At 52.1% G+C, this 57,671-nt stretch carries 39 protein-coding genes (2 of these 39 running past the window's edge); 19 read left to right on the top strand and 20 right to left on the bottom strand.

Annotation, left to right across the window (positions count from 1 at the left end):
- The 3 genes in view from E7Z62_02010 to E7Z62_02020 are tightly spaced (at most 59 nt apart) and all read right to left on the bottom strand, a layout consistent with a single transcriptional unit that may run on beyond the window.
- On the bottom strand, window positions 1–1,913 hold the 5' portion of the coding sequence (locus E7Z62_02010) for a DNA polymerase II large subunit (GenBank protein ID MBE6521891.1). It extends 1,420 nt beyond the left edge of the window; 1,913 of the gene's 3,333 nt are visible here — the first part of the coding sequence; the start codon lies at window positions 1,911–1,913; its stop codon lies beyond the left edge, outside the window.
- 26 nt (window positions 1,914–1,939) lie between these two features.
- Window positions 1,940–2,938, bottom strand: coding sequence for a GTP-binding protein (locus E7Z62_02015; protein MBE6521892.1), 999 nt, complete (start codon window positions 2,936–2,938; stop codon window positions 1,940–1,942).
- Between the two features lie 59 nt (window positions 2,939–2,997).
- Window positions 2,998–6,906, bottom strand: a complete 3,909-nt coding sequence (locus E7Z62_02020; protein MBE6521893.1) for a lamin tail domain-containing protein — start codon at window positions 6,904–6,906, stop codon at window positions 2,998–3,000.
- 148 nt (window positions 6,907–7,054) lie between these two features.
- Here E7Z62_02020 and E7Z62_02025 point away from each other — a divergent pair, with 148 nt between their 5' ends.
- The 3 genes from E7Z62_02025 to E7Z62_02035 are packed head-to-tail and all read left to right on the top strand — an operon-like array spanning window position 7,055 to window position 10,065.
- Window positions 7,055–8,686, top strand: coding sequence for a radical SAM protein (locus E7Z62_02025; GenBank protein MBE6521894.1), 1,632 nt, complete (start codon window positions 7,055–7,057; stop codon window positions 8,684–8,686).
- A gap of 19 nt (window positions 8,687–8,705) precedes the next feature.
- Window positions 8,706–8,870 carry a 4Fe-4S dicluster domain-containing protein gene (locus E7Z62_02030; protein ID MBE6521895.1) on the top strand — a complete coding sequence of 55 codons (165 nt, stop codon included), beginning with the start codon at window positions 8,706–8,708 and terminating at the stop codon, window positions 8,868–8,870.
- A 4-nt stretch (window positions 8,871–8,874) separates the two neighbouring features.
- A complete protein-coding gene (locus E7Z62_02035; GenBank protein MBE6521896.1) occupies window positions 8,875–10,065 on the top strand; it encodes an NAD(P)/FAD-dependent oxidoreductase in 1,191 nt (396 codons plus the stop codon).
- Window positions 10,066–10,106: 41 nt separating this feature from the next.
- On the opposite strand, the gene E7Z62_02040 is transcribed toward E7Z62_02035, so the two are convergent.
- The 7 genes from E7Z62_02040 to E7Z62_02070 all read right to left on the bottom strand — a co-directional run bounded on the left by E7Z62_02040 (window position 10,107) and on the right by E7Z62_02070 (window position 19,618).
- Window positions 10,107–11,153 (bottom strand): (Fe-S)-binding protein, encoded by a 1,047-nt coding sequence (locus E7Z62_02040; GenBank protein MBE6521897.1) that lies wholly within the window; start codon window positions 11,151–11,153, stop codon window positions 10,107–10,109.
- A gap of 5 nt (window positions 11,154–11,158) precedes the next feature.
- Complete coding sequence (mvk, locus tag E7Z62_02045; GenBank protein MBE6521898.1) at window positions 11,159–12,136, bottom strand: mevalonate kinase; 978 nt, start codon at window positions 12,134–12,136, stop codon at window positions 11,159–11,161.
- Window positions 12,136–12,657 (bottom strand): hypothetical protein, encoded by a 522-nt coding sequence (locus E7Z62_02050; GenBank protein MBE6521899.1) that lies wholly within the window; start codon window positions 12,655–12,657, stop codon window positions 12,136–12,138. The genes mvk and E7Z62_02050 overlap by 1 nt, the downstream gene beginning before the upstream one ends.
- Window positions 12,658–12,661: 4 nt before the next feature.
- Complete coding sequence (locus E7Z62_02055) at window positions 12,662–13,786, bottom strand: aminotransferase class I/II-fold pyridoxal phosphate-dependent enzyme (protein ID MBE6521900.1); 1,125 nt, start codon at window positions 13,784–13,786, stop codon at window positions 12,662–12,664.
- Window positions 13,787–13,850: 64 nt separating this feature from the next.
- Window positions 13,851–15,992 (bottom strand): DEAD/DEAH box helicase, encoded by a 2,142-nt coding sequence (locus tag E7Z62_02060; protein MBE6521901.1) that lies wholly within the window; start codon window positions 15,990–15,992, stop codon window positions 13,851–13,853.
- Window positions 15,989–17,263, bottom strand: a complete 1,275-nt coding sequence (locus E7Z62_02065) for a biotin carboxylase (GenBank protein MBE6521902.1) — start codon at window positions 17,261–17,263, stop codon at window positions 15,989–15,991. Before E7Z62_02065 ends, E7Z62_02060 begins: the two co-directional genes overlap by 4 nt.
- Before the next feature lie 90 nt (window positions 17,264–17,353).
- The gene (locus E7Z62_02070) at window positions 17,354–19,618 is read right to left on the bottom strand and encodes a hypothetical protein (GenBank protein ID MBE6521903.1); all 2,265 of its coding nucleotides are present in this window, start codon (window positions 19,616–19,618) and stop codon (window positions 17,354–17,356) included.
- A 90-nt stretch (window positions 19,619–19,708) separates the two neighbouring features.
- On the opposite strand from E7Z62_02070, the gene E7Z62_02075 reads away from it, so the two are divergent.
- Window positions 19,709–21,196 carry a DUF1846 domain-containing protein gene (locus E7Z62_02075; protein MBE6521904.1) on the top strand — a complete coding sequence of 496 codons (1,488 nt, stop codon included), beginning with the start codon at window positions 19,709–19,711 and terminating at the stop codon, window positions 21,194–21,196.
- Between the two features lie 43 nt (window positions 21,197–21,239).
- Here the strand turns inward: E7Z62_02075 and htpG are convergent, their stop codons facing one another.
- Entirely contained in the window at window positions 21,240–23,147 is a 1,908-nt protein-coding gene (htpG, locus tag E7Z62_02080; protein ID MBE6521905.1) for a molecular chaperone HtpG, read from the bottom strand.
- Window positions 23,148–23,337: 190 nt separating this feature from the next.
- Here htpG and E7Z62_02085 point away from each other — a divergent pair, with 190 nt between their 5' ends.
- Together E7Z62_02085 and E7Z62_02090 are read left to right on the top strand one after the other, a co-directional pair.
- Window positions 23,338–25,302, top strand: a complete 1,965-nt coding sequence (locus E7Z62_02085) for a hydantoinase/oxoprolinase family protein (GenBank protein MBE6521906.1) — start codon at window positions 23,338–23,340, stop codon at window positions 25,300–25,302.
- Window positions 25,303–25,346: 44 nt separating this feature from the next.
- The gene (locus tag E7Z62_02090) at window positions 25,347–26,528 is read left to right on the top strand and encodes a multidrug effflux MFS transporter (GenBank protein MBE6521907.1); all 1,182 of its coding nucleotides are present in this window, start codon (window positions 25,347–25,349) and stop codon (window positions 26,526–26,528) included.
- A gap of 32 nt (window positions 26,529–26,560) precedes the next feature.
- Here E7Z62_02090 and E7Z62_02095 read toward each other — a convergent pair whose 3' ends face one another.
- The 3 genes from E7Z62_02095 to E7Z62_02105 form a co-directional block, all read right to left on the bottom strand.
- Entirely contained in the window at window positions 26,561–27,652 is a 1,092-nt protein-coding gene (locus E7Z62_02095) for a DNA topoisomerase IV subunit A (GenBank protein MBE6521908.1), read from the bottom strand.
- Window positions 27,645–29,672: a DNA topoisomerase VI subunit B gene (locus tag E7Z62_02100; GenBank protein ID MBE6521909.1), complete on the bottom strand. Its 2,028-nt coding sequence runs from the start codon at window positions 29,670–29,672 to the stop codon at window positions 27,645–27,647. Before E7Z62_02100 ends, E7Z62_02095 begins: the two co-directional genes overlap by 8 nt.
- Window positions 29,673–29,788: 116 nt before the next feature.
- The gene (locus E7Z62_02105; protein ID MBE6521910.1) at window positions 29,789–30,901 is read right to left on the bottom strand and encodes a zinc-ribbon domain-containing protein; all 1,113 of its coding nucleotides are present in this window, start codon (window positions 30,899–30,901) and stop codon (window positions 29,789–29,791) included.
- A gap of 66 nt (window positions 30,902–30,967) precedes the next feature.
- Here E7Z62_02105 and E7Z62_02110 point away from each other — a divergent pair, with 66 nt between their 5' ends.
- Both E7Z62_02110 and E7Z62_02115 read left to right on the top strand, forming a co-directional pair.
- On the top strand, window positions 30,968–32,992 hold the full coding sequence (locus E7Z62_02110) for a hypothetical protein (GenBank protein ID MBE6521911.1): 2,025 nt from the start codon (window positions 30,968–30,970) through the stop codon (window positions 32,990–32,992).
- Between the two features lie 31 nt (window positions 32,993–33,023).
- Entirely contained in the window at window positions 33,024–34,130 is a 1,107-nt protein-coding gene (locus E7Z62_02115) for a GTP-binding protein (GenBank protein ID MBE6521912.1), read from the top strand.
- A 91-nt stretch (window positions 34,131–34,221) separates the two neighbouring features.
- On the opposite strand, the gene E7Z62_02120 is transcribed toward E7Z62_02115, so the two are convergent.
- From E7Z62_02120 to thrS, 5 genes are all read right to left on the bottom strand, one after another.
- The gene (locus E7Z62_02120) at window positions 34,222–35,688 is read right to left on the bottom strand and encodes an MFS transporter (GenBank protein MBE6521913.1); all 1,467 of its coding nucleotides are present in this window, start codon (window positions 35,686–35,688) and stop codon (window positions 34,222–34,224) included.
- The gene (locus tag E7Z62_02125) at window positions 35,685–37,058 is read right to left on the bottom strand and encodes a hypothetical protein (GenBank protein ID MBE6521914.1); all 1,374 of its coding nucleotides are present in this window, start codon (window positions 37,056–37,058) and stop codon (window positions 35,685–35,687) included. The genes E7Z62_02120 and E7Z62_02125 overlap by 4 nt, the downstream gene beginning before the upstream one ends.
- A 44-nt stretch (window positions 37,059–37,102) precedes the next feature.
- Window positions 37,103–38,461, bottom strand: coding sequence for an MATE family efflux transporter (locus tag E7Z62_02130; protein ID MBE6521915.1), 1,359 nt, complete (start codon window positions 38,459–38,461; stop codon window positions 37,103–37,105).
- 84 nt (window positions 38,462–38,545) lie between these two features.
- Entirely contained in the window at window positions 38,546–40,204 is a 1,659-nt protein-coding gene (locus E7Z62_02135; GenBank protein ID MBE6521916.1) for a Na+/H+ antiporter NhaC family protein, read from the bottom strand.
- Between the two features lie 213 nt (window positions 40,205–40,417).
- Window positions 40,418–42,172, bottom strand: a complete 1,755-nt coding sequence (gene thrS, locus E7Z62_02140; protein ID MBE6521917.1) for a threonine--tRNA ligase — start codon at window positions 42,170–42,172, stop codon at window positions 40,418–40,420.
- A 247-nt stretch (window positions 42,173–42,419) separates the two neighbouring features.
- Here thrS and E7Z62_02145 point away from each other — a divergent pair, with 247 nt between their 5' ends.
- The 11 genes from E7Z62_02145 (at window position 42,420) to E7Z62_02195 (ending at window position 56,499) form a co-directional block, all read left to right on the top strand.
- Window positions 42,420–44,108 carry an ABC transporter ATP-binding protein gene (locus tag E7Z62_02145; protein MBE6521918.1) on the top strand — a complete coding sequence of 563 codons (1,689 nt, stop codon included), beginning with the start codon at window positions 42,420–42,422 and terminating at the stop codon, window positions 44,106–44,108.
- Window positions 44,105–45,895 carry an ABC transporter ATP-binding protein gene (locus E7Z62_02150; GenBank protein MBE6521919.1) on the top strand — a complete coding sequence of 597 codons (1,791 nt, stop codon included), beginning with the start codon at window positions 44,105–44,107 and terminating at the stop codon, window positions 45,893–45,895. Before E7Z62_02145 ends, E7Z62_02150 begins: the two co-directional genes overlap by 4 nt.
- A gap of 60 nt (window positions 45,896–45,955) precedes the next feature.
- A complete protein-coding gene (locus E7Z62_02155) occupies window positions 45,956–46,399 on the top strand; it encodes an NfeD family protein (protein ID MBE6521920.1) in 444 nt (147 codons plus the stop codon).
- Between the two features lie 10 nt (window positions 46,400–46,409).
- Entirely contained in the window at window positions 46,410–47,477 is a 1,068-nt protein-coding gene (locus E7Z62_02160) for an SPFH/Band 7/PHB domain protein (GenBank protein ID MBE6521921.1), read from the top strand.
- A gap of 84 nt (window positions 47,478–47,561) precedes the next feature.
- Entirely contained in the window at window positions 47,562–48,806 is a 1,245-nt protein-coding gene (locus E7Z62_02165; GenBank protein MBE6521922.1) for a histidine--tRNA ligase, read from the top strand.
- A gap of 69 nt (window positions 48,807–48,875) precedes the next feature.
- Entirely contained in the window at window positions 48,876–50,006 is a 1,131-nt protein-coding gene (locus E7Z62_02170; GenBank protein ID MBE6521923.1) for a metalloregulator ArsR/SmtB family transcription factor, read from the top strand.
- A gap of 98 nt (window positions 50,007–50,104) precedes the next feature.
- Complete coding sequence (locus E7Z62_02175) at window positions 50,105–51,481, top strand: hypothetical protein (protein MBE6521924.1); 1,377 nt, start codon at window positions 50,105–50,107, stop codon at window positions 51,479–51,481.
- A gap of 173 nt (window positions 51,482–51,654) precedes the next feature.
- Window positions 51,655–52,686: an iron ABC transporter permease gene (locus tag E7Z62_02180; GenBank protein MBE6521925.1), complete on the top strand. Its 1,032-nt coding sequence runs from the start codon at window positions 51,655–51,657 to the stop codon at window positions 52,684–52,686.
- Window positions 52,687–52,690: 4 nt separating this feature from the next.
- On the top strand, window positions 52,691–53,698 hold the full coding sequence (locus E7Z62_02185) for an ABC transporter ATP-binding protein (GenBank protein ID MBE6521926.1): 1,008 nt from the start codon (window positions 52,691–52,693) through the stop codon (window positions 53,696–53,698).
- A complete protein-coding gene (locus E7Z62_02190; GenBank protein ID MBE6521927.1) occupies window positions 53,535–55,070 on the top strand; it encodes a class I SAM-dependent methyltransferase in 1,536 nt (511 codons plus the stop codon). Before E7Z62_02185 ends, E7Z62_02190 begins: the two co-directional genes overlap by 164 nt.
- Window positions 55,071–55,122: 52 nt before the next feature.
- The gene (locus E7Z62_02195; protein ID MBE6521928.1) at window positions 55,123–56,499 is read left to right on the top strand and encodes an MATE family efflux transporter; all 1,377 of its coding nucleotides are present in this window, start codon (window positions 55,123–55,125) and stop codon (window positions 56,497–56,499) included.
- A 2-nt stretch (window positions 56,500–56,501) separates the two neighbouring features.
- Here the strand turns inward: E7Z62_02195 and E7Z62_02200 are convergent, their stop codons facing one another.
- A protein-coding gene (locus E7Z62_02200; protein ID MBE6521929.1) for a methyltransferase domain-containing protein crosses the window boundary here: on the bottom strand, window positions 56,502–57,671 show its 3' portion. It continues 306 nt past the right edge of the window; 1,170 of the gene's 1,476 nt are visible here — the last part of the coding sequence; its start codon lies off the right edge, out of view; the stop codon is at window positions 56,502–56,504.

The following is a 57,671-nucleotide window of genomic DNA, read 5'->3' on the forward strand; positions in this document are numbered from 1 at the left end:
ATGTTGCAGTTCCTGCATAGTCTATTGGCTACGACCTCTTCGTACTTCGGATGCCTCGATATGGTGGCTTTGACCTCTTTACCTGCCTCCGCATCCTTTCCCACAGGGAATACGCAGTGCAGCTTAGGCGACAGCTCACGTTCCTTTGCCTTCTCGGGACGGCCCATCCTCGTACCCACGCGTGTCATCGCTCTTGCGCGTACCTCGTAACCTGCAGCCTTGCTGATCGCGTCGAGGGTGTTGGCCCCTTCCAGTTCAGGTCCTGCTGACAGGACGTTGGAATCATGTTTGATTCCCATGCAGTCCAGCATGGGTTCCGAGTACCTCTCGTCGATAATCACTTTCTTTTCTTTCACACGGTGGGGGACGCACAGTTCCTGAAGCACCTTCTTGGATTCTGATTCGAGGTCGACGACCAGATTCTTTCCGTCGAACGTCCCTGTGGAAAGGACTTGCTCTCTGAGCAGTTTGATCCTGTCAAGAGGTACGTCCGACCAGAATATGTTGAACTTGGGGTGCAGAGGAACGCCCAGTTGTGCGCTCATCTCTTTGGCGCGTTCATAGGTCGGGTCCACCCAATCAGCGGGCAGTTCTCCTTTTGATTTCAGCACCTGCTTATGCCATTCGATCGGATATCCGCAAGGGACCAGAGTGTGGTTGTTCTCACAGAACTCTCCGAAGGGGACCAGGATCTCGCCGTTATCCAGGATCTCGGTCACCCTGTCCCTGACGGCAAGGACATCCTCCTTGGTCTGGCAGTAGACAACGTCACCGTTCCTGAGCAGGACAGTCGGTCCTTCCAGGATGTCGCAGGGTGTGACGACGCATGCCTTACCCGGCCTCTCGATCTTGAGCTGAGTTCCGATGGCCATGAAGTCGTCCATGATGTACATGCTTGCGGTGCTGTATGCGAGTGATGCTAGACCCGATGTCCTCGCCCTTCCGTATCTTAGCCTGAATCCTCCGACCCTGCAGGGATGTCCGAATATCGGACGTCCTGCGACGATATCCCTGAGATACTTGTCCAGAGGCTGTACCTTCTTCTCGACGGGTTTGTCATCGGCCTTCTTCTCAGGTTCTTTCATCTTGTGGGCATCCAGATACTGTCCGATGAATTCCCATCCGGGAATCTGAAGCTTATCGACGTGCTTCTTCAGTTTGGCGGCCTTTTGACACATTCCCTCGGCGATGACCAGTACCGCTCCTCCCCTGACACGGTTCGTATCTATCCTGGGGAGGTCCCTGAATCCAGATATCTCGATCTGTTCTGTACCTTCTCCATCGACGCATATGGGGCAGTTCCTTACGATAAGGTCTATCTCCTGCGATGTCGGGGAGTACTGAAGATGCTGACATTGCTTGTACAGCGGGATTTCCTCATCGAATCTGGCGATCTCGGCATCTGTGGCGATGTATCTGCCGATACCGAGTTCGGTCCTGACGACATCGGCGATGAGAACGCTCATGGCCTGTGCGGTACCTCCCGCAGCACGGATGGGGCCGGCGAACAGAAGGTCAACGTAATCGGTACCGTCGTCGTTCTTCCTGATCCTTGTCTCCGCGATACCTTCCAGAGGTGCGACCAGGATACCTTCAGTCAGAACTGCGAGACCTACCCTTGTCGCTCTGTCCAGGGCCTGCTCGAGACTTTCCGCAGGCCATTTCGCGACCTCCTTTGCGGTCAGAAGACAGGCGACCTCACGGTTCCCTGCCTCAAGGGTCTTCTGCCTGATGACCTCGGCCACTCCCTTTACATTGTAATCTTTGAGAAGCTCTTCGCAACGAGAGGCCAGATCCTCCGCCTGAGGAACATCGACGTAATCTTCGGGGTCGAAACCCATAGCTCTGGCCTTTCCGGCCAGTTCGTAGATCTCATCCTTCTTCGCATTGAGCTCGGAGAAATAATTCGCCATCTCCTGGCTGTAGACCGGGCTAGCCATCATTCCACTTCCGCTTCTACGGCTTTCCTGCGGTTGATCTCTCTCATCTCTTTGATGACCGTCTCTGTGAGGACATCCATGTTCTCTCCGGTCTGGGCAGAGAAGAACAATCTTCCGTTGCCCGTCTTGAGGATGTCCGACTTGCTTTCGGCCACTATGATCTTCACACCTTCGAAGTTCTGCTCGATGTTGGCCAGGAGCTTCTCCTGGACCTCAAGTTTGAATCCGCATGTCTCCGAAGGGTCTATGACGAAGAGCATGACATCCGTCAGATATCTGAGGGCGAGAACCGCCTGCTTCTCGATGTCATTCCTCTTCTCGAACTCCCTGTCCAGAAGGCCGGGTGTATCGACGATCTGGTATTTCCTCCAGTCATCCTGAATGTGTCCCACGATGATTCCCTTGGTCGTGAAGGGGTAGGGTGCGATCTCCGGTTCGGCAGTGGACATGACTGTGACAAGGTTGCTCTTTCCAACGTTCGGGAATCCTGCGACGACGATGGTCGGCACTGCGGAATCCACCGCTGGTAGCTTCCTGAACTTGTTCTTGGCATCCTGGAGGAACAGCAGGTCGTCGGAAATCCTGTTCACATAAGAGTTGAGCCTGCCGTAGAAACCTCTCCTGAGAGATTCTATGATCTCCGGGTCCTTCGTACGCCTTATGTCCTTGAGCGTGTCGTTCTTCAGTTTCTCGGCCTTGGTCGCGCACCAGTTGACCGCTCCCAGAGCCTTCTTGTACCTGTCGATCCCGATGACGATGTCCACCAGTTCGGGGAAGAAATCCTGTTCCTTGTCCATCCTTGGGAATCTGTCCACGTAGCCGGCCAGAGCGGTCACGACGATATCTCCTGCGGCAGTGACCTTTGCCAAAGCCGTCTTCTTGCGGGTATCCAACGTGTTCGTACCGTTCTTGTAGATCTTGGATGCCCTATGGAATGCCTTCTCCATCAATTCGTCCGACGTAAGGACAGTGGGAATCTTGTAATCTACTCCGACCATGTCTACATGGATTCCGTACCGATAAATAAAGGAATGCGCGCGTGTGTTGGAGCATCCTTTCACTTCCACTCCACGTTCACCTTGAGAAGCCATAGATCATGCACCATTCCGCTCTTCGGGGACAGTTTGGAAGGGATGACGATCGCAGGGCAGTCGATGATCCTTATCCCGCATTCCACGCCGGGCGTGCCGACATCCTTCCCTATGATCCTGCTCAGAGCCGACAGGTTCGTCCTGAATGTGACTCCCAGGTCCACCTTGGGAGTGGCTTCCAAGGAGCGTGCCAATATCCCCGGGTACTGTACCTTGGCATCGAAGGTGACCTCCAGGTCTATGTTGTCGGTGAATGCTGCAACGCCGTCTATCCTGTACGGATTCTTCATGGACAGCGCTATGGATTCGATCTTCCCGGCTATGTATTTCAGGACATCCTCCACCAGGTCGGAGTCGCATCTCAGCGCAATCCTGATCCCGGCAGAGGCCGATGATGTGGGGTCCAGGACATCGACCTTCACGAAAACAGAAGCTTCCACGAGACAACCCGCGACCTTCTTGATGACGGTGTTCACTGCGCTCTTCACAGTGAGTTTGATGACCTCTTGCAGACTTTCCAAATTGGTTATCGAGCCTACTTCGTCGAATGCGGATTGGACCGAGCGGACCATTATGTCCTTGGCAACTTCGGCGGTCATGAGTTTGGAAGACATGAAAGAACCGTTGGACCTCCCCATGGTAGCATCCTTGAATTCCCAATCTCCGGCCCCATCATACGACCTTTGCCATGTCCTGCTGTCATCGCTCTCATCCTTGTGGGTGCCTGTCTTGTCTATCACGGTACCTTCAGAATCCTTTAGCGTCACCCCGTCCCCGTTCTTCGTGACCTTTCCCGAAGAGTTGACCAAGGAGAATGAGGTATCAATGACCAAGAATTCACCGGGTGATATCGATCCAGTTAGTTTCATGACCTTCTTGCGGTCCGATGCAGCGGTCAGTGTGTAGCCGTCCAATTCGATCGACTGATCCGAGTTGTTGAGCAGTTCGACCCACTCGTGTCCGCTGTCATCGCCCTTCGGGTTGGTCTCGTATTCGTTGATGACGAGCCCTTTGGAGAAAGGGGCGGTGTACTTGATGCTGAGTCCGGCATCCAATCCTATATTGACGCCCAATCCCGGGATAGGGATGCTGCTTATCGCCGATCCTATTCCAGGTATCCTGCTCAGTGTGAATCCCAATTCGTTATAGTCCTCCAGGTCGGGCATGATCAATGTGATGTCTGTATCGCCGATATCTGCGGATACGGTGATCAGGTGCTTGCTGCCCTTCATCAGGGGATCGACCGTTAGTTTCACCTTCCATTCGTCGGAGGATACCGTTGCCTTCCCCGTTACGAATACGTTGTTGGCGTTCATCTCCCCATTGACCTTGGCCGTGATGCTGGCAACCACGGACATCCCTGCTATCGGTCCGGAAAGCGTTGCTGTGAACAATGTCTTGACATTTGTCATCAGAGAAGCCAGATCCAAATTAATCTCAAATCTGTAGCCCAGATACTCGAATCCGAAATTCTGGTTGCTAAGGTTCAGGCTGTAGAATACATCTAGGATCCCGCCCCCAATCATTTCGCTCAGCTGCGTCTCTATCCACTCGGACACGATCGTTATGGGTTCCATCATCCTGTTGTACAGATCCACAATTATGTCGGAGACATATCTGGCGATCTCCATCACGCATCCGCTGACCACATCTATGAAGTCCTTGACCATCTCGATTATTTCACGGAGCGGTTCGAGTATAGGTTCGAGATACTTTTCGATGGTAGCCCATGCATCGCTGATGATCGTGTTGCTCGGGGAATAGTCTATGCCTACCAAGGCCCAGGCGCTTGCTACACTCACCTCGATGGTGATGTCGTTGGTGATCGTTCCGCAGCTGGCCGAGGTTATGGATGAGCCCATGGCGGAAGAGAGCGAGCTTTGACCCTCGACACGGTAGGAGATGAAGTCCGACAATCTGATCTCGTAAGTGGCGGAATAGGCAGCACAGACATCCTCCATCAGCCCCGTTATGTGGGTACATTTGTCCTTCAACAGTCTGGGCTCATAAACAAAAGGGGAGCTCTCATAGGTCAGAGAAAGGTATTCCATGGAGGTGTTGTCCTCCCCGTCCATGAGCATGAAACAATGGCTGTCCGGTAGATCTGTGGGCCCCCAATATGGGCTCGTGGAAGATTCCGCGATTATCTCGTCAAGCAAGACGTCTATCCTCTCCGGAACGGAACAGGATATGCCGCTGGCACCCAGTCCGAAAGATACTATGTCTGTCAGAACGCGTTCGAGCAACCCCGGTCTGGAACCCTCTATCCCTCTGAGGCGGTCATAAACAGATAGGTCGGAATACACTTTGGACACGTAACTGCGGACGGCACGGTCCACCTCAGACGATCCCATGAGGGAATCGGTATCATCACCTGCGAGTGGCCTGAGGCTCTCCTCGATCCTTTTCCTGAACTCCTGAGTATCTGCCAATTCAGCAGCGTGTTTCATTATAGTTTCTGCAATCGCAGCATAGAACGGGTCGCTGAACGATTCCGATTCAAGCGATTCCATCACCGCATCGTCCACTGCAGATATGCATTCAGCCGTCAATGATCTGTACGCTTCCGTTATCTGGTCCATGAATGCGATGCCGTCCGAAGGGTCCAGGTACAGGACGATCGGCGGGTAATTTGATTCGAACAGGGAGACGGCGGAAGAGTTCAGTATCTGTCTGATGGTGTCCTGGATGTAGCTGTTCCCCATGTGGTAATGCACATTGAAGAATTCGATCCAACTCTGTCCAAGGACATCAACGGTCGGATTGTCCACGGTTACTGTGTATACTCCAACGCTGATCGTGGTCTTTCCCGATCCCGGGAAGCGGTATACCGATTCCTTGATCCCTGCCTCTTTCATGACATCCTTGATGTAGCTGCCGGCTCCGAACACATCGTCCCCGGTGAAGAAGTTGATGAGTGCATCCAGTGCCCATCTTTCCATCGACAGTTTCCTGTCCAGGTCATCCAGGACATAGTTCCCGCACAGGTAGTCGAACCATTTCAGTGCGATGTCGTCTACGGCGGACATCATAACCTGTCCGTAGAAGGATGCCCTGTCGATGATGATGCTGTCCCCGGCCATCATATCTGCGAGGTCCGCCCTGTCGGTGGCGAGATTCCCGTCCGAGTCCCTGAAGCAGATGATGCCTATCAAACTAAGGGCGTTCTCGTACGCTTCCCTTACATCCTCTGCCGTGATTATAGATTCCGTACCCTTGGAACCGTACTTTGCCATGGCCCCGTAACCGTTCAGTACACGATATTGTGCCAGAGAGCTCAATTCATATGACATTATCTGCGAAATGGATATGCCTCCGTCCTCGGTCATCCTTTCGAACATCGACCCCCTCTCGGATGCCAACGGCAATGCGTAGCTTCCATCCGTCGATATCTCCACCGTCTTCTCGGAGCCGCCGAATCCTGAGCGGACCTTCAATTCCATCGTGCCCGTTCCGCGGAGGTATGCCGGGGTGAAACCGCCCACTCCTCCCTCGTACTGCAGGACCTCCATCGACTCTGCTTTCAGTTCGAATTCGCGGTCGAGCAGGTCTGCGGTCATGCCACCGCTCCCCATGGGGAAACGTTCGTCCACCCAATCATAGGCTCTTTTCTCGAATTCCTCCGCCCTGTTCTCCAGACTTCCGAGGGAATCGTCCTTGGAAATGTCGAGTATGATCACCCCCAGTTCCTGTTCGACATAGGATGTGATGTCATCTACAGACCTTTCCAGGGCAGCTGCCGAATCTACTGTCATGTCCACGTTGTTTCCGGACCTGCTGTGATCTGCAACCACCGCACCGGCCACGGATGCCATGAGGAGGATGGCAACCGCCAATACCGAAAATGGCATGTTCGCCTTGCGATCGTCAATCATGTTCTGCCTTGTCTTGTTGGAGATATTTAAAACACGGATACTGCGGTCAACAATCGGAATTAAGCAGACTCCTATAATTACAACGAAACGCGCGCGATTGTGTGGCCACCCATTTTATATTATTATCGTATCGTACGGACAAGGTACCATGACTAGAACGTCAATAGAATACACGGCAAAGACTGGTCTCCCCAAAAAGACGCAGTCTATCTGTCCGGAATGCGGAAAGATCATCGAGGCCACCCTCATGGAGAAGAACGGAGGGGTCGTTATGGAAAAGGACTGCCCCGAGCACGGTCACTTCAGTGATAAGATCTGGACCGACGTAGACCTCTACCTGAAGGCAGAGAAGTTTGCGACGGACGGAATCGGAATCCACAACTCCATGAACGAGACCATCAAGGATAACGATGACACCGCAAGTATCGTCATCGACAATCAGAGGATCGATATGCTCTCATGCACGATGATCGCCAATGTCGATTTGACCAACAGATGCAACATGCATTGTCCCATCTGTTTCGCCAACGCCAACGACCAGGGATACGTTTACGAGCCCTCCTTCGAGGAGGTCCACAAGATGCTCGTCGCGCTCAGGTCCGAGAAGCCTATCGCGAATACGGCAGTACAGTTCGCCGGAGGGGAGCCTACGGTGCACCCCAGGTTCGTTGACATCATCGCAGACGCCAAGAAGTTGGGATTCGCCCAGATCCAGGTGGCAACCAACGGATTGGAGTTCGCATATCACTACGAGTTCCTCAAGGCGGCCAAGGAGGCCGGTCTCAACACCATCTATCTCCAGTTCGACGGATTGGATGACGAGATCTACCTCAGGGTCAGGGGAAGGAAGATGTGGGCCAACAAGCAGAAGGTCCTCGAGAACTGCAGAAGGCTCAAGGAGGACGGACTCCACAGCCCGTCCATCGTTCTCGTCCCTGTCATCATCAACGGGGTCAACGATAACCTCGTCGGAGACATCGTGAAGTTCGCTTTCGACAACTCCGATATTATCAGGGCAGTCAACTTCCAGCCCGTGGCATTCACCGGAAGGGTCACAAAGGAGGAGCTGGAGACAGGAAGGTTCACCCTCACTGATCTCGTGGATAGGGTTGAAAAGCAGACCGGTTACGCAAACAAGGACGATTGGTACCCCGTCCCTGTTGTCGCACCCATCTCCAAGTTCGCCTCCATCCTTCTCGGAAAGACCAAGGTCACATTCACCACACATCCCCACTGCGGATTGGCGACATATCTCTTCCAGGATGAGAAGGGAAACGTCGTTCCCTTCCCCAGGTTCGTCGATATCGACAGGTTCTCCAAGGAGCTCAACAAGATCTCCGATAAGATGGAAAACGCAAGGTTCAAGAAGCTCTACGCAGCCAAGCTGATCAAGCTCCTGAACAGCTGTATCGACGAGAGCAAGATGCCCGAGGGATTGACTAAGAAGAAGTTCGTCGACATGCTCAGAGGTGTCATGGGAAGCGATTCCAAGAAGGCACTGGCGAACTTCTCATGGAAGATGATGCTCCTGGCAGGAATGCACTTTCAGGACAGCTACAACTACGACATCGAAAGGGTCAGGCGCTGCGGAGTCCACTACATAACCCCGGACTGCCGTCTGTACCCCTTCTGCGCCTACAACAGCGGACCCGAGTTCCGCAGAGAGATCGAAGCGAAGTTCTCCATCCCGTTGGACGAGTGGAAGAAACTTCACAAAGAGGAGGCCGACAAGATCGATGCCGCACTGATCGTGCCCATCGACGAGAGAGGTCCCGAGTGAGTTCGGAGAGAGTCAAATGATATCTGTCAATGTGGACAAATGCCTGCACTGCGGAGGCTGTGTGGGTTCGTGCCCTAAGAATGCGATATTCCTGAACGATTTCGTTCTGGAATTCAACAAGGACTGCATTAACTGCGGTATCTGTGTGAAATTGTGCCCTGTGGGAGCACTTTCGAAGGAGTGATACCATGAAGACATACACATGTGACGTAGTGGTCGTCGGGGCAGGTCCCGGCGGAAGCATGGCAGCCAAGTTCTGTGCCCAGGGAGGCATGGACACAATCCTTATCGAGAAGAAGGCAGAGATCGGAGCACCGCTCAGATGCGCTGAGGGAGTTTCGAAATCCTGGCTTGACGAGGTCGGAATAGTTCCCGACAGGACATGGATCAGAGGCGACATGAAGGGCGCTATCATCAAGTCCACGAAAGGAACCTCCTACCAGCTTGACGAGTCCAAGGCCGGAAACGAGGTCGGATATGTGCTGGAGAGGCACCTCTTCGACAAGGCTTTGGCAAGGGACGCTGCAAACGCAGGCGCCAAGATCATGATGAGGACATCGTGTACCGGCGTCATCCGCGAGAACGGAAAGCTCGTCGGTATCAAGGCCAAGTCCATGGGAGAGGAGATCGAGATTCGCGCCAAGGCAGTCGTCGCAGCGGACGGATACGAATCCCAGGTCGCCAGGTGGGCCGGTATCGATACCACGCTGAAGCTCAGCGATATAGATTCATGCATCCAGTACAGGATGTGCAACATCGACATCACCCCAGACTACTGTGAGTTCGTGATTGGATCCTGTGCACCCGGAGGATATATCTGGGTGTTCCCCAAGGGAGACAAGGTCGCCAACGTCGGTATCGGTGTGGCGGGACAGCTCTGCACAAAGGGAGCCGATGCCAAATACTATCTCGACAAATGGATAGCAGAGGACCCCAGGTTCAAGAACGGACAGATCCTCGAGATCATGGGCGGATTCGTCTCCACATGTCCCGGTCTGGACTGTGCGATCGATGACAACATCATCCTCGTAGGAGATGCAGCAAGGATCATCGACCCCATCACCGGAGGAGGAATCTGTCACGCATGCAGGACGGGAATGTACGCCGGCCAGGTCCTCGTAGAGTGCAACAAGACCGGGGACTTCTCCAAGAAGGCCCTTCAACCCTACGAGAAGAGATGGCGTGACAGGATGGAGGACAAGCTGTTCAGGAACTGGATGGCCAAAGAGAAGCTTGCAACACTCGATGATGACACAATAGATGACATCATCAAGATGATCAGCACAGCCGAGATCTCCAACGTTACGGTCTACAACCTCTTGAAGGCTCTGAAGGACAAGTACCCGAAGGTCGTCGAGGGATTCGAGGACCTGATCTGAAAACAGTCAGGGGCATCTGCCCCTCTTTTTTTATTTATTCTTCACCAGCGCATGCCCTTGCTCTCTTTGGGAATGAACCCTTCGAATCTGGGCTTATAGAACTCTTCGTTATCGGGTTCGATCGGTATGTTGTGATACTTGAATGTCTCCGTATGGCCGTTCGCCCATGCCACCAATTCCGATAGGAACAATACGGGCATTCCATTAGGTTGGGCATCGTATTTCGTGAAGCACTTCGGACAGGCCACTACTATGAGGCATCCGTTGCCGCATTCCTTCTCCCTGTCCGCCATCATCGTTTCTGCCAACACGGTATCCTTTCCGCAGCATCCCATTCCGTTGTTGACGAATTCACAACCGAGGGCCTCTACGACCGCGATCATCTCTTTCTTCAGCGGCATGCATGAGCATCCCGGCTCGATCGCTACCTTGATCTTCCTGTCCAGTTTAGGAAGTCTGTCGATGTTCTTGTACAGGAACTCTACCATGTTGGAGGTCTGCACTCCATGTTCGACAAGGGCTTCGGTACAGCCTCCGCAGAGCGTTATCAGTTCCTTTCCGTGGGCCGCTTTTGATACATCGATTATCTTCTCATGCCTCTCGGTCTCCTGCATCTCCCTGAACTGCGGTGGACGGAGACAGCATCCTGAATTCTCCAGTTCGGAGCAGGTCTTCCCTACAGCTTTGACAGCCAGTGTTGCAGCGTATTCCAGGTAAGGGGCTTTGCATTCCACTACGCACCCGGGCATGATGTATGTGTCGTCACCATCCCATTCGCAGACTAGCTCGTCGCGGGAGGGGTGGTTCTCGATAGGCATCGCATAGCCTGTCTGTTTGTATGTCTCGGATACATGGATGTCGTTGGCCAGGGCCCTGAGGTCCCTCATGACCGTGAAAGGATCGCTTCTCCTGCAGACCTGTGAGCAGGTACCGCAAAGGATGCATGTAGAGACATCCTCCTCTCCTCCGATCATGATCTCGTGAGGATCGAGGCCGCCATATTTGTTGGCGGGGCAGTACGGTGTGCATTTTCCGCAGCTGATGCATTTCTGCATCAGTCTGGCGATCTCATCCTCAATCATTCCCATTCGATTCACCTCATCATAGGTATGTCCATGGGCTCTCCCTGGGCGATACCTGTCTCCATACGGACTCCTTCCGATCCGCTGTTCATGATATAGGGCGTTCCGCCCCTTGACCTGATGGCTTCCGCGACCTTCTCCGGTTCATCGGTAAGCGCTACCATGCAACCTCCTCCTCCGGAACCGGTGAGCTTTGCACCGTAGGAGTATGGGAGCGATGCGTTGACCAGTTTGTTGAGTTCCTTGCAGGATACGCCGAGGATGGAGAGGAGCTTGTGGTCGTTGGTCATGAGACGGCCCAGTTCCTCCACATCGCCTCTCTTCAGAGCATCATATCCTTCCAATGTGGTGTCTCCCATCTCATCGATGATGTCCGATGCGAAGCTGTTTTTGTCGAAGAATCTTCTGACCTTCGCAACCTGAGGGCCAGTAGGGGCTTTCACGCCGGTGTTGCCTATGACGAACGACAGTTTGGGTACCTTGATATCCGTGACCTTCCAAGTCCTGTCGTTGCGCGAAATCGTCCACAGTTCCTTGGAATCATCCTTGGTGTTGATGGCGATGCCTCCTCCGTGGACACATGCAGATGCATCCATGGGTGAGCCGTTCCCCTGTGCGAACAGTTCCGCACCGTAGGCCTCCTCGACCAAAGCCAATTCCGTCAGCGACTCGCCTCTCTCCGAATGGATGGCTAGGGCCAGTGCTGCTGACAGTGATGCCGACGATCCTAGACCGGAACCGGAAGGGATCTCGCTCACCGTCAGAAAATCCAGGCAGTGGTTGAGGTTCCTTGTCAGGTAATTGAAATGAGGCTGCTTGCTCAGGTCCAGATATTCTCCGTTCAGGCTGTTCTTCTTGCTCCTGCGTACGCTGCATGTTATCCTGCGGTCTGTCGCTAGGACCACGGCCGGTTTGCCATAAACCACTGAATGCTCTCCGAGCACCACGAATTTCCCGGGAGCAGAGGCAGTGTACCATTCGCTAGACATCACTGATTCAATCCGTATTTCCCCATCTCTTCCCTGATGGCATCGTTGGGGTTGCGTCCGTTGAGAATGGGCTGTGGAATCTCCCACCATCCCTCTTCCATTGCCATGAGCCTCTGTTCAAAGGCATCGTCGGACTCGCCTGGCTGCTGCTCCACTTTGGCGAGCTCCTTCATGACCGCATCCACAAGGTCAACTTTGAACTTCTGGTTGACAAGATTCATACCGATGAAGGAGTCCAGGCTAGTTGCGACCTCCTCCCTGTATTCAGGCTGGAGGCATTCCATGAGCATGTCAAGGATGCCATGCGCTGTTGCCTTGAACACGAAGGACATCTTCGCTTCGACAGGGAGCTTGTCATCGTTGAGGGTATCCTCGATGAGTCTTTTGCCGAACAGGGTCTCCATTGCGACCGCTCTGTTCGGATTCTTGCCGAACGCATACTCGTTGAGCAGCTCTTCCGGCGATTTCTCTTCCTCTTCTCCTCCGAAGAGGCTAGCGTTTGGATCCAATTCTCCTGCCATCGTATCATCTCAGTTTCTTCATTGTGGATTCGAGGATGTCCATCCCCGCGTTGATCTTGGTCTCGTCCGCCGCATAGGAGAACCTCAGGTGGCCCTCCCCGTACTTTCCGAATGCGGATCCCGGTGTGCATATTAGTCCTGCCTTGACCAGTTCAGCAGCCAGATCGGCAGACTTCATGTCCATGTCGTATGAGGGGAATGCATAGAAGGCCCCCTTGGGAGGCTGAATGCTCATTCCAGGAATCTCGTTGATCCTCTTGCATATGAGGTCCCTTCTGGCCCTGTATACCTTCCTGGCGTTGTCAAGGTAAGGGTCTATGTTGGGAAGGGCGTTGAGTATACCGTACATGGCCGGCATATTGGGGCTGGCGCAAACATGGTACTGCATCTTGATCAGGTATTCCATCATCTTCTTGCTTGCGCAAAGGAATCCCATCCTCCATCCTGTGACCGCCATCATCTTGGAGAATCCGCTAGCGACTATGGCCTTGTCCAGTTGGTCCATGAACGAGAGGTGCTTACCCTCATAGATGAACGATTCGTAGACCTCGTCGGCCATGATGGTTATGTTCTTGTCCGCAGCGATGTCGCAGAGCGCTTTGTAGCTCTCTTCGTTGAGGACCCCTCCTGTGGGATTTGACGGTGTGGTGACGACGATCATCTTGGTCTTCGGGGTGATCTTCGACTGTATATCGTCGATATCAGGCTGGAAGTCGCCGTCGGTGAGCTTGTACTCGGTGTAGGTTCCGCCTGCCAGCTGTGCATGCGGCCCGTAAATGACGAATCCGGGGCTGGGGACCAGAACATCGTCCCCGGGATTCACTACGCTCATCGTGATCTCCAGCAGTGCCGACGATCCACTAGGCGTGATCATGATGTTGTCGCCCGTGATGTCGCCGTATTTCCTGAACCTGTCCGCAACGGCCTGTCTGAGCTGAGGGATTCCGGCTGTGGGGCCGTATTTGTTGAGGCCGTCCGATGCCGCTTTGTTCATCCCTTCTATTGCTTCCTTGGGAGGTGCGAGATCGGGCTCGCCAAGACCTAGGTTGATCGAGTTCGGACCAGCAAGGTCGAACATTTTCCTGATACCCGACATCGGAATGTCGTTTATCCTGTTGGAGATCTGCATGTTTGTGGGTCATGCCTTCTATAATAAAATAAATGGCGGGTGCGGAGTCGTATTCAGTGTGTGTTCAAAGCTCGAGATCCGCATCCATTTTATCTATGGCGTACTCCCTGACCAGAAGGGATTCGGGGACGAACTTGTCATACTTACCGAATTTCAATAGGTCCTCGTCGTAGATGAGCGATGTGATGTCCTTGTTCTCAAGATAGTTGTAGACCTTGTTGACGATCTGATCCTCTGACAGTTTGGTGCGGATATCGATGTAATAGGGCTGGAAAGCACGAATGCTGTCGGTGCCTATGACCTTCTGCAGGACTCTGCGGAGGGTGTCGAATTGCTTCGTCCCGAGCCAGGGATATATCCTGAAACCGCCTGTCCTCTCTGAGAACATGCAGGTCATGCCGTTGGACCTGGCCGTCGCTCTGCTCTCTTCCAAACGTATTCTCGCTGCCTCATCCAGATAGGGGTACTCATCATCGCTCTCGAGAACCTCCAGCATCTTCTTCATGACACGGGTGTGAGTCGGCGGGGTTCCGGATCTCCACGGATTGCATGCTTCGCCGTCGCATTCCTCCACTTCCACCATGGATCTCTCCTTCGACGCCTTCAAGACCCTCCAGACACGTCCTGCCAGTTGGATCAGGTCATCTTCCTGGGGCATGTTCTGAATGGATCCGACGGTGCGGCTGTCGCATTTGACCAGCACCTCCTTCTTGGTGGTGAACACCGAGCAGAAGTCCTTGTTGAAGACGATTCTCTCTGCCTTCTCCCCTATGAGCAATGTCTGGTCCGACATGACCTCGATGTGGCCCAGATTGACCAGATGCTTGATCATCAGTTTGTACTGTTCTTTGGTGATGTTCCTGAACGGATACATGGTGAGAACATCCGAAACCAGGGAGGAGAACTTCGCTCCGATCCCGGGACGGAGGTATTCCATCGTCTGATGATATAGGAGTCCGAAAGGCATCGAATTGTCCTCTGCTGGTTCCGTCCACCCTTCATTCAGGATAAGTTCCGACATGGCTATGGCCTTGACGAGGCTCATCGATACGCCGTCGAGCGTCGCCCACCATTCCTCTTCATCCTCGTTGCACATTAGCACGAGGTTCTGTCCGTTCCCTCTCCTTCCGGAGCGCCCCATCCTCTGTACGAGGCCGGAGCACGTGTAGGGAGCATCGATCTGGACGATCTTATCCAAGTCGCCGACATCTATCCCCAATTCCAGAGTCACAGTGGCCACCGTCGTGTTCTTTACGGACGGATTCTTCAGTTTCTCTTCGGCTATGGTCCTGAGCTCCTTGGATATGCTGCCGTGATGGATGGTGACTTCGTCAGGGTAACCTTTCCTCTCTGATATGATCCTCAGGGATTTCGCTGTCATCTCGGCACTGTGGCGGCTGTTCGTGAATACGATGCAGTTGTTGCCGTGGGTCTCCCTGAACAGGTCCAGGTAATAGGATGTGATCGCTTTCTTCCTGTCAACGCTTTCCGTTTGGGGATCGGGCAGCGGGAAGTAGTTGTATTTGATGCGAATGTTCCGTCTGTCAGCGTTGTCCTCATAGACGGTGCTCACCCTTCTCCCGGTATCGGCCTTCAGCCATTCTGCGGCTGCTTCCCTGTTCGCGATGGTGGCTGACAGACCGATCCTTCTAGGTTCGCAATGCGCAAGCACCTCCAACCTTTGAAGGCAGCACAGGAGCTGCAGCCCCCTGTCGGAATCCATGAACGCATGAACCTCATCGATGATCACGAATCTGAGGTCCCTGAACAGCCTTTCTACCTCATCGGGATGATAGGACAGAATGTTCTGTAGCGATTCCGGGGTTATCTGGAGTATCCCTCCGGGGTCATCTACCATTCTGTCCTTGGAGGACCTGCTGATGTCTCCGTGCCAACCGGTTATCTTCAGTTCGGATTCACCGAGTACCGGACCCATCCTTTCGAACTGGTCGTTGATCAGTGCCTTGAGGGGTCCGACATAAAGTGCGCCTATGCTCTCAGGCGGATTGCTGTAAAGGGAATCGATGACAGGGAACATCGCCGCTTCGGTCTTTCCGCTGGAAGTCCCTGCGGAGATGAGGATGTGGTCGTCGGTCGAATAGAATGCTTCGAATGTCTTGGTCTGGATCTCCCTGAACCCAGACCATCTGCAGTTGTGGACGTATTCCTTGATGAACCACGGCAGTTTCTCGAAGTAATCGCTCATACCTCGAGGTCCTCGATGATCTCATCGTCGGGGTTCGCATCGGCATTGACGACCCTGCCCTCTACAAGGTCCAGGAACTGGAGCTCGGAGTTCTGGTGCAGGGTGTCGAGCAGACTGATAAGGTCCCTGGTGATCTCCCTGGGGGTAAGCATTGTGGACGAAACTACACTGGCCATGACCGTCTTCAGATAGGTCTCAAGCATATCGTCCGTGATGTTGGACTCGTACTCATACCTCTGCTCGTGAAGGTCCTTGATGGTCTTCAGGAGAACGAAGATCTCCTCATTGGTCAGAGGCTTGAGGTTGATGATGGGGCCGAGGTAGTTGTCGAAACCGTTCTCGTAGCGCCCTGCTACCAGCCTTGAGCGGAGCGCCTCATAGCTGTAGAGTCCTCTGTTGGGGTCCTCGATGAATTCAGGGGTTCCGCATACATAAATGGACAGATTCTTCGTCTTTCCCTGCATGATGTCGTTGAACATCGTGAGCAGACGCTCATAGTTGTTGGACCTGGACACCTTGTTCTGCAGCTTGTAGAGGACAACACCTTCGTCGATGAAAACGACGAGACCTTTGAATCCGAGGCATTTGACGATACCTGTCCAGAGTTTGATGATATCATACCAGTTGCTGTCGTCGATGACCATGTTTGTACCGAGATCCTTCCTGGATTCCTTCTTGAGGTCCAGCTCCCCCTTCAGCCATCTGAGTGCGGTGATGTCGTCCTTCTCCTCGAGGAAGTCCCTCATGTAGCATACGATGACCCTCATGAAGTCTTGTAAGTTCTGCAGGCTGGAGAGCTCCGCTACGTCTGTACGCATGGATTTCTCGATGCTCTCAGCGTTGGCGTCCGCCCCCAGTTTCTCCTTGGTGTCCAGGATCCATCCCTGGAGCAGGGATTCGAGGGCACCGCCGTCGGGTCTGGCCTTGTACGCCATGTTCCTGAGGAGTTCCTTGTATGTGTTGAGGCCCTCCTTCTTGGAGCCGGTAAGCCTCCTGTTGATCGCAAGGTCTGCATCCATGACGACGAAGCCCTTGTCCATCGCATAGTTGCGTATCATCTGAGTCATGAAGCTCTTACCGTTTCCGAAACGTCCGGAGATGAATCTGAATGCTCCTCCGCCTTCGGCCGTGTAATCCAGGTCGTTGACGAATGTCTCGGTCTCTTTCTTCCTTCCCACCGCGATGTATTCAAGACCTCTCCTGGGTACGACTCCGGAGGAGAGTGCGTTTATCATGGTGATAAGGGTTCTTTTGGGTACTGTAGCTGTCATGCAGTTGCTCCTGACTGAAGGGCGAATGGGAAAACGCGCATATACTACTATCGCTCGCGCGTAACCAAGGGGCGAGATGCTAGGTTTGTCTCAAAGACAGGCCTTTAGGTCTGCCAGATATTCTTCGAAGATCTCACCGTTCTCGACTATGTTGTCTCCGATGCTGTCCATGGATAGTCCGTTGATTGAGTCTTCCATCCTTGTCATGATCAGGCCGTTCTCCTTGAGATACGATTTGCCCTTTCCTTCCAGGACAGCCTTGAGATATCCTCTCTGCGAATCATCCATGGCCTGGATCAGACCGCTCCATGAACCGGACGCTTCTTTGACCTCTATGGGCTTCTCCACAGGTTCTGAGGGTGTCTCATCCTCTTCGGTCTTCATCATCCTCGTAACGTCCCTTAGCGCCTCCTGGGCACCGGTCACGGCATCGCGGTCGAGCTTGAGGTTGCTGGCCCTCTCCTTGATTTCTGCGATCTCCTTCTCCTCATACCAAGCTGATACGGATCTGGAGAGGATGTCCTTGCAATCCATCCCGAAAGCTGTGAATTTCGAGACCTTTACTGGCTTTCCCGTCCTCTTCATGCGGACGGCCGAGAAAACATTCTTCGCTATCTCTTTGAGGGAATCGTCGAAGGCCGCGTTGTAGATGTAGTTGCGGTAGGAGAATCTGGCCTTGCGTATCTCCTTGAAATACTTCAGACCGTCGAACACGGTCATTACTGTGGGAACCTTCTCGGCATCGCAGAATTCCTCTATGGATGTGCCTTCGGACTGTTTCTGCGCCTGGGCATCTAGAATGACCTTGCAGGTGATCCCCACACAGTCATCGTCGAACTCCCTGGTCATGGTCTTGTCGTTAATCCCGGAGAGGAACAGAATGAGGTTCTTGTCCAGTTTGGCATTCATTCCCTTCAGGAACTGCTCGACGGAAAGACAGGCGGTGATGTTGGATTCGTAGATCGAAGGCTCGGGTATCGGCAGCTTGTGGACGATGGAGTATTCTAAGCAGGTTTTACCTGTCAGATTCTCCTCGTCGGCACCGCCGTAGGCATTATGGAGGTTGTATAGCTGGTCGAGGACCTCGTCGGGCTCCTCCTTCACATTGATGAGTTCGCACAGGTAGAGCCACAGGTAGCCCCAATCGGTCTCACCGTAATTGCCCATCCTCGTCTGGCCTCTCCAATAGACATAGAATTTCCGCTGAGGTTCGGAGAAGGACCTGTAATCGGGATTGATGAACCCTGACGGGATGTACTCCTGGCGCTCCTTGATCTCAACATTCCAATTCCTTTCGATATCAGTCTTGAGATGAGGGCTGACATGCTGCTTGGCCGCATCAGGATCTATGTTGAGTATGGGCTTGGGTTTCTCAGCGGTTCCGTACTGTGCCTCCAGCTTGTTACCCATGTCCACAAGGGCCCTTTCCTTGGAGGACATGGAAACCCTTGTGGTCCCGCGCCATTCCTTCGGCACCCTCTCGTATTCCTCGGGACCTTCGGTCATGATCCTGTCGACGATCGCTCTGAACTCCTTGTTGAACGAGCTGGGCGTGGATGGGCCCTTCTCGCCTATCTCCTTGCACAGCAGCTTCCTGGTGTAGGAGAAGAGTCCAAGCATGAACTCTCCGAAAACCCCGTCTGTGCGCAGCTTCTCATAGGTTATCTGATAGTCCTTGTCCTTGCCGTATGGGAGGTACAGGAAAACCTTGTACAGTTCGGTGGTTATGCCTTCGGAATAGGTCTTAGCGATTCCTTTCCCTGTGTTCTCCATGAGGAAACGGTCTATCGCCGTGAGGCAGTCGTTGAACAGTGTGATGTGGCGGATGTTGTCCACTCCGTCGGCATGTACCTTCGGCCCTCCGGAGAGGTACCATACCAGTTCCTTCCCGATGCGTCTGGTGGGGAAGGACATGATCTCTGATGTGACCATGAATGATCTCACGGAACCCTTGCCCATCCACATGATGGGCAGGTCAAGGTCGTGGACGACCGCATAGTCGAACATGGTCGAAGCGATATCGGTCTGAGGCATTCCGTGCATCCTCGTGTTGTCGAAGAGCAGCCTGAGCTCTCTCATCCCTTCCTTAGGGTCCATGTCGCTGTTTATGATCTCGATGATGCGAAGCTTGACGTATCCTCTGTCGGATTTCAGGCAGTTGCCGCGTGCAAGTTCATCCCTCCAGTACAGGTAATAGGCCTTCTGCTGGCGGTCCATCACGGAATAGTCCGCGTTCTTGTGTTCGCATTTGACGTATTCGGTCTCTTCGCCATGGCTGTCCTTGTACTGCTCTATCTGGGCGAGCAGATCCTCGACGTCGTAATCGCGTCTTCCTTCGTAAGGTGTCAATGCCATGGACAATAACCTGAGCGGTAATGGGCAAAGAACGATAAAAAAACTGTTAGTCCGCACATATTTTATAGAATCCAGTAGTTCTTTTTTTGCATGAAGGTCGGATTCGACAACGACATGTATCTTAAAACCCAGTCTGAACACATAAGAGAGCGTATCGAGAAGTTCGGAGGAAAGCTCTATCTGGAGTTCGGGGGTAAACTTTTCGATGATTATCATGCGTCCCGTGTTCTTCCCGGTTTCATGCCTGACAGTAAGATCAGGATGCTGATGGAGTTCGGTCAGGACGCCGAAGCTATCATCGTTATCAATGCAGAGGATATTGTCAAGAAGAAGATCCGTAAGGATTTCAGTGTCGGATATGATTCCGAGGTCTTCAGACTCGTCGACATGTTCACCGACAGGGGAATCAACGTCTGCGGTTTGGTCATCACCCACTTCAACGGGCAGTCCGAAGCGGAGGCATTCCAGAAGAAGGCCGAATCGAACGGGCTGAAGGTGTACAGGCACTATCTGATAGACGGATACCCTTCCAATGTCGAATTGATCGCATCCGACAACGGTTTCGGAAAGGACGAGTTCGTGCCTACGACAAAACCTCTGGTTGTCGTTACTGCACCCGGTCCCGGAAGCGGAAAGATGGCAGTATGCCTTTCTCAGCTGTATAACGAGAAGAAGAGGGGTGTGTCCGCAGGATATGCGAAGTTCGAGACCTTCCCGATTTGGAACATCCCGCTGAAGCATCCGGTGAACATCGCCTATGAGGCCGCAACGGTGGATCTGGCGGATGTGAACATGATCGACCCGTACCATCTGGATGCATATGGTGTGACCACTGTCAACTACAACAGGGATATCGAGATCTTCCCGGTCGTCAACGCTATACTGGAAGGGGTTCTTGGAGCCTCTCCATACAAGTCCCCGACAGACATGGGAGTGAATATGGCGGGGAACTGTATCGTGGATGACGAGGTCGTCAGGAAAGCGGCGAACTATGAGATCATCAGACGTTACTATTCGACCCTTAGGGACCGCAGGGAGGGAAGGGCTTCTGCCGAGACCCTCCTGAAATCCGAGATTTACATGAAAAATGCCGACATCACTCCCGAGTACCGTAAGACGGTGGCAACAGTCAAGAAGGTCATGACCGAGACCGAAAGGCCAGTGGTCGCTGCCGAGCTCGATGATGGAAGCGTCGTCACGGGAAAGGCAACGCCTCTGACAACCGCATCATCTTCATTGCTGCTCAACATGCTGAAGGAGCTTGCCGGCATAGACGACTCCGTGATGCTGATCTCCAAGGAAGTCATAGAATCCGTCCATAACCTGAAGGTCAATAATCTGGGATACAAGAATCCCCGTATGCACTTGGATGAGATGCTGATTGCATTGTCCATCATCGCCAGGACTGACGAGAATGCCGCAAAGGCGTTCGCGATGCTCCCCAAGCTCAGAGGATGCGATGTGCATTCATCTGTCATCCTCTCCCCTGTGGACGAAGGCGTCTACAAGAAGCTAGGAATGAGCACGTCGTCAGAGCCTGAGCATCAGACCAAATGTCTCTTCCATGAGAGTTTCTGAATCGATATGAAAAAAGACGGCAGGGGGAAAACCCCCTCTGCCATCAGAACAGTTTGAAAACGTTCTCGGAGTATCCGAGCATGTCCTCGACAGGCATTCCTGCCATCAGGAGGGCCTGGTCCAGCATGATCGATGCCATGGACTTCGCCTTGTCCTTGTCATCTTCGTATGCCTTCTTCAGGGATTCGAAAGCAGGGTGGTTGGGATTGATCTCCAGGACACGTTTGGCCTTGACTCCCTGCTCGGGCGATCCCGGGATGTTCGCGAAGTACTTCTCCATCTCGAAGGACACATCGCCCTCAGAGCTCAGACAGACCGCGTGAGTCTTTAGCTTCCTGGAGAGCACGACGTTGTCCACCTTGTCTCCCAGAGACTCTTTGATGAACTGCAGAAGGTCTTTGGATTCCTCTTCCTTCGCTTCGGCCTCTTTCTTCTCCTCTTCGGTTCCGAGGTCCAGGTCGTTGCTGTTGATGTTGCAGAATTCCTTCTCGTTGTAGTTCCTGAGGGTCCTGAGCGTGAACTCATCCAGTTCCTCGGTCAGACAGATGATGTCATAGCCCTTGTCGCGTACCTGCTCTGCCTGAGGCAGCTGTTTGGCCCTTGCGACGCTCTCTGCTGTGGCGTAGTAGATCTTCTCCTGGCCTTCCTTCATGTCGGCAACGTATTCGCTGAGCGTGATGGGCTTGTCCTTCTCCATCGAGTGGAACATGATCAGGTCCTTGAGCAGGTCGGCCTTGGCTCCCCAGCCTTCGACGATTCCGTATTTGAGCTGAGGTCCGAAGTTCTTGTGGAACGATTCATACGTCTCCCTGTCCTCTTTGAGTATCCTCTCGAGGTCGTTCTTGATCTTCTTCTCGAGGTTGCTCCTGATCATCGAGAGCTGACGGTCGTGCTGCAGCATCTCCCTGGAGATGTTCAGAGAGAGGTCGGGTGAATCGACGACTCCCTTCACGAACCTGAAGCAGTCGGGCAGGAGGTCCTTGCACTTGTCCATGATCATGACTCCGGACGAGTACAGCTGGAGTCCGGGTTCGAACTCCCTGCTGTAGAAGTTGTAGGGCGCTACCTTGGGGATGAACAGCATCGCCTTGTAGCTGACGGTTCCCTCAGCATTCACGCGGATGACCGAAATGGGCTCCTCGTAGTCGTGGAACTTCTCTTTGTAGAATGCTTTGCAGTCCTCATCGGTGACCGAGGCCTTATCCCTCTGCCAGATCGGCACCATGCTGTTGACGACGGTATCCTCCAGATGAGTCTTCCACTCCTTCTTGGGAGTGCCATCCTCGTTCTTCTCGCCGGTCTCCTCCATCTCTCCCTTCTCGAGGGTCATGTGGATAGGCCAGCGGACATAGTCCGAGTACTTCTTGATGAGGTCCTCGATGGTGTATTCGCTGAGGTAGTTGCTGAACGTCTCGTTCTCGTCATCCTCGCGGATGTGCATGATGACATCGGTTCCGTAGGAACCCCTCTCGCATTCCTTGATGGTGTATCCGTCGGCACCCTCGCTGGTCCATTTCCAGGCCTGGTCCTCTCCGTACTTCTTGGAGATGACGGTGACCTTATCTGAAACGAGGAACGAGGAGTAGAAACCGACACCGAACTGTCCGATGATGTCGATGTCTTTACCTTCTTCAATTTCCTTCTTGAAGTCCAGGGAGCCACTGTGTGCGATGACTCCGAGATTTGCGTCCATGTCATCCTTGGACATTCCTATTCCGTTGTCCGAGACTGTGACCGTTCCCGCTTCCTTGTCGATCTTGACGTCGATGCGGAAGTCCTCCCTTGCCACGGGCACGTCCGATTCTGTGATGGATTTGTAATGGAGCTTGTCGATCGCATCAGATGCGTTGGAGATGATCTCCCTCAGGAAGATCTCCCTGTGGGTGTATATCGAGTTGATCATCAGATCGAGAAGCTGCTTGGATTCTGCCTTGAATTGTTTCTTTGCCATTTCAAGAACCCTCTGATTCGTTATTAGGGTGAATGAGTGTTAGAACTTCTATAAAATAGTTATGAAATGGGATTCGATTGTCCCGGAGGTTGAAATTAGACAGTTCCAGGAATGCCGCAGATTCTTGTTTATCTACGAGGGTAAGAGTTCTATAAGCAGACTGATATGTCTTGGTGCTCGGAGGAATAGAATGGTATTGGGATTGGGCATAGACACCGGCGGAACATACACCGATTCTGTCGTCATCGACACGGAGACGAAGGAGATAATATGTCGCTCTAAGGCCCTCACCACCCGTGACGATCTCATCAAGGGTATCGTCGCCTCGCTCAAAGGTCTGTCGAAGACCGACGGAATCTCTATTGTATCGCTTTCCTCAACTCTGGCGACGAATTCCATCGTGGAAGGAAAGAGCTGCCGTGTCGGGCTCATTGTCCTCGGAAAGAAGTTCGGCCACACCGTGAACATAGCGAACTACGCTTACATAGATGCACAGCTGGACCTCAAAGGAAGGACCGTCAAGAAGCTCAATATGGAAGAGGCCAAGGCCGCTGTGGAATCTATGCGCGGGAAGGTCGATGTCCTTGCAATCGTAGGGTACATGAGTGTCCGCAACCCCAGCCATGAGGAGACCGTCAAAGGGCTCGCCGAAAGGATGTTGGGCATACCCGTGGTATGCGCCCACGATCTCACTTCGAAATTGGGTTTCGAACAGAGGGCGAACACTGCCATCATCAATGCTGGGCTTATCCCTACTATCATAGACCTCATCAAAGCTGTGACGAAGGCCCTCGAGGACATGGGGATCAAAGCTCCTCTGATGATAGTCAAGGGCGATGGCTCGATCATGAATTCCGCCACAGCAATCAAGAGGCCTATCGAGACCATCATGTCAGGTCCCGCATCCAGTCTTACCAGCGCCATGGTCTTCACAGGTATCCACGATGCCCTCATAGCGGATATCGGAGGAACCACTACCGACCTTGGAATCATCCACGGAGGTTTCGTCCGCACATTGGACACAGGCGCTCTGGTGGGCGGTCACAGGACAAGGGTCCGTGCAGCAGACGTTAGCACATACGGAATGGGCGGGGACAGCCGCATATCCGTGGAGAAATCCAAGCTCGTGCTCTCAACTATCAGGATAATCCCGATATGCATAGCGGCATCCAGATGGCCGGAAGTTAGGGAGTGGATTTCTAATCTGAAGAATCTTGATTCATCGCCGTCCGATGCCATAGCCGATTGTGAATTGTACACAAGGGCATCCAACATGGAATTGTCATATCTCACCGAATGCGACAGGAGATTCCTCAAGCTCATCGAGGAGAGGCCCTACTCTGTCAGGGAGGCCTCAGAGGTATTGGAGATACCTTTCGACAGATTCTGCCTCAGAGATCTGGAGTCGGAAGGATACGTGACCCGCATCGGTATCACACCTACAGATATCCTGGCTGCAGAGGGGACTTACAACGAGTATGACACGGGATCTTCCAGGAAGGCGGTCGAGCTCCTTTCGAAGAAGGCCGAAATGGATGCAGATGTCTTTATCCAGAAAGCTAAGGAAGCGATCGTTCAGAAGATCTCCAGATGTGTGATGGATCACATGATCAGGGCGGAGACGGGAAAGGACGAGCTGTCCAAATCCGATCATGCGATGATAGAGGAGATCCTCCGCGATACCAAGGAATACGACGTGGGATTCAGGTTGAAGATGCCCATCGTGGGTATCGGAGCACCGGTAGGAGCATGGCTTCCTAAAGTTGCAGAAACCCTGAACACGGAACTGATCCTTCCCGAGAACTATGATGTCGGTAATGCAATCGGAGCCATCTCCAGTTCTGTGACCGAGGTCGTCGAGCTGTCGGTACGTGCTGCTTTCCAGGACTTCTCGGAAGATCCGGAATGCACCGTGTACAACGGGGAGACGGCCTTCGAATTCTCCGACAAGGAGGAGGCGCTGGAATTCGCCATCGAGGAGGCGACGAGGATCGCTACGGCAAGGGCGATAGAGTCCGGAGCGGCCGAAGTTTCCATTGAGAAGAAGATAGATCAGACGCTCATCGATGTAGAAGGTAACGGGAAGAAGGTCTTCCGCGGAGCAACTGTCATCGTCAGGGCTTCGGGTAAGCCCATGATGCATTGGTTCGACTAATCGAATATCTTATTTACGAACAGACTTTCGGCGGCATAGGTAATATGAGATTGTCCGATGGCGTGTTGGTGGCTTTGATAATCATGCTGAGCATGTTCGCTCCGCTGGCCACCGATATGTTCCTGCCGGCGTTGGACGAGATGATCGAATACTTCGGTACCGACGAATCCACGTTCAGCATGGCCCTTTACATGTTCATGCTCTTCCTGGCGATAGGCATTCTTTTCCTTGGCCCGGTCAGCGATAAGTACGGAAGGAGATCGGTATTGCTCGGTTCCCTCGCACTGTTCATCGCGGCAAGTTTCCTCTGCAGCACGGTGGATTCGATCGAGCTCATGATCGTATGCAGGATACTTCAGGCGATAGGTGCCGGGGGTGCCATGACATGCGCTGTTGCCCTCATCAGGGATTGTTTCGATGGAAAGAGGAGGACAAAGGTCCTGATGATCGTAGCGGTCATCGGAGTCCTCGGCCCGGTCATCGCTCCGGTATTGGGGCAGACTCTGATATGGGTGCTGGATTGGAGAGCGACGTTCTGGGCACCAGCTATAGTCGCAGGAATCTGTGCTCTGATATCACTGACGATCCCGGCGGACATTCCTAAGGAGAGATACAAGGGCTCCATAACAGGTGCCGTAGCGACGATGATCCCGATTCTCAAGAACGGCGATTTCAGAAGATTCGCCATCATGATGAATATGGTGGCGTTCTGTATCCTAGCTTATGTGTCCGTTTCCGAATACATCTACAAAGAGAAGGGATTCGATGTAGGGGATGCATACTCATTCTATCTGGCCGGAGCGATGATCACAGGAGTTCTCCTCATGCTGGTCATCGAGAGGTTCCATCTAAGCAACAAGGCACACCTTGTCGTGATGTTCGCACTCGCCCTCACAGCTGTGGTGATCCTTTGGACTGTAGGAGGAGAAGGCCCTATGATATTCTTCTGCGGCATCGTTCCGATCATCGCATGTTCCTCTGTCGCGCGTTCGTTCGGTTTCAACATCCTCCTGGCGCAGGATGTGGGGAACTCGGGTGCGATATCCTCCGTTCTGAATTTCGTTCATTTCATGTTCGCCACGGCAGGAATGGTCGTAGTTGTCCATCTTCCATTCTCTAATTACATCGAGAGTGTGGCCTTCTGCTTCACGCTGTTCCTGATAGTATACGGCGCCCTTTGGGCGATAATGCTGGTAAGGGGAACAACACTGAAAGGCTTAGAGTAAAAGGAAAAAGGGGCTATCGCCCCGTTTTATGATCAGATTACACCCATGTCGGTGAGCTTCTCAGGGAGATAGGTGCCTGTCGCGTATTCCAGACCGTATTTGGCCAGAGCTTGCTGTTCAGCCTTCTTCCCCATGTGAAGCATGGCCTGGATCTCGTTCACCCAGTACTCGTCCGCGAACCTGGGGTCCGAGAGCTCTGCGTTCAGAGCGCCGATGTCCTTGTCCGAGAGCTTGTCGGTGGGCAGGTCGTAGTTCAGAATATCGGAAGGTGTGATTCCTATGAACTGTGCCGTCGGGGTTGCAAGGTACTCAGAGATGTGAGCGGTCTTGATAGCTCCGTATGCGACCGATGCGTAGATCCTGAAAGACCATGGGTCTCCGTCGGTGAACACGGTGACGGGGAGGTTGAACTCCTCGTTGAGCCTCTTGATCAGACGCCTGGTGGACCTCGCGGGCTGTCCTGAGAGGTGGACCAGTGCACAGTTGTACTGTTCGGGGAACCCGTTCTCGATGAGACGGGCGAACATTCCTCCTGTCTCGATTGCCATAATGAACTTGACGTTCCCGGGTTTAATCTGGAAGGTGTCGTTCTCGACCTTGTACGGGACCGCGAATCCGGTCTCGGGGACATCGTCGATACAGTTGTTTGTCTTCCATGTTCCCTTGGTGGTGATCGTCGTGAAGTTCAGGTCTCCGTAGACGTGCGCTCCGGATTCCTCGGGACGGAGTTTGAAGTCCTCCCTCATGCACCCAGTGATCGTCTCCAGGTCTTCTGCCAGAAGGTTGCTCTCATCCTGTGTGTGGAACTTGGCGTTATGCCATCCTTCTGAGATGTAGTACATCTCCCTTAAGGTGGACGATTTCCCTTCTCTGATCATCTCGTTGATGAAATCGGTGGTGTATGCGGTCCTGAGCATGGAGACCGCTCCCTGGACTGTCTTCGCGGTACGTGCGGTCTTGAGATCCCCGTATGTCCAGACATTGTGCCTGGAATCGAATTCGATGTTCTTCTTGGACCTCATGGGGAGGTTCATAGAGGGGATGTCTCCTCTGTCGAGCTGATCGTAGATGTTCGATATGACGTCGGTCAGACTGTCCAACGCTACCTTCTGTCTGTCATTCATCGTCAAGGTCTTCCGCCTCCTGTGTATCCTCTTCGTCCTCGGGGACAAGGTCGTCCTCCGATGTCTGGACTATGTCCAGTCCCTTTATTCCCCAGTCTCCCGGGAGCATCTCCGCACCCATGACTATCACGGGGTTCAGTCCGGAGAAGTAAATGTCGTCCGCATCGAAGGTGTCCGCCATCTCTCCTGTGAGCTCGAACGAGACCTTGGTGGATGTCGATGGTGCGAGATCCTTGATCTCCCAGTTCGCCTTTCCTTCATCGTTCATGTCCAGGAAGTAATCTCCTGAGAAGAGGGAGAGGTTGACGGCCTCTTTCGGGACCTGTGCGTGCAGCCTTATGCTGCGCGGCTGAGTGGTGTAGTTGTAAACGGTGTATGTGATCGTGCGGAGCTTCTTGTTCTGTTTCTTGACCTCGGGCTCCACCCAGACAACGTTCATGATCTTCGTGATGGTCCTGCTGAGGTCAGGCACAGGTTTGTTGAGGTGGGTAGCGACCTTCGTTGCCATGTCCGGGAGGATCTCCTGGACGATCTCGAATTTGGCATGGGTCTTGTTCTTCCTCTCCTGCTTGTTCAGGTGGCTCTTGAGGTTCCTGGCGCACAGCCTCAGTGCGAGCCCTATCTCGCTGGAAAGCTCCGGGAACGATGCGACAGCCTCTTTTCCTTCAGATGTGAATGGGACCTTCGTGGATGCGACATGGACCAGGATGATGGCGGGTCCGTACGGGATTCCCTTTCCTCCCCTCTGTTCCAATCCGTATCTTCTCCAGTCCATCTCGGAGATGGCCTTCGTGATCGCACAGTCCCCCTGCTTGAACAGGAGAGGTACACGGTTGGCGAACCTGTATATCTGGACCTGGCTGTCCGCAGGGATGTCTCCTCCGTAGACGATACCGGCCTCTACGACGAACGGGTTTCCGTTCACCGCTTTGGGCGCACGGGTGACGGGTGTCGCATAGTATTCGGGCCTGAGACCGTCCAGGACGTGCATCAGTCCCTTCTTGATCAGGGTGTCGCCGATGGGCGAGAGACAATCCGTCGGAGGGGCCATGATCTTGACCTTCGTGATGGCGTCGAGGATTGCGATCGCCTCCTCTCTGGTCAGCTTATCGGGTTTTTTCCCTCCGTCCACTCCGGAGATCTCGAATATCTCGCTGGCCAGCCTGTCGGTGATCCTGGAGAAGTCGCTCTTCATGAACGCTTTCAGGGTCTTTTGCTGAGTCTTGCCGGCGTATTTGATCAGGTCTCCGATCTCCATCCCTTCCGGATGGGGCTTGATCTCCTTCGGTCTCGGAGGCATGATGTCCGTTGCCCTCTCGAACACTGTCTTGGTGTTATCAGGGTCGTAGAATGTGATTTGGGCATGGGGGTTGACGATCGCAGTCTCCTTCAGGTACTCGAAGATCGACTGCTTTCCGGTGATGTACCTTCCTTTGGTGGTGTACTCGATGCGGGTTCCGTGCTCCTTGCCTTCCCATGTGAATGCCTTATCGTTGGTGATGACAGGTCTGTTGGTCTTCGTGTCGATGAAGATGTCCATCTGCCATGCGACCTCGTCCTCGCCCTCTATCTTGGACATGGCATGTGCCGGCTTTCCTGTGGTGATGTTACCGTACATGATGGTGGCGGAGATTCCTATTCCCTGCTGTCCCCTGGACTGTCTGAGGGCGTGGAATCTGGATCCGTAGAGGAGCCTTCCGAAGACGTTCGGCATGGCCTTATGCGTGATACCTGTTCCGTTATCCTCGATGGAGACTCTGTAATCCTCATCATTGAGCCTTTCGATCCTGACGGTGATCTCCGGAAGGATGTTGGCTTCCTCACAGTTGTCCAGTGAGTTATCCACAGCTTCCTTGATTCCCATGAGGAGGGATTTCGATCTTGAGTCGAAACCAAGGATCTGCTTGTTCTTCTCGAAGAATTCGGTGACTGAGATCTCCTGCTGCTTCGATTCCAACTTATGTGCTGTCGCAGTCTTCTTTTCTGCGGGCTTATCTTTAACGTCTTTGTCTGAGGGCATCCGCTGAAGTCATGATTATTCTCGGTTTTAACGGTTGCGCGATAATAGCCGTGCGGTTCGATCGGAATTGGTTATAAAAGGGATAAAAGCCCCCTGTTGCCAGGGGGTTTGAAGTTTCATTCCTCGTCTTCGTCGAATTCTGCACCGCAGTAGGGGCATCTCTTCGCGTTGGCGGGGACCTCTTTTCCGCACTCGGAGCACTCGAAGGTCTCGCTGGACGAATCGACTGTTCCGTCAGCATGCTGGATGACGGTCTCCTCGCCCTCGTCGAACTTGGCTCCGCACTTGGGGCAGACCTTTGCATCGATGGGGACCTCGGTTCCGCACTCGGAGCACTCGAAGAAGTCCTTCTTGTGGAGCACCTTGACATCCTCGGGGACCTCGATGGGTGCACCGCACTTCCTGCAGGTGATCTCACCGGGCAGGACCATGGTTCCGCACTCCTTGCACTTGCTGTATCCCTCAGGATAGAGCCTTCCCTCAGCCTCCATCTTGTCGCGTGCCTTCCTGGCGCTGCGTCTCATGATCTCGGAGAAGATCAGCATGACGAAGTACATCAGACCGACCAGGAGCATGGTGTATCCCGCTCCCATGAAGTTCTTCTGCATCATGTCTCCGCTGGATACTCCCGTGTCGAACTGGAATCTGTAGAACTGTTTGTAGGTCTCTCCTCCGTCATCGGAGACTCCGACAAACAGAACGACATAGTCATTGGGGACGACCTGCGGCGTGGCCGTATACTTGCCGTCGCTATAGGTCATACCAGTCTCGTAGACAAAAGCGGAACTGTTGATCGCAGTACCGTAGGCGATCATTGTTACGGTGGAGGTCTCTACCTTCAGATCGAGATCGGACCTTGATGATTCGACGGTCATGACACCGGTCGAGACGTTGTAGTAGACATCCTTGATGTCGCTGTCGCCTCCTGTGACCTTAACCTCTACGGTCGTGGCCGATCCCATGTATGCGAATGTACCGATCAGAAGCATGGCCACTATGAATACAGCACCTATGATCGCTTTGATCTTGGGAGATGCCACACCAGTGATGTGCGGGACCATGTACAGTACGACTGCTATGACGAGGAACCCGATGCAGCTCAAAGCCAGATTCAGGCATGTCAGAACAGCCGCACCGGCGAAACCTCCGGCAATGGCCAGCCATTGTTTTTGTGTAAGTCCTTTGAACTCCTCGATCAAGGAGACCTTGGACTCTGCGTTTTCTGTCATTGGCCCACGGTATCGCGCGCGTTGATATAAGGATACCTTTAAACGGTGATTGTCCTACGTATGGACATGACCATACTATTGACGGGCTGTCCATTCTGCAGTTCCAACTTCATGCTGCTCAACACCGAGCTCTCGAAAGGCGAGTGCGTGGTGTGCGGTAAGGACCAGAAGTTCACACCAGAACAGATTTCCGAGGCAGAGACCAACAGGGACAGGCTGTCGGAGAAATACCTCAGCCGCTTGGAGAAGGCCTACAACGACAGGGACCAGGAGAAGATGGCATCCCTGGCCGAGGAGGTTGCCAATGCAGGCATCTCGTCATGGTATGCATGGTTTTGCGTGGGATGGTCCGACCTGCAGGAAGGCAAGATCGGTTCCGCTTTCGATGATTTCAAACTCGCGGCGCTGTTCATCGAGGAAGAGGATTTCGACGAGTTCTACGAGCTTGCGATGGATGCGGTCCTGGATTCGATAGAGAAGGCGGCAAAGGAGGATAAGAACTGGAGCACGGAGGACACCACCCTGGTGGACTTTACCGGAACCCTGTTCGAACGCTTCGAGCATCTGTGCGAGATGGATTTCATGTGCGATCTGATGCTCAGGCTCGGAACCCTGTCCGATTCTCTGGAATCGGCCGGCATGGGTGCATCGCTGATCAAGGAGATCATGATGATCATCATGGATTACATGTCTGGCAACACCTACGTCGTAGATCATCAGACGCTTCTCAACAATGCGAAGTCATCTATCGATTCGATCGACGCCCAGATGCAGACCATGGCCCAGGACGGGTCCATGGCACCCAACATCGTGAAGATATGGGGCCCCGGTTTCAGCGAGTTCGTGCAGATGCTCCTGGACGGAGAGGACGCTATGGCAGCGACTTATTCCGACGAGGAGTTGCTCACGCTGTGCGACTACTGGGGGGTCAACGATTACGAGGACGTGTTCGGCCTTCTCCAGAACGCTTTCGAGTTCCATCTCGGCTATATCATGTCGGGCAAGCGCAACAAGGGCATCCTGAAGAAGAGGGATAAGGCTCTCAAGGACTATCAGGAGGCTTTCAAGAGACCGCTGGTCGAGGGAATCGCATCGGATGTTGAAACAGGCGATCTGGACTATGACAGGATATGTCCGGACTGCGGAAAGTATCTCAAGGCCGACGAGAACGGTCTGATGACTTGCGAATGCGGTTTCAAGAGCAGGATCGTCACTGACGATATCGACAGCCTTCCGGAGAATGTGCCCGAGCTTATCTTGATAGGGAGGAAGGCATTCCAGGACAGGGATCCGAGAATGCTCAACAACGTGGGGGAGAGGATCCTGGAGTTCGAGGAGGGCAATTGGTACGGATTTTTCGCATTGGCGGAATCATGTCTCCTCGATCAGCAGCTGTGCGAGGCCATAATGCTGCTGGCGCAGGCCTGCGAGCATCTCCCCGAAAAGGACAGGAAGGAGTTCCGCGACGGAGCGGTCGAGGAGCTGGGAAGAGCATTGACGGAGATCAACGATCCCGATCAGAACATGGTGTCGATATTCGCCACCACATTCTACGAGGCCCTTGACAACTCCCCTGCGAAGGAATGCGGCATACCGATGGCCCTGATCCGCAGGATGGCAAAGGGGGATTACGACACATCGCTGAAGGGTCTGACCGCTACACTGATGATCGACCCGACACTCAATCATGAGATCCATTCCAACACCAGCCTGAGATACCTTAAATCCGTCTCCGAGGAAATCCTCGTTCTCCTTGATCGCGTGGATGAAGGTATGAACGGCATCAAGAAGGACGAATCCGGAATGAAGGACGATGTAACGACATACTCCAAGACCATGCACGACCTTCTGTCATACATGATCGCAGGTATCGACGGCCGTATAGGTTCTTCTAGCGAGGAGAAGGTCGGATATATGGCCGGCCAGTGGGCCGCCGATAAGGAATCCTATGATGGGCTGGCAGACGGTCTCTTCGAGGCGTTCTGCTTCGATCCGGATGCTGCGTATAAGCCCAATTCCAATGCTATAATGAAGTCCAAGCATGGCATCGACCGCTATCTGGATGCCTACATGAAGACTAAGTCAATTTGAAATAGGGGTTTACCATCAGAGCGTATGTCATATGGCGACCATCGAGGAGCAGATCAAGGAGTTGGAGGAGCAGATCTCCAAGACCAAATACAACAAGGCTACCGAAGGTCACATTGGTAAACTCAAGGCGAAGATCGCACGTCTCAACGAGGAAGAGGAGAAGAGGCGTGCGTCCAAGGGTGGGAACACCAAAGGATTCTACGTCAAGAAGGCAGGTAACGCCACAGTTGCATTGGTGGGATTCCCCTCAGTGGGAAAATCCACTCTTCTCAATCAGCTCACCGGTGCCAAATCCGAGGTCGGAGCATACCACTTCACCACTCTGGATGTCGTTCCCGGAGTCATGGTGTACAACCATGCCAAGATTCAGATTCTCGATATGCCCGGACTCATCAAGGATGCTTCCCGCGGTAAGGGTAGGGGAAGGGAGGTAATCGCAGCCGCAAGGTCAGCTGACGTCATCCTCTTGGTGGTCGACATTTTCAATCCTAACATGAATGTACTGTTCAAAGAACTGTACAACGCAGCTATCCGTCTCAACCAGACCAAGCCCGACGTGGTCATCACTCGTTCGGATCAGGGAGGAATCCTTGTCAAGCCGACGGTGAAGCTCACCAAGATCACGCCAGAGATCATCAAGGACATGACCGCGGCTTACGGGCACATCAACGCTACAGTCGTTGTCCGTGAGGACATAGATGTCGAGCAGATGCTGGACGTGCTGGCAGGCAACAGGGTTTACATTAAGGCCATCATGGCGATCAACAAGGTCGATCTTGCCAAGCCCGGACAGCTCGAGGAGGTCCTTGAGATGCACAAGCAGTTCCGCTGTGTCCCTGTATCTGCAGCAACGGGATACGGCATGGAGGAACTGAAACAGGCCATGTATGACACCATCGACATGATACGCATCTATCTGAAGCCTCAGGGTCAGGAAGCGGATCTGGATGTTCCCCTCATCGTCAAGCGCGGGAACACCGTGGGAGATGTCTGTGAGCTGATCCACAGGGATTTCAAGAACAATTTCAGATACGCCATGATCTGGGGGGACAGCGCAAAGTTCCCCGGTCAGACTGTCGGATTGGACCACAAGGTGATGGACAAGGATATTCTGTGCATCATCGTGAAAAGGACCTGATTTCTATTATTTTTGATGTCTTTGAAACAGGTCAATTTGATTCAATAATGTAAAGGCGGAGCCCGTCTTTCGACGGACTCCGGTTTATGCATCACTCTTCGGAGCGGTTCTCGAGATCGTATTTCTTCAAGGAGTATGCGACGACTGCCAGTATTACCGATATGGCGGCCATGATCAGCACCACGAACATGAAACCGTCGTTCAGCGAGTCTGCCATGTACGTGATGTTGTCGGACATATGCTTCGCGATCTCGGTCAGGACCTGGTCCGCTGTGGAGATGTCGATGATCCCGGGCACGTAGTTCTCGCGGATGACGCTGTTTATGTACGAACCGACCACCGCATTACCTGCAATGATTCCGATCATACGCACCGCCATCAGGTTTCCTGTGTGCTGTCCCATATCCTTCTTGGGAATCACGCGCTGCAAGGAGATGATGATCTCCGTGACGATCATTCCCAGTCCGAATCCGAACATGAACAGGGAGAATCCGAACCAGAATTCGCTCTCAGAGGCGAAGAAATGCGTTATCACCAAAGCGATGGCCACGAAGATCGCTCCCGTTGTTACCCACGGTTTCACCCCGGTCTTGGTAACCATCCTGCAGCCTAGCAGCGAGGGTATTCCGGCACCGAGGATGAGCAGAACGAAGTTGAAGCTTGCCTCGTAGATATCAAAGTTAAAGTAGGTCAGATACAGCTTGAAGTAATACTGGATGAGTCCGAGTCCGCACACACTGAACAGGAACATTAGGACTATCAGTTTCTTCTCGAAGCTGCTGATGCCGACAGGGATGGCCGGGTTCTCGGACCTCTTGGAATGCCATAATGTGATGATCAGGACCGCGATGATGGCGGCTATCATGACATATGACGGGATGCTGAGAAGGTTGTAATCCACGTCTACCGACTGTGTGTAGTAAGCCGCCAATCCGAACAGGATCGTGACAAGTAGCAGGTTGATTTTGTCCAAAGGCGTCTCTGATCCATTGTCCTCAGGCAGAAGCCTCCAGGCCATCAGGGTACCGATGAGCATCAGCACGGCGAGGAGTATGAATCCAGCCCTCCAATTGAAGTTATCTGTAAGGAAGTATCCTGCGGCGGATGCGAAAAGGGATCCGATGGCGAATGCCGCTGTCATGAGCTCATGGCATTTACCTCTTTCATCCGGTCCATAGTATCTTCCTACTGCGGTGAATCCGAGCCCCAGCACGATTCCTCCGCCGATTCCCTGCAGGAATCTGAACGCTATGAGCATCTCGACGTTGACGGATACAATGGAGAGAATGGAGCCCAGTATGAAGATTATCGGACCTACGAGAAGTACACGTTTGACTCCCCAGCGGTCTGCGAGCTTAGCACCCAGAGGGATGACGGCCACTTCCGAAATGATGTATGCGGGGATTAAGCGCACAACGTTGTCGGATTCGGGGAGGTCCGCGACGCTCCATGATATTCCGAACCTCATGAACATCCATCCGGCAGCTATGCAGAGCATGCATATCGCCAGACCCCACATTCCGATTGCGCGGTTCCTTGCTTCGACGGTCATGCTCATATCTTACCCCTCCACATGAGGAAAGTGGCAGCGCATGCCGCTATCACGATTATTACGGCCAGGACGATGAATACGAGCGGGATGTCCGTTTCGTATTCTTCGTTCATGATAATGATTTCATTCACCGCATTCTGAATCGTACTGCATTCTTCCTGTTTCTTCTGATCATCGGTGATGTCGGGCATCTCTACGTGTCCGAGTCCGATGATGATCAGTGCGGCCTTGATGATTCCCTTGGCCTCTTTGGAGATGAGGCTATCAGGGATCAGATCTATGATCTTCCCTGCTTCGAACGAGTAGCCTTCCAAAGGATAGCTGATGTCGACCGTGGTATCGTTTCTCTTGACCTTGAACAATACATAGGGGTTTCCCAGTTCATCGGTTTCGTTCGATACAGTGACGTCGCCTGTGAATGTGATGTCATGGACCGTCTTTCCAGTCAGGGATTTGATCGTGTCGAAGATATCCAGTTTCCTGTCCGTAGAGGTCAGGATGTTCAGGATCAGCTCAGGTATGGCCTTGGATATCTTTCCGCCTTCTCCGATGACCTTTTTGATCAAGGGCCAAAGGTCGTTGACGAGATCGGACGAGACGACGGATCTCTCCACATGCTCCGTGATCATGGGGTTGCATGTCCACTCACCATCGCCCAGGACCTTCAGGTCGTCGATGTCCAGTGTAATCTGGAAGTCTCCGTAGACGTTGCTGAGTGAATGATATTTCTCATAGTCGATGGTGATGCCGACGAGGTTATCGTCATCGTCCGTGAGGTCTGCAATCTTCATGTCGCCGTCAAGTTCCGTGTACAGCATGGGGAAGAACGCGATGTATGCGTCCTCCATCTCTCCGGTCTCTGTGTTGATATCAGTCATTAGCGCCAGGTCCAAGGTCATTCCCAGAACGACCTCGTTGCTGATCTTATGATCCTCAGTGCTGCCGTCGATGAACACTCTCTTGAGGAAATCCTCGGCACTCTCCCCGTCGTTGATGAGATATGTGCCTGCAGCCGGGAATTTTCCTTCCGCCACCAGATCGACGGACAAGGTGAAGTATCCCGATAGCCTGTCGACGATGGTCCTGTGTCCATCTTCATCATGGATGTCCCTCGTCATTGCGAACTTCGATTCCAGTTCCGGGTCAAAGGTGACATCGTAGTCCATGGTCTTCGCAAGATCCTCGACAAGCTCCTTCAGGGTCTTCCCCGTGATGAGTTTGAGGATCTCATCGATCTCGCTAAGGTCGATCCCGGTGGTCGCACCATATATCTGGTCGTTACCTGCACCATCTCCGTCAGCCTCCGTCAGCGGGAGTCCGGAGAATAGCATGATCGCCACAATCGAGACTGCTAAGGCAGCCTTTTCATAATTCATAGGTTGCAATACAATCCCGTTAATAATAACGCGCGTCACGATGGTCAAGGATTGAGAATCATTCTCGTTACCTGTCTGTCCGTGAACATAGTCATCAGGAATATGGATGCCGCCCCGATTATGTGTCCGAACACCAGGGCCCATGCGACGGCTGTCAGCTCAGGCTGCTGGATGGCGATATAGAAGAACGTTATCAGGACCGCGTTCCTCCAGAGAGCAATTATCAGGGAGCGGTTTGGGTGACCCATGGCCTGCATATAGCCCGAGCACAGGGGAGTGAAGGCGAAGAATCCGATGTAAAGGCACATCACTCTGAGCATATCTACCATCTCCGGTCTGTTGTCCAGCATCTCGCCGGAATACGAGAAGATGTAGAGGAACTGTTCGGGGAAGAGCTCGACTATCGCTGCAAGAATCACCACAATGAGGATACCTCTTGTAAATGCAAATCTGAACGATTCCCTCATGCGCTTGGCGTCCTTCTGTCCCAATGCAGATGATGCCACGGGGACCAATGCGGATCCGATCGCTATAGCAGGAATCACGATCAGGTTCATCAGATTGTCAGGGACCGAATACACGGTGAGTGCATGGGAGCCTGCGGCCGCCATGAGCACGATGTAGTTCAGGACGGCGTCCATGAAGTACATCACTGTGTACTCCAGCATCTGTGGGATTCCTGCGACCATCAGCATGCGCATGCATTCTCCGTCGTAACGGAGATTCTGTTTGGAGATAGGCAGATAGGTCCTCTTTCCGATTATCAGAAGCGTACCGATGATGGCCGATGCTATTGTAGCGATGACTGTGGCCACCGCAGCACCCTGAAGCCCCATGTCCAACAGGTAGATGAGAATCGGATCCAGGACAATGTTGACCACTGCCTGGACGGCCATGAGCATCATGGAATACTGGGTGGCGCCCTGGCCGTTGAGTATGCCCCCGACCACACCGTTGTAGACGATCAGTATTGTGAATATCGAGTATGGGAGCATGTAGTCGCAGGCCAGCGGCAGGATGTTCTCCTTGCCTATCAAAGAAAGAAGTCCATCCTGTCCGAATATGAGGATGGGTGTCATGACTATTCCGAACACGATGGTGAAAATCACTGCCTGGACCGCTGAGCTGGATGCCTTTGATTTGTTGTCCGCACCAATCATCCTGGAGATCACGGCCGACACCCCTACTCCGAATCCGCTTCCGAGTCCGACTATGGTCATATAGACCGGCATGACCAGAGCGATTGCGGACATGGCATCATCACCGAGCCCGGAGCACCAAGCACGGTCGGCAAGGACATTGATCTGCGAGACCAGCAGAGATATGACTATTGGTATAGCTAAAGTGACGATTGCCTTCCTGGGGTTCCCCAGGAGTATCGATACCCTCTCCTCCGCGGTCATGGTCTCTCCATCGGGGAGCGGTTAATAAACAATATCATGAAAAACGAAAGGTGCCGGGGTTTGCCCCGGCTTTATTGTGGTTTATCAGCTTAATTCGCTGTATTCCTTTCTCCTGATGAATACCCTGAGTACTAGGAGCACTCCGATAATCAGTGCAATTCCGACAAGAAGAGGGATCCAGGGACTCTGCATCACTCCAGCCAGGATGAAACAGACTGCAGAGACGGCAGCCACTGTCAGAGCATACGGGAACTGAGTGTTCACGTGTGTGATCAGATCGCATTCAGCACCGGTACTGGCCATGATGGTGGTATCGGAAATGGGTGAGCAGTGGTCTCCGAACACGGCTCCCGCCATACATGCGGACATGCTGATGACCATCATGGTCGGGTCGGTGAGGAACAGGGCCATACAGATTGGGATCAGGATACCGAAAGTTCCCCATGAGGTTCCGGTAGCGAATGCCAAGAACATACCTACGACGAACACGATGAACGGGATGATGAATTCGACACCGGATCCGTAACTCTGCACCAGGTCTGCGACGAACAGATCCGCTCCCATCAGGTCAATGGTTCCCTTCAGGGTCCAAGCAAGGATAAGGATCATGATCGCAGGGAACATGGCCTTGAATCCCTCAGGTATGGATGCCCATACATCATCGAATACGATGACCTTCCTGTAGTAGTAGAAGGCAAGGGTGAACATGAATGCGAAGAATGCTCCGAGCGGGAGTCCGACGGTAGCATCACAGTTGCTGAGCATGCTGTAGAAGTCAGTACCGCCGTACAGGTATCCGGTGAAGAGCATTCCGAGGACACAGAACACAACAAGGATGACGATTGGGACGACAAGGTCCGTGACAGTTCCCTTGTGGTCGCTGATATCGGTATCCTCTATGCTGTCCGCGCGTCCGTCAGAGAATAGGTCTCCTCTCTCCTTCGCATTCTTCTCGTACTTTCTCATCGGTCCGTAGTCGAACTTCAGCAGGACGATAACGATGATGAAAACGATGGTCAGAAGCGCATAGAAGTTGTAGGGAATTGTGCTGACGAAGGTCTCGAAAGCCCCCTTGTCCGCGATGTATCCTGAAACGGCTGCGGCCCATGAGGAAACGGGTGCGATGATACAGATGGGTGCCGCTGTCGCGTCGATGAGGTATGCGAGCTTGGCACGAGACACGTTGTATTCATCGGTAACGGGTTTCATCACAGTACCGACGGTAAGGCAGTTGAAGTAATCATCAATGAAGATGATGCATCCGAAGAGCATGGTCATCAGCTGCGACTGCTCGCGGGTCTTCAGTTTCTCCCTGGACCAGTTGGCCAAAGCCGCAGTTCCTCCAGCCCTCCTCATCAGGAACACGAATGCTCCGAGGATGATCAGGAAGGCACAGATACCTATGTTTCCGAGACTGCCGAGAGTCGCGGCCAATCCTTGGATGTTGTCATCCAGGTTTCCTGTGAAAAGGGCCATGAATGCAACTTCGATGTCCAGCTGGGAATAGATGATCACTCCTGCAACTATTCCGCAGAACAGGGCAGTATACACTCTTCTTGTAATCAATGCAAGTCCTATAGCGATAACAGGTGCTGCCAGACTCCATAGCATATACGAATCGCCGTTGTGATCATCATCGATGTAGATCGACTCTATTTCCGGTGGGAAAATGGCCACAAGTGCGATTACTACAGCCAGGACGGCAACTACTGTGATTGCTGTCGTTTTTGTAGAAGCCACCATAACAATACTTCCTCGAGTGAAGTGTAATTGTGCTGGCCATGTTTTAATGATTGTTGCACATCAATTCGATATTCGTAAAATTGATTCTGATATTCGTAGAAAACTAAGTACATTCAATGATATTCGTATTCTAAGACTGCCATTGCAAATAGTTAGTTACGAAGTGGTAAAAGATGGAAAAATGCCGGGTTTCCCCGGCAGAATTGTTTTGGATCAGACTCTGTCGTTGATCTCTTTCTGGACGTCAGCGATGAAGTCGTCCAGCTTGACGGTTCCCTGGTCTCCGCCATCCCTTTTCCTGACGGTTACGACGGTACCATCCTGGACCTCAGTCTCTCCGAGGACCAGCATGTACGGGACCTTCTGCAGCTGAGCCTCACGGATCTTGTATCCGATCTTCTCACCCCTGTTGTCCAGCTTTGCCCTGATGCCGGCGGCCTTGAGCTTGTTGTAGACCTGCTCGGCATAATCGAAGGATTTCTCCGAAACGGACAGCACTCTGACCTGCACGGGTGCGAGCCAGGTGGGGAACTTTCCTCCGTAGTGCTCGATGAGGATTCCCATGAACCTGTCGATGGATCCGTAGATGACACGGTGGATCATGATCGGCCTGTGCTTCTCTCCGTCGGCACCGATGTAGTTGAGATCGAACCTCTGCGGGAGCTGGAAGTCCAGCTGGATGGTTCCGCACTGCCAGGTCCTTCCAAGAGAGTCCTCCACGTGGAAGTCGATCTTGGGTCCGTAGAATGCTCCGTCACCCTCGTGGATAGCATATTCTCTTCCGAGGGAATCCAGAGCCTGCTTGAGACCGTTGGTGGCCATCTCCCACTCCTCGTCGGTTCCCATGGAGTTCTCGGGCCTGGTGGAGAGTTCGATGTGGTAGTTGAAACCGAATTTGCTGTAGACCTCGTCGACGAGCCTGACGACTCCGGCGATCTCCTGGGGGATCTGCTCGGGGGTCATGAATATATGGGCATCGTCCTGGGTGAAGCACCTTACCCTGAACAGACCGTGCAGGGTTCCGGACCTCTCGTGCCTGTGGACGGTACCGAGCTCTCCCATCCTGAGGGGCAGCTCCTTGTACGAGTGGTTCTCGTTCTTGTAAACGAGGATGCATCCAGGACAGTTCATCGGCTTGATGCAGTGGATCTGGTCGTCGATGACGGTGGTGTACATGTTCTCCTTGTAGTGGTCCCAGTGACCGGACCTCAGCCAGAGCTGCTGGTCGAGGATCATGGGGGTGGAGATCTCATGGTAGTTTTCCCTGGTGTGGAGCTCCCTCCAGTATTCGATGAGGGTGTTCCTGAGAATCATTCCCTTCGGGAGGTAGAACGGGAATCCCTGTCCCTCCTCCATGATGGCGAAGAGTCCGAGTTCCTTTCCGAGCTTCCTGTGGTCCCTCTTCTTGGCCTCCTCGAGCATGGTGAGGTACTTCTCCAGGGATTCTTTGGATTCCCATGCGGTTCCGTAGATACGGGAGAGCATCTTGTTCTTTTCGTCCCCTCTCCAGTAGGCTCCCGCAATGGATGTGAGCTTGAACGCTTTGACCGCTTTGGTGTAAAGTGCGTGCGGTCCCGCACACAGGTCTACGAATTCTCCCTGCTTGTAGAAGCTGATCCTGGCATCCTGGGGCAGATCGACCACCAGCTGCACCTTGTAGATCTCTCCTTTCGATTTCAGATAGTCGATGGCCTCCTGTCTGGACATCGTGTAGGTCTCGAGCTTCAGGTTCTCCTTGACTATCTTCTTCATCTCTGCTTCGATCTTCTCAAGGTCCTCGGGAACGAAACCGCCTTCCTTGTCGAAATCGTAGTAGAATCCGTCTTCAATCGCTGGTCCGATGGCGAGCTTGGTCCCGGGGTAGATCCTCTGGACAGCCTGAGCCATCACGTGGGCAGCGGTGTGCCTGATGACCTTAAGCTCATCTTCGCACTCATTGACGCTGCCGTCGTTGTACAAAGCTTTCATGTTAATCACTTTCTTACCCGTCGACATACGTACGCCGGCTGGGATTGTTTTAGGTGAAGGGTGGGTATGCTTTCTCTATTTTATAGGTTGCTATCGGGAGAACGGTTTTTGTGACATTCCAAACAGTGTTATGTCGGGCATTATTAATGTCAGTAAAGAGTTGCATCATACATCCAACATAGGGGGTGTCTAGCTGAGGTCCATCTTGCGTTTCCTGACATTGAAACATTGGCTGCTGATAGCGGTCATGGCAGGATTCGTAGCATTGCAGGTGTGGATGGATCTGGAGATCCCCGGATATATGACGAAGATCACCGTCCTGCTCAACAACGGCAGCCCTCCGGAAGCTATTTTCGAAGAGGGGTTGGGCATGATCCTCTGCTCCATCGGCAGTGTGATCTGCTCGATAAGTGCTGGAGGGGTTGCCGCATATGTTGCATCCGAATATGCGAAGATTCTTCGCAAGGAGCAGTTCAAGAAAGTCCAGTCGTTTTCCCCTGAGGAGATGAGCAGGTTCAACATCTACAGTCTGATCACCCGTTCTACCAATGATGTGACCCAAGTTCAGAACGCCGTTGCGAGGACCTCTCAGCTCATCGTGAAGGTTCCCGTGATGGTCTACATAGCGCTCACGAAGGTGGCCACAGGCAGCTGGGAATGGACCGAGGTCACTGCAATAGGTATCGCTGCGATCATCATCGTCCAGTCCTTCATGCTGTTCTATGTGATCCCCAGATACAGGAAGGTACAGTGGTTCACCGATGACATGAACCGTACCGTCCGCGAGGGGATGTCCGGAGTAAGGGTCATCCGTGCATTCAATGCAGAGGAGTATCAGAACAAGAAGGCCGACGATGCCAATGACGCACTGACCGAGAACAACCTCTATGCCTCTCGTCTGCTGGCCTTCACACGTCCGTTCAACGGGGTGGTCCAGAACATCCTCACTGTCATGATCTATCTCTTGGGAGCCGGTATCATCATGGCTGCGGCGACCGAGGAGGATGCTCTCGCGGTGTTCTCCAACATGGTCGTGTTCTCATCGTACATCCTGTATGTGGTATCGTCCTTCATCCTGCTAGCCCATGTGGCCATGGGATTGCCCAGGGCACTGGTTTCAGCCCGCCGTATCAATGATGTCATCAGTACAGACATCACCGTCGTCAACGGGAGCAGGACACAATCGGAGGACACGGATGTATGCATCTCCTTCAGGAATGTCTCCTTCGCATACCCTGACAGTTCCGGGGATACGCTGACCGACATCTCATTCGACGTGAAGCGCGGAGAGACTGTGGCGGTAATCGGGCAGACAGGTTCTGGAAAGACATCATTGGTCAATCTGATTCCGCGTCTATTCGACACAACAGGAGGTTCGGTCTATGTGGATGGAGTCGATGTAAGGGAATACGATCTTGATGCATTGCGTTCCAAGATAGGTTATGCGACTCAGAAGCCGATGCTGTTCTCAGGTACAGCCGGATTCAATATAGGCTATGGATGCAAGGATGTCACCGATGAACAGATGATGGAGGCAGCACGTGCAGCGTGCATAGACAGCTATCTCGATTCCAATGAGGGGCTGGACACCGTCATAGAGCAATTGGGTGCGAATCTGTCAGGAGGACAGAAGCAGCGTATCTCCATCGCCCGTGCGGTGTGCAAGAAACCAGAGATCTACATCTTCGACGATACCTTCTCTGCTCTGGATTTCAAGACGGATCTGAAGGTGCGCAGCAATCTGAAGAGGATCACGGATAAGGCCACCACGGTCATCGTATCGCAGAGGATAAGCACCATCGCTGATGCCGACAGGATCATAGTGATCTCCGACGGAAGGATAGTCGGGTCCGGCAGGCATGATGAGCTGATGAGGGATTGCGACATCTACAAGGAGATGGCGAAGATCCAAGAGTTCGGAGAGGAGGGGCAATGAGCATGTCAGGCACCCCGGGTATGGGCTCATCCAAGAAGCCCGATAACTTCAAGGAAGCTTGGATCAACATATTCCATTACATCAAGCGCTACCGCTTGCTGTTCATATTGACGGCGGTATGTTCCGCTATAGCATCGGGTCTGGCGCTGTTCGGCCCATATCTCCTCAGCGAGATGACTGACCTAATCCATGATGGTCTGACATCCGAGATGGATATCGATGAGATCTGGAGGATCGGTTACATCCTCATAGGGATTTACGCGGTCAGCGGATTGCTGACGTTCTTCGAGAACTATATGATGGCGACCGTCTCGCAGAGATGCGCACAGATGCTCCGCAGGGACATATCGAGGAAGATGAACAGCATCCCGCTGTATTACTTCGACAGGTCCTCCAAAGGGGATGTGATGAGCCGTGTCACCAATGATGTGGATACTCTTGGGATGTCCCTCAATCAGTGCATAGGTTCTCTGGTCACGGCAATCACCACGCTCGTGATATCGTTCATCCTTATGGCGATACTCGACATCCCCCTGACCCTGCTGTCGGTGGTGATAGCGGTTGCCGGATTCATAATAATCAAATCCATCGCGAAGCGCACCCAGAAGTACTTCAGGTCCCAGCAGAAGAGCCTCGGTGCGATGAACGGTCTCGTCGAGGAGCAGTACACCGGGCACACAGTAGTTTCCATCTATGCAGGACAGAAGGAAGCTATGGAAAGGTTCGACAGGATCAATGAGGAATTGGGCCGTACGGCTTTCAGGTCTCAGTTCCTCGGAGGCATATCAAGTCACCTGAGCGGGCTCATAAGCAACATCGGATACGTTCTGATATGCGTGTCCGGTGCCATGCTCTATATGGACGGCATCATCTCGTTCGGGGTCATCGTCGCGTTCATGATCTATGTCAAGCTGTTCACCGGTGCCTTCAGTCAGATATCGGGAGCGATTGTGAGCATGCAATCCGTTGCAGCCGCAGCTGAACGCGTGTTCATATTCCTCGGATACGAAGAGATGTCCAAGGAGGAAGAGACGGTCGACATGGATCGCGCCAAGGGCGAAGTGGAATTCAGGGACGTCTGCTTCGGCTATTCTCCAGACAAGGAGATCATCCATGACCTATCCTTGAAGGTGGAACCCGGTCAGAAGATCGCCATAGTCGGGCAGACGGGTGCCGGTAAGACCACCATGATCAACCTGCTTATGAGGTTCTACGAAGTGGATTCCGGAGACATACTCATCGACGGCATCTCGGTGAGGGACCTCACCCGTCAGCAGGTACGCAACCTGTTCGGTATGGTGCTCCAGGAGACATGGATGTTCGAGGGCACGCTGAGAGAGAACATAGTCTTCAACAGGACCGACGTGAAGGACGAGGATCTCGACAGGGTATGTGAAGCGGTAGGGCTGCATCATTTCATATCGTCGCTGCCCAACGGATATGATACGAAGATAAGCGACAACGATTCGATGTCCGTCGGCCAGAGGCAGCAGATCGCTATCGCCAGAGCGATGATCGACAACCCATCCATGATAATCTTGGATGAGGCGACAAGCTCTGTGGATCCACTCACTGAAAGGTTGATCAAGCAGGCAACCGACCGCATGATGGTAGGCCGCACCTCGTTCATAATCGCCCATAGGCTTTCCACCATAATCGACGCGGACCTTATCCTGGTCATGAAGGACGGAAGCATAGTCCAGACAGGAACCCATGAAGAGCTAGTGGCCAGTGAAGGTACATACAGGGAATTATACTACAGTCAGTTCGATATCGAGGACGAATGATTCGTCTATCACGAAACGACCGGACATATGTTTATTTTACTGTTCAACTATAACGGATTCATGGACCCTTTCACGATATCCTGTATACTCCTCGTCGTAGGTGCATTATTCCTCATCTACGAGGCATTCGCACCCGGAGGATTTCTGGTAATCCCTGGCATCGTCCTGCTAGTACTGGGGGCAATTGGACTCTTTTGGCCCGACGTCCTCATGAGCATATGGGCACCGATAATCGCATTGATAGTCGCAGTACCTGTGACGATACTGACGCTCAAATTCTATCAGCATCTGGCGAAACCGGAGCCGCCGACAACTACTGTCGCGGAATCATTGGTCGGTAGGAGCGGAACGGTCGTCGTTCCTACTGAATCCGGGAATATGAAAGGCAAGGTCAAGATCGGCGGAGATCTGTGGTCCGCCACCTCCGACGAACCCCTCGAAGAGGGCGCAGAGGTAACAGTCGAGAGCAGTGAGGGCGTTCACGTCCATGTCCGCAGGAAATGAGGTGAAACGAATGGATGAAATCATCATAATCCTGACGGCCGTCGTCATAGTGGCGGTCGTCCTGGTCGCAGTCAGCGGTATCAAGATCGTCAAGCCGTACGAGCAGGCGATCTATATGAGGCTGGGAAAGTTCGTCAGGGTCCTGAACCAGGGACTCAACGTTGTGTTCCCCCTCATCAATGAAGTCGTGAAGATGGACCTCCGTACCGAGGTGCTCGACGTTCCCAAGCAGGAGGTCATCACAAAGGACAACTCTCCTGTGGATGTCGATGCGGTCATCTACATCAAGGTAACCGATCCGAAGAATGCCTTCTTCGAGGTCACCAACTACAGGTTCGCCACCGTGAACCTCGCTCAGACCACGCTCAGATCCATCATAGGGGACATGGAGCTGGATGAGATCCTTTCCTCCAGAGAGAAGATCAACGTCAGTCTGAGGGACATCCTCGACGAGAACACCGACAAGTGGGGTGTGAAGATCGAGGCCGTAGAGATCAGGGAGGTCAACCCTGCAAGGAAGGTCAAGGACTCGATGGAGGAGCAGACCTCGGCGGAGAGGAAGAGGCGTGCCGCCATCCTGGAGGCTGACGGTCAGAAGAGGGCTGCAATCCTCGAGGCAGAGGGAAAGAAGAGGTCCCGTATCCTGGAAGCAGAAGGTCTGAGGCAGTCGATGATCCTCGAAGCGGAAGGTAAGAGACTCGCCACCATCCTGGAAGGACAGGGAGAGGCACAGAAGCTGAGGATAATGGCCGTCGGTGCCGCATCCATGGATTCCAAGGCAATGTCCGTTCTTTCCATGCAGACCCTGCAGAAGGTCGGTGAGGGAGAATCATCCAAGATATTCTTCCCGCTGGAGGTCACCAAGCTGATCGAAGGCGTGTCTGAATACATGGGAACCGCCAAGAACGTTCCCGACAGGGAAGTGTCCGACGTGGACTCCATCCGTAAGGCCGTCGGCGATCCCGATGACATCCTCGGACCGATCCCGACCATCGAGGAGATCAACGAGGAGACATCCAAGGCCGCCAGGGTAAAGGAAGAGATCGACGACGACATAATTCCGGACGAGAAGATCTGAAACAACAGGGGGCATAGCCCCCTTCTTTCATTCTGCAGTTTTTGTGCATAATTGTTTTTATATCGTTCCAATAATCCACGGCACATGATTCAGTGTCCGCGCGGTACAAGGGATTTCCTCCCTGATGAGATGGAGAAACGCAGGTTCTATGAGAACAGGCTCAGACATACCGCACAGACATTCGGTTTCAGGGAGATCGAGACCCCTATCTTCGAGGATGCGGAACTCTTCATCCTCAGGTCCGGACCCAATGTCCTCAAGGAGCTCTACGCTTTCAAGGACAAAGGGGACAGGGACATCGCGCTCCGTCCGGAGATGACGGCGCCTGCCATCAGGATGTTCGTCAACGGTATGAGCAACGATCCCAAACCGATCAAGATATTCTATTTCGGACAGTGCTTCAGATACGAGAGGCCTCAGAGCGGAAGGTACAGAGAGTTCTTCCAGTTCGGAGCGGAGCTGATAGGTTCCGCAACTCCCGAGACCGATGCGGAGGTCATCTGCATGGCAGCGTCCATGATCAAGGAGCTCGGTCTGAAGGATTACAAGATTCACATCGGACATATCGGAGTACTCAGGCAGGCCATTGCAGATGCCGGAGTCCCTAAAGAGAGGACAGCGGAAGTCCTTCAGAAACTCGACAAGAAGCTATACGACGAGGCACGCCCTCTCTTGGAGGACATGGGTGTAAAGGCCGATGTCATCGATGCAATCTTCACTCTCACCGAGACCGTTGGGGGAACAGAGGTTCTCACAAAGGTCCCCGGAGAGGCAGGCGATTATCTCAGGCAGGTGACCGCCTACATGCACGCCATGGGTGTGGATAACTTCGATATCGATCTCGGAGTCGTGCGTGGCCTTGATTACTATACAGGAATGGTCTTCGAGGCAGAGGCGCCCGCTCTAGGAGCGGAGAAGCAGATCTGCGGCGGAGGTTCGTACACCCTGTCGGAGCTGTTCGGAGGGGAGAAGGTGTTCTCCACCGGATTCGCGATAGGATTCGACAGGATCCTGCTTGCCATCGAAAAGGAGGGACAGGTCTACGAGCCCAAGGGGATCGATGCATATGTCGTACCCGTATCCGATGATGTCAGGCTGAAGTCTGCTGAAATCGTTGCCTCTCTCCGCGCTGCAGGCGTCGCTTCAGACATCGACATCATGGGGCGCAAGATGGCAAAGGCCATGAAGTATGCTTCTGCAATCAGGGCGAAGTACGCGGTGATAGTCGGAGCCAAGGAGCTTGAGGAGGATTCTGTCACTCTCAGGGATATGACTTCCGGTGAACAGAAGTTAGTGAAGATCAAAGAGTTGGTCGATTCCATCCGGTGAAATAATTTAAGAATTCCGTAACATTCACCTGTGAAAAGGTAATAATACGTTCGTAAAGATTCCAATACCATGACAATGGCCGATCGTGTCGTATCTAGCACCGATGGCGATGATAAGGATAAGGTAATAGATTTTTGGGATCGTTATTCGAAACCGTTCAGTGATTACACCCGTGAAACCCTACAATATAATGATTGGGTTGGAAAGAAGATATCTCTTCTTTTCCCAGACATTAACAACCTCAGGGTCGCCGATATCGGTACAGGTGCCGGATTCATGGCGATATCGTTGGCACAATTGGGTCACGATGTTGTTGCCACAGATGTCAGTGAGAAGATGCTCGAGGAAGCAAGAAAGAATGCCGATGAATATGGTGTGAATATCGATTTTAGGCTTGATGACATAGAGCATACCAAATTGGAAAAGGAACACTTCGACATCGTGATACTCAGAGATGTGATCTTCAACATTAAGCACATCAGGGGAGCGTCATTTGAAGTCATAGGGCTGATCCGTCCAGGAGGGTACTTGTTCGTGGCAGATGGGAACTATTTTCTCCATTGTCATGATGAGGATTATCTTCACAGACATGATTATTATTACGTTCGTGACAGGAAGAGCGAGTATCAAAAGATGACAGAAATGTCCGATTCATCTTATAGGGAATTGGAGGATACTGTCAAATCGTTCGAGGTCAATACTGTATGTCGGCCGTATGCAGATCTGCTTCTCTTAACTAGGTTTGGATTGGAGAACATAACCATCACTTGTAATGATCCGGACGAGTATCAGAGGCTGACCGAGTATGGTTGGGTAAAGGTCCCGTTTAGGTATACGCTTGTAGGTCAGAAACCATATGATGATAGTCAATCTGGTTTTATTAACGGTCATTTCATTGAAAACATTTTCAAAGAAAAGGAAATGGTTGTAGAGAATCTCTCCAAGGTGTTCGATGCGTTATCCAACCCTGACAGGGTGAAAATTCTCAGTGTTCTTATCGAGGGTCCGGCAAATGTCGGAAAAATCTCTAAAGCGGTCAAACTTTCCGAGAAGATGACCTCATATCATCTGACTCTGATGAAGGATATTGGCATCGTAAATAGTGAGAAAAATGGGAGGGAAGTCATATACTCCCACACAGACATGCCAGCAGTTCTGACTCTATTTAAAATCGCCTTCGAGATTTCATCGCATCATTGATTGTCCAAATATTTTTGGGATGTTATGTTGTCGAACTGTCTGTTTTAAATATGGTTCGTTAAAATCATCGTTTGGATTATTCATCCAACGGTGATATAATGGAAAATCAGAAAACAGTGCTCATCGTGGCAATCGTGGCGATAGTAGCCATCGTCGCTGTGGGCGCATTCATCTTAATGAATAACAATGGGAACGGAGGAGGGGATGTTGACCCGGACGATTACCTTACACCTAACTCTGGTAATGCAAAGGTGACTTCAATAGACACAAAACTTCTCGTATTCGGAAATGCGAACAACGACGTCTATCTCAACAAGGAAGATGTGACTTTTATTCAGAACATTGTTGACGGAAAGACTAAATGGGATAAAAAGGCCAACCCTCTCGCCGACACTAACGCTGATGGCGAGATCACAGACAAGGATGTAGGTCTTCTCAAAGAGTTCCTCGACAACAATAAGGCTCCCATGTTCTATCTCAACTCGCTTCTTGAGACCAAGAAGATTCAGTTCCCGCTTACAGGAAATATCGTTATTTCACAGTACATCGATGCCGATATGCTGAAAATCTGTGGAAAATACGATCTGATTACTGCTAGTACTGATGATTCAATTACACCTAATGAGGATGTTTATCCTGGTTCGTCCAAGTGGAAGAATGTCGGCGGATATCCGTACGATTACGAGAGGGTAGTAGCCTCTGGTGTAAGTATTACCCTTGGGCAGGATTACAATTATGATGAGACTTTCGACAGACTCGTAGAGAATGGATACTCCTCTTACAGGCTCGACACTGTTAAGCTGTATGAGGGAAGGTACATGAACAACATCGATGCTGTCAATTGTACCGTCACACTAGGAGCTCTCTTCGGAAGCTTCAATGTATCTACCTACAAAGAATACCTAAATTATGTTGCCAACATTAACGAAATCGTTGAGAAGGCAACCTCGGGTATTACTACCTCCAAGAGCTATTCTTTGGTCCTTTCCCACGCTACTACTTCGCCTGCTGACATGGGAATAGACAACAGGTCTTCTGGACTGAAAAACTACTCTGATGTTGACATGGCAGAAAGCCTGAAGATGACCCCCTCCTATCCAGTCGGAGCTGAGGGATACATAAGAGGATTGACCATTGAGGACATTCTCAAGTACAATCCTGACGTAATCTTCATCGAGGAATCCAACGGTTCCCAGACATACGATGATTTCCATGCAAAGGTTAACGAGATCGCTGGATGGTTCAAGTCATCCGGATACAAAGGTACCATTATTGGTATACATTGGAGTGTCTGCGGAAGCTCTGCTTTCGTAGCCGCACTGCCCCTTTTGGCAGTTTATACATACGGGACCAGCGTTTACAGCGAAGATTCTGCATGGCAGGATTTGGCGACCTATTATAACAGCTTCCTCGGAGGAGATTACACCGTAGATGAATTGAAGCATTCGATCTACGGGCCTTTCAAAGTTCAGTAATCACTTGGATAAACCTTTTCCCCCTCTTCATGAGGGGGTCTATAAACGGATGTGTGCAAATGAAATTCATCGATGATATAAGCGAGGATCCGCTGATAGCCAGGCCTCTGGTCAATGTGGTCAGGAAGTGGTCCTCAAACGAAGAAGAAGATGAACCGGGATTCAAGAAGCAGATGATGGATTATCATCGTACCCTTAAAAGACGCTTAGTTTTCATCCTTCTTTGTGTCGCGATCATGGTGATAGCTGCGGGATATGCGGTCGCATACGGTCCTTTGGATATAAGCTTCATAGACACATACATTACGATTTGGAACCACATAATAGGGAATATTACGGATACCGGGATGGATTACATAATCATAACTGTCAGATCTCCAAGAATAGTTGCCGGAATAATCGGAGGCATAGGTCTGGCAGTATGTGGTGTCGTCATGCAGAGCGTTCTTAGGAACCCCTTGGCAGATCCGTATACGACGGGAGTCTCCTCGGGAGCAGGATTCGGAGCGACCTTGGCTATAACCGCTGGTTTTTCAGTTGTCAGCAAGACGCCGACCATTATTCTGGCATTCCTGTTCTCCATGTTGCCGACACTAGCCATCATCCTAATGTCGAGGCACAAATCCTCTTCGTCACCAACGGTTATGATCATGTTCGGTATCGGACTAATGTACATATTCAACGCATTTACCACAGTGATGATGTTGTGGTCTAACCCAGATGACCTTGCAGCAGTCTATCAGTGGCAGGTTGGAAGCCTTGCAAAGGTCACGTGGGATGACATTCCATATATGCTTGCTCTGGTAATACCTGGAACACTTTTGGTCCAATTCATGGCAGGCAAACTCAACGTATTGGCCACAGGGGACGATAATGCAAAGGCATTAGGGCTTAACCCGCATCGCACTAGGATTCTCTTATTGGCACTCACCGGCCTGATATCGGCGGCAGTCGTTAGTTTTACCGGAATTATAGGTTTCGTCGGTCTAGTGACCCCACACATTGTTAGGATATTCATAGGTGCGGACAACAGGTACCTTATCCCCGCATCAGCACTTTTCGGTGGCATGTTGATGGTAGTGGCAGATCTGCTTGGAAGATGCGTGATCCCGGATGCCACGCTCCCTGTAGGGGTGGTCATGGCGTTCGTCGGAGGCCCAACCTTCATATGGCTGCTGATGAGGAAAGGAAACAAGGCATGGTGATATCATGGGATTCAAAGATTGGAAACTGGAGCTCAAGAATGCCTTCAAAGAGGATGAGGACATACAGTCCGAACTCGCTGAGATTGTTATGAAGAATGTTTCTTTTGGATACGAGCCAGAGAATCCTGTCATAACAGATATTAATTTGACACTGAATGAGCCTGGGCTGTACTGTATCGTCGGCCCTAACGGGGTGGGGAAATCCACTTTGATCAAGTGCATGTGCAAAATTCAGGATCTTACTGAAGGCGATGTTACGATAAATGGGCGCAGCATTAGGGCTATGAGTCACAAGGACGTCTCCAAGTACATCGGATATGTGCCGGTATCAACAGGTGACGTATTCTCTATGTCTGTTCTCGAGACCATACTGGTCGGGTGCCAAAGCAAGAATTCAGATGAATCAAAGATGAAGGCTGTGTACAAGAGCATGAGCCTACTGAACATCAACGATCTCGCTTCGAAGAATTTCGGCGAATTATCCGCTGGGCAGCACCAGAAGGTTGCCATAGCTAGAGGCATCGTACAGAAGCCTAAGATATTGATCTTGGATGAACCCACGGCGAATCTGGATGTCAAATATCAGGTGTATGTGACGGAATTGTTACGTGCACTGGCAGAGCATGAGAAGATGATGGTGTTGATGATCAGTCACGATCTAAACATGTCCGCGAAGTACGCACATAAGGTCATAATGATGTCTAGGCCCGGAGTCATCTATAAGATAGGAGATCCCGAGGAGGTCTTGACTAAAGAGAACATCGAAGCGGTATACGGAGTGTACTGTAAGATTCTGCATGATGATGAATTCGGTGTACCCATAGTGGTTCTTGGACAATCCATGATGGATGAGGAAGGGAATCTTGTGGGCGAAAACAGTAAAAATGCAATGGAGGAATTGGAAAATGGTAGGGAAAGAAGCAGGGAAATCAACGCTAAAGTTCTGGGGCGAATCGGCCAGAGGATACAAAGAGGGCGTGAAGAAAGAGCTCGAGAGCAAGAACATAAGTGATAAGTGGATCAAGAAGATTCTCGAGAATGCTCCCGATAAGGATAAGCTCAGAATTCTCGATATCGGTTGTGGCCCTGGATTCTTCACTATCAACTTCAGCAAACTCGGGCATGATGTTACGGGAATCGACATCAGCCGCGAGATGGTGATGGTAGCAAAGGAGAATGCCGAAGAACAGGGTTTGACATGTGACTTCAAGGTAATGAACGCTAATACATTGGAATTCCCTGACAACACATTCGATCTGATCATCAACAGAGTCGTCACATGGACGCTGCCCGATCTCTACGAGTGCTACCGTGAATGGAGGAGGGTATTGGCTCCAAACGGTCGTCTCATCGTCTTCGATGCCAACCATTACGCCAACATTTTCGACGAGGAAAGGGCAAAGAAGATGAGACTGATGATGCGTCAGCACATTCTGGATGGAAAGGAACCCTTCACTGATCATTTCGATTTCCACGTCAGGTGGAATTACTGGGGGGACTGCCCTATGATTGGAACTCCCAGGCCCAAATGGGACAGGAACATGCTCTACAAGCTATGCTTCGTGAACATCTACACCGAGGAGAATCTCTTCGGGGATATGGAAGGGAGCGGGACAGCAGAGCCTATGTTCATGATCAGAGCGGAGAAGCCCAGTCAGGAAGAGGAAAACGAATTCATAGTCAATGAGTATTGGAACGCTATCGCTGGTTGCGTGAGCGCCAGAGCGGTGCAGATGCTCTCAAACGGTCTTGCGGAGAAGTATGCGGACGCCATCGCTTCCAAGATTCCCGCAGGTTCCAAAGTCCTGGACCTGGGAACGGGATCAGGTGTTGTGGCCATCTCTCTCGCGAAGAAAGGATTCAAGGTCACAGGAGTGGATCGTGCGTTCGCTATGATCGATTTGGCGAAGCTCACGGCGCAGGAGCAGAAGGTCGATGTAGAGTTTATCGAGGCCGATGCTGAATGCACCGGACTCGACGAAGGTTCGTTCGATGCAGTGATTCTCAGGAATGTCGTATGGAACTCATTCCACCCCGAGAACATACTGAATGAGGCCGAGCGTCTTCTCAAGAAAGGAGGCACATTGATCATTACCGATGGTAACTGGCAAGCGGATGTTGGTGATTGGGAGAATGCGAATCCCAAGTCCGATGTGTTCCCTAACTGCAAGAAGCGTGACCTAGGGCTCGGAGCTTATGACGTCATCAACGTCTACTATAACAGGCTCCCCTTGAATCTCGAGAGAAGACCTTCCTGGGATGACAAGAAGCTGAAGGCCGACGGCATGACTGTCGAGGTCTGCGAGAAATTCGATGATCCCATGATCACAGAGGATCTCAAGCCGATACTCAAGAGCGGATTCATAGTAGTGGCTAAGAAATGAACTATCCAGCCGTCCGAGTCATCGGACGGCTTACCCTTTTCGAAGGGATCTGATGGTAGAGGAAACAGAGAACATTAGCATAATGGGTACCAACCCCGCGAAAGCCATCAGGACAATGTCCATTCCCCTGATGTTCGCTTTCTTGCTAGCCAGCGTTCAATTGTATATAGATTCGTTCTGGTGCGCAGGTCTGGGCCCCGATCCGAACTCCGCCATAACGCTGGCTGGGCCTATATATTGGATAATCCTGGATGTGGGAGCGGGTCTGGGTGTTGGTGCATCTACGGCAATATCCCGTGCACTGGGTGCTAAGAACTATGCCCGTGTGAACAGTTTGGCATCCCAGATCATCGTCCTGATGGTTCTGGTCTCTATCGTGCTGTCATTTATCCTGTTCCTTGTATCCGAACCGCTGATCTCATTCATGAGCGGAGGGAAGAATGTTGACCTCAGTATGGAGTATCTGATTCCATATCTCGTCTGCAGCCCGTTCCTGATGTTGAACGGAATCATCTTAGGAATGCTGAGGGCCGAAGGGGAGGCCAGACGCTCGTCAGCTCTTTCCATATTCGCATCCTTAATCAATATTATCATGGATCCTATCCTGATCTATGTTCTCGATCTTGGTCTCTTCGGTGCTGCTTGGGCTACATGTCTGTCATTCATCGTTACCACAGTGATTGGGCTGTGGTGGTATCTTCGCGGCAGACTGTTCATCAAACCTTCATTCAGGAACTTCCATTTCATAAAGGAGCAGATTTGGGATATCTGCAGGGTCGGAATACCTCATTCCTTGGAGCTTGCGGTCATACCCATGCTGATGATGCCCCAGAACTCTCTGGTCGTCGCTGTGGGAGGGACGGATGGAATGATTACCTACAGTCTCCCATACCGTTACATCTCCATTGCAATGGTGCCGGCACAGGCCATAGCAGCCGCCATGATTCCCGTCGCATCTTACTCTATAGGAAGAGGGGACAGGGAGAATGTCATGTTCAGTTTCAAATACTCCGCCAAGCTGATAGCACTTATCAGTATCCTTCTGACGATAGTCCTTATGATATTCGCGGATCCGTTCGCTTGGGCGTTCACATACACTGACGATATGGCGCAGTTCAGGGATGAGATAGCGATGGTGATCAGGATCTATGCTCTGGTCCTGATCACGATAACCGGAATACACCTGTGCTCATCGATACTGCAGACTCTATGCTATTCTCAGCTCGCTACTGTTACGATGTTCATCAGGGAGATAATATTCCTGGTCTTGTTCTACATCTCGACTTTCTTCGATATGACTGCAATCTACTGGTCACTCGACATAGCAGAGACGGCAGGCGCATTGCTGATGGTTGCATGCGTACTATATGCATTGAAAAAGACCATACCTAAGTCAGGAATAGTTATGGAAAGATTCAACTCTGTTTGATCTCAAGTTTTCTTGAATACAGAGATGAAACTGCTTCCGACTATCTCGCGGATGCTCCTGTCGATCTGCATGTCATCGAAAGTGCTGCTTTCCACCAATACCATCCCAAGGCCTTGGCATTTGGAAATCTCCCATTCGGGACGGCATTTGATCGTGAGCGGTAGACTGCGGAATACGGGATCGATGACATCCGTTCCGCCGAAACCAGTCTCCCCAGATCTGATGCGGACCCCGTCATCGTTGAGTGTAGGACGTTTGGTAGACAGTTTGGAAATCCAGTCAGAATCGATAATGGCTAGGACACCGTCTTTATTCAGGACTCTGAATGCCTCTTTCAACACCTTTTCGGGTTCATCGAACGCCCACAGGCTGTTACGGATGACAATAGAATCGAAATGATTGTCATCGAACGGAATCTCACAGGCATCCGCCATGATAAACTTAGCGTTCGATGCGACCTCCGATGCACATCTTTTGGCTTCCTTAATCATTTCTTTGGATGAATCGATGCCTATCGCTTCAAATCCTTTAGAATCTGCTGCTATTGTCAGGAATCCGGCTCCGCAGGCCAGATCCAGAAGTTTGCCTTTACGGATGAGTATCTCCAGATTGGCGAAATACTCTTTCCCTCTGCCATTTTTACACAGCCTGTGACATTTGCCGCTGTCAAACGGGGCTACACCATTCCAGTATTCATCTATGAGCATTTTTCTCTCATCATCTTTCGATGGTTTCTCCGCACATATCAAGAACAGAGGAGCCGCATCTTCTGGATTCGGCATCCTGTCCAATTCTGTTCCGATCAGGCAGCCGGTGCAAGTGACGATGTTGCGATATCTCAGCTTGATCAACATGTTGCGGTCCCATTGCGGACGAGGCATCCCCAGCATCGGGCGTGATTCCATGTATGAATTGCGGAACATGAAGCCAGTGTTTACAGAACCGGAATCCACTCCTGCGATTTTCATTTCACGAATGAGCTCCCTGAACACCCTGTCATGTTCTGGATCGAAGAAATTCCAGTTAAAGTTGGAATCAAAGACAAGTACGCGCCCGCCTGGCGAGAGCACTCTTCTCCATTCCTTGTAGCAATCCATCATGTTTGGAATCGTCCAGGTCACATTACGATTGATAATGAGGTCGAATGAATTGGAATCGAATAACAGGTTGTC

The organism is Thermoplasmata archaeon (assembly GCA_015063285.1).
Lineage (GTDB): Archaea > Thermoplasmatota > Thermoplasmata > Methanomassiliicoccales > Methanomethylophilaceae > Methanoprimaticola.

Bases quoted from the DNA above. Each gene is read 5' to 3' on its own strand.
- E7Z62_02015 (MBE6521892.1), bottom strand. From the start codon at position 2,938: ATGGTCGGAGTAGATTACAAGATTCCCACTGTCCTTACGTCGGACGAA.
- E7Z62_02020 (MBE6521893.1), bottom strand. From the start codon at position 6,906: ATGATTGACGATCGCAAGGCGAACATGCCATTTTCGGTATTGGCGGTT.
- E7Z62_02025 (MBE6521894.1), top strand. From the start codon at position 7,055: ATGACTAGAACGTCAATAGAATACACGGCAAAGACTGGTCTCCCCAAA.
- E7Z62_02035 (MBE6521896.1), top strand. From the start codon at position 8,875: ATGAAGACATACACATGTGACGTAGTGGTCGTCGGGGCAGGTCCCGGC.
- E7Z62_02040 (MBE6521897.1), bottom strand. From the start codon at position 11,153: ATGGGAATGATTGAGGATGAGATCGCCAGACTGATGCAGAAATGCATC.
- mvk (MBE6521898.1), bottom strand. From the start codon at position 12,136: ATGTCTAGCGAATGGTACACTGCCTCTGCTCCCGGGAAATTCGTGGTG.
- E7Z62_02050 (MBE6521899.1), bottom strand. From the start codon at position 12,657: ATGGCAGGAGAATTGGATCCAAACGCTAGCCTCTTCGGAGGAGAAGAG.
- E7Z62_02055 (MBE6521900.1), bottom strand. From the start codon at position 13,786: ATGCAGATCTCCAACAGGATAAACGACATTCCGATGTCGGGTATCAGG.
- E7Z62_02060 (MBE6521901.1), bottom strand. From the start codon at position 15,992: ATGAGCGATTACTTCGAGAAACTGCCGTGGTTCATCAAGGAATACGTC.
- E7Z62_02065 (MBE6521902.1), bottom strand. From the start codon at position 17,263: ATGACAGCTACAGTACCCAAAAGAACCCTTATCACCATGATAAACGCA.
- E7Z62_02070 (MBE6521903.1), bottom strand. From the start codon at position 19,618: ATGGCATTGACACCTTACGAAGGAAGACGCGATTACGACGTCGAGGAT.
- E7Z62_02075 (MBE6521904.1), top strand. From the start codon at position 19,709: ATGAAGGTCGGATTCGACAACGACATGTATCTTAAAACCCAGTCTGAA.
- htpG (MBE6521905.1), bottom strand. From the start codon at position 23,147: ATGGCAAAGAAACAATTCAAGGCAGAATCCAAGCAGCTTCTCGATCTG.
- E7Z62_02085 (MBE6521906.1), top strand. From the start codon at position 23,338: ATGGTATTGGGATTGGGCATAGACACCGGCGGAACATACACCGATTCT.
- E7Z62_02090 (MBE6521907.1), top strand. From the start codon at position 25,347: ATGAGATTGTCCGATGGCGTGTTGGTGGCTTTGATAATCATGCTGAGC.
- E7Z62_02095 (MBE6521908.1), bottom strand. From the start codon at position 27,652: ATGAATGACAGACAGAAGGTAGCGTTGGACAGTCTGACCGACGTCATA.
- E7Z62_02100 (MBE6521909.1), bottom strand. From the start codon at position 29,672: ATGCCCTCAGACAAAGACGTTAAAGATAAGCCCGCAGAAAAGAAGACT.
- E7Z62_02105 (MBE6521910.1), bottom strand. From the start codon at position 30,901: ATGACAGAAAACGCAGAGTCCAAGGTCTCCTTGATCGAGGAGTTCAAA.
- E7Z62_02110 (MBE6521911.1), top strand. From the start codon at position 30,968: ATGACCATACTATTGACGGGCTGTCCATTCTGCAGTTCCAACTTCATG.
- E7Z62_02115 (MBE6521912.1), top strand. From the start codon at position 33,024: ATGGCGACCATCGAGGAGCAGATCAAGGAGTTGGAGGAGCAGATCTCC.
- E7Z62_02120 (MBE6521913.1), bottom strand. From the start codon at position 35,688: ATGAGCATGACCGTCGAAGCAAGGAACCGCGCAATCGGAATGTGGGGT.
- E7Z62_02125 (MBE6521914.1), bottom strand. From the start codon at position 37,058: ATGAATTATGAAAAGGCTGCCTTAGCAGTCTCGATTGTGGCGATCATG.
- E7Z62_02130 (MBE6521915.1), bottom strand. From the start codon at position 38,461: ATGACCGCGGAGGAGAGGGTATCGATACTCCTGGGGAACCCCAGGAAG.
- E7Z62_02135 (MBE6521916.1), bottom strand. From the start codon at position 40,204: ATGGTGGCTTCTACAAAAACGACAGCAATCACAGTAGTTGCCGTCCTG.
- thrS (MBE6521917.1), bottom strand. From the start codon at position 42,172: ATGAAAGCTTTGTACAACGACGGCAGCGTCAATGAGTGCGAAGATGAG.
- E7Z62_02145 (MBE6521918.1), top strand. From the start codon at position 42,420: ATGGCAGGATTCGTAGCATTGCAGGTGTGGATGGATCTGGAGATCCCC.
- E7Z62_02150 (MBE6521919.1), top strand. From the start codon at position 44,105: ATGAGCATGTCAGGCACCCCGGGTATGGGCTCATCCAAGAAGCCCGAT.
- E7Z62_02155 (MBE6521920.1), top strand. From the start codon at position 45,956: ATGGACCCTTTCACGATATCCTGTATACTCCTCGTCGTAGGTGCATTA.
- E7Z62_02160 (MBE6521921.1), top strand. From the start codon at position 46,410: ATGGATGAAATCATCATAATCCTGACGGCCGTCGTCATAGTGGCGGTC.
- E7Z62_02165 (MBE6521922.1), top strand. From the start codon at position 47,562: ATGATTCAGTGTCCGCGCGGTACAAGGGATTTCCTCCCTGATGAGATG.
- E7Z62_02170 (MBE6521923.1), top strand. From the start codon at position 48,876: ATGACAATGGCCGATCGTGTCGTATCTAGCACCGATGGCGATGATAAG.
- E7Z62_02175 (MBE6521924.1), top strand. From the start codon at position 50,105: ATGGAAAATCAGAAAACAGTGCTCATCGTGGCAATCGTGGCGATAGTA.
- E7Z62_02180 (MBE6521925.1), top strand. From the start codon at position 51,655: ATGATGGATTATCATCGTACCCTTAAAAGACGCTTAGTTTTCATCCTT.
- E7Z62_02185 (MBE6521926.1), top strand. From the start codon at position 52,691: ATGGGATTCAAAGATTGGAAACTGGAGCTCAAGAATGCCTTCAAAGAG.
- E7Z62_02190 (MBE6521927.1), top strand. From the start codon at position 53,535: ATGAGGAAGGGAATCTTGTGGGCGAAAACAGTAAAAATGCAATGGAGG.
- E7Z62_02195 (MBE6521928.1), top strand. From the start codon at position 55,123: ATGGTAGAGGAAACAGAGAACATTAGCATAATGGGTACCAACCCCGCG.